This window comes from Streptomyces sp. NPDC014801 (assembly GCF_043082085.1).
Taxonomy (GTDB): domain Bacteria; phylum Actinomycetota; class Actinomycetes; order Streptomycetales; family Streptomycetaceae; genus Streptomyces.
The window spans coordinates 285,832-343,502 of the sequence record NZ_JBIBXG010000013.1; the positions used below are offsets into that span (position 1 = coordinate 285,832).

Below are 57,671 nucleotides of genomic sequence, written 5' to 3' on the forward strand. Positions count from 1 at the left end.
GGCCGAGGCCACGGCGCAGACGACGCCGAGCGGGCGGCCGATCCGGCCCGCCTCCGCCATCAGCACCCGCCCGGCGAGCAGGCGCAGGGCGCCGGGGCGCGCGGCTTGCAGCAGACGGCCCGTGAGGTGGGTGAGGCCGGGGCCGGCCAGGGCGAGTCCGACGGCGGTCAGGAGCCAGCCGAGGAGGACGGCGGCGGGCCCGGCGTGCAGGCCGCTGGGCATGAGCAGCGTCGCGGCGTCCGAGGTGCGGGTCGCGTACGCCTCGGTGGCGAGACCGGCGGCGAGGAGGGTGATGCCCCAGGGGAGCGCGGCCGTCGGGTTGGCCGCCGTGGCGGGCCGGGGCGGTCCGGCCGGGGTGTCCGGCGCGCCGTCCGCCGCGGTCCGTGGGCCCGGGGTGTCGTGGGCGCCGTCCGTCGCGCTGTGGAGGTCGGCCCCGCCGCCCGCCGGCTGGTGGTCGGCGCCCGCAGGGGCGGAGGTGGTGACGAGGCTCCTCGCGGACTGCGGGACGGGGCGGGAGCCCTCCGCGGTCCCGGCGCCGGCGGGAGCGGGCCGCTCGGCGGTGCGCAGGTGGGCGCCGAACCGGCCGTACGCGCCGAACGTCTCCCGGACCACGGTCCTGCTGTACGCCCCGAAGCGGCCGTACCGGCGGGCGTGGTACGGGCGGTACGGCTCGCGGGGGCGCCGGGACAGGGCCACCGCCGCCGCGGCCGTCGCCGGGAGGATGGCCAGCAGGGTCAGCGCCGCCGGGACGGGCAGGGGCCGGTCGGCGGCGAGGAACGAGGACGCCGCGCCGTCGAACGGCATGCCGGTGAGGTCGCCGCGCAGGTGCAGGAAGACCAGCAGGGCCAGCGTCGAGCCCAGCGCGGTGGACAGCGCCGTCGTCAGGGCCGAGATCGCCATCAGGCGGGCCGGGCCCAGGCCCACGGCGGACAGGCCGGGGCGCGGTTTCGTCGCGGGGTCGGTGCGGGCGACGGCGAGGGCCAGCCACACCGCGGCGGCCAGCGGCACCACGCACCAGGCCAGGCGCAGCAGCAGGGCCGACGGGGAGGCGCCGGGGTGGCCGAGGGCGTAGCCGAGGGAGCACAGGAGCAGGAAGCCGGTGCCGCCCGACGCCGCCGCGACCAGCAGGCGGCGCAGGTGGACGGCCGGGTGGGCGCCGCGGGTCAGACGGAGAGCGACCACGCGGTCCGGCCTTCCGTCTCGGTGACCGGCGGGAGGTGCACCGTCTTGACCCGGCGCCCGTCGAGCAGCGACACCGTGCGGTCGGCGAGCGCGGCCGTCTCCGGGTCGGCGGTGGCGAGGACGACGGTGATGCCGTGCGAGCGGGCGGCGGTGGTGAGGGTGCGCAGCACGTGGGCGCGGTCGGCGCGGTGCAGGGGTGCGGTGGGCTCGTCGGCGAAGAGGACGGCGGGCGCCGGGGCGAGAGCGCGGGCGATGCAGGCGCGTTGCCGCTCGGCCTGGGTCAGCTCGTGCGGCCGGCGGCGGGCCTTGTCGCCGATGTCGACGCGTTCCAGCCACTCGGTGGCGGCGACCTTGGCGCGGCGCCGGCTGACGCCGCGCAGCATCAGCGGGAGGGCGGCGTTCTCCCAGATGTTCAGCTCGGGGACCAGCAGCGGCGCCGGGTCGATCCAGCCGAAGCGGTCGCGGCGCAGCCGTTCGCGGCTCAGGGGCCCCATGGTGTGGATCGGCACGCTGTTGAACCACACCTCGCCGCGCTGGGCGGGGGTGAGGCCGGACAGGCAGCGCAGCAGGGTCGTCTTGCCGCTGCCGCGCGGGCCGCCGACGGCGAGGATCTCGCCCTCGCGCACGCCGAGGGAGACCCCTTGCAGCGCCGGGGATCCGTCGCTGTGCGTGAAGTGCAGGGAGCGTGCCCAGAGCACGTCGTTGTCCGGCGGGGCCTCCATGGGCGTACACCTCGTGTCAGATCCGTAGTTCCCGTGCCATTCCCCCGTGCGGGGGAACGAAGGCGGGGCCGATCGGTCACTGGCACGCTAGGCAGCTCCCGGCGGGAGCCCGGACAGCACGCGGCCCCGGGCGCCCGTTTCTCACTCGAACGGGCGGCACCGGGGCCGGGATGATCATCCAGAAGGAAGATCGGCAGGAGGACCGATCAGCGCCCTCGGAGGATCCGCGGCCGGCACGGCGGTGAGGGCCGCCGGCCGGCCGCTGCCGTCGGGACGGCGCGGGCCGTCCGTCCGGTCACAGCTTCGTCCACGCCTCCGTGAGCGTCGCGCGCAGGATCTGCTCGATCTCGTCGAACGTCTCCTGCGTGGAGATCAGCGGCGGGGCGAGCTGGATGACCGGGTCGCCGCGGTCGTCGGCACGGCAGTACAGGCCGTTGTCGAACAGCGCCTTGGAGAGGAAGCCGTACAGGACGCGCTCGGTCTCCTCCTCGTTGAAGGACTCCTTGGTGTTCTTGTCCTTCACGAGCTCGATGCCGTAGAAGAAGCCGTTGCCGCGGACGTCGCCGACGATCGGCAGGTCGTGCAGCTTCTGCAGGGTCTTCAGGAAGGCGCCCTCGTTGTCCAGCACGTGCTGGTTGAGGCCCTCGCGCTCGAACAGGTCGAGGTTGGCCAGGCCCACGGCCGCCGAGACCGGGTGGCCGCCGAAGGTGTAGCCGTGCAGGAAGGTGTTGTCGCCCTTGTAGAACGGCTCGGCCAGGCGGTCGGAGACGATGCACGCGCCGATCGGGGAGTAGCCCGAGGTCATGCCCTTGGCGCAGGTGATCATGTCCGGCACGTAGCCGAACTTGTCGCAGGCGAACGTGGTGCCGAGGCGGCCGAAGGCGCAGATGACCTCGTCGGAGACGAGCAGCACGTCGTACTGGTCGCAGATCTCGCGCACGCGCTGGAAGTAGCCGGGGGGCGGCGGGAAGCAGCCGCCGGCGTTCTGCACGGGCTCCAGGAAGACCGCGGCGACGGTGTCGGGGCCCTCGAAGAGGATCTGCTGCTCGATCTGGTCGGCGGCCCAGCGGCCGAAGGCCTCGGGGTCGTCGCCGAAGAGCGGCGCGCGGTAGATGTTGGTGTTCGGGACCTTGTGCGCACCCGGCACGAGGGGCTCGAACGGGGCCTTCAGGCCGGGCAGACCCGTGATGGACAGGGCGCCCTGCGGGGTGCCGTGGTAGGCGACCGCGCGGGAGATGACCTTGTACTTGGTGGGCTTGCCGACCAGCTTGAAGTACTGCTTGGCGAGCTTCCACGCGGTCTCGACGGCCTCGCCGCCGCCGGTGGTGAAGAAGACCTTGTTCAGGTCGCCCGGGGCCTCGTTGGCCAGCCGCTCGGCCAGCTCGACGGCCTTGGGGTGGGCGTAGGACCACACCGGGAAGAAGGCGAGCTCCTGGGCCTGCTTGGCGGCGGTCTCGGCGAGTTCCGTGCGGCCGTGACCGGCCTGGACCACGAACAGGCCGGCGAGACCGTCGAGGTAGCGCTTGCCCTTGTCGTCGTAGATGTAGGTGCCCTCGCCCCGGACGATCGTCGGGACGGGGGAGTTCTCGTACGAGGACATGCGGGTGAAGTGCATCCACAGGTGGTCGTACGCGGACTTGCTGAGGTCCTTTGTGCTCACGGTTATCGGGTTCCCCACATGTAGGTCTGCTTCTTGAGCTTGAGGTAGACGAAGCTCTCGGTGGAGCGCACGCCGGGCAGGGCCCGGATGCGTTTGTTGATGACGTCCAGCAGGTGGTCGTCGTCCTCGCAGACGATCTCCGCGAGGATGTCGAACGAGCCCGCGGTCATCACCACGTACTCGACTTCCGACATGGCGGTCAGCGCGTCGGCCACCGCCTCCACGTCGCCCTCGACGTGGAGCCCGACCATCGCCTGCCGGCGGAAGCCCACGGTGAGCGGGTCCGTGACGGCGACGATCTGCATCACGCCCTGGTCGAGCAGCTTCTGGACGCGCTGGCGCACGGCCGCCTCGGACAGGCCGACGGCCTTGCCGATGGCGGCGTACGGCCTGCGGCCGTCCTCCTGGAGCTGCTCGATGATGGCGAGGGAGACGGCGTCCAGGTTGGGATTGCTGCCGTTCCTGGACTCGCGAGGGGTGTCGCGGGGGGACTCGCGGGAGTCCCTCGCGTCCCTGGGGTCTGCGCTTCGACTGGCCACGACCTCACTCTGCACGACGTCTCGACAGTTCCGCAAGCCCGGATCGATGAATTTCGTTGTTTACGACTCTGAGACCGACGGATTTCGCAGATGTGAGGGGATCAGGGGTGTTGAAAACGTGGGCGCAGCGATTAGTCTGGGCATCTCAGTGATTGGACACCCGAACTTGGAGGGCCGGCAGTGAGCACCGAGCTGCGTCGTCTGCGCAACTACATCGACGGTGAGTTCCGGGACGCCGCCGACGGACGGACCACCGAGGTGGTCAACCCCGCGACGGGCGAGGCGTACGCGACCGCGCCGCTGTCCGGCCAGGCGGACGTCGACGCCGCCATGGAGGCCGCCGCGCGTGCCTTCCCGGCCTGGCGCGACACCACCCCGGCCGAGCGGCAGAAGGCCCTGCTGAAGATCGCGGACGCGTTCGAGGAGCGCGCCGAGGAGCTGATCGCGGCCGAGGTGGAGAACACGGGCAAGCCGATCGGGCTGACCCGCTCCGAGGAGATCCCCCCGATGGTCGACCAGATCCGCTTCTTCGCGGGTGCGGCGCGACTGCTGGAGGGCCGCTCGGCCGGCGAGTACATGGAGGGGCTGACCTCGATCATCCGCCGTGAGCCGGTCGGTGTCTGCGCGCAGGTCGCGCCGTGGAACTACCCGATGATGATGGCCGTGTGGAAGTTCGCCCCGGCGATCGCCGCGGGCAACACCGTGGTGCTGAAGCCGTCGGACACCACTCCCGCCTCCACCGTGCTGATCGCCGAGATCCTCGGCGAGATCCTGCCCAAGGGCGTCTTCAACGTCGTCTGCGGCGACCGCGAGACCGGCCGCATGATGGTCGAGCACCCGACCCCGGCGATGGCCTCCATCACCGGCTCGGTCCGCGCCGGCATGTCGGTGGCCGAATCCGCCGCCAAGGACGTCAAGCGCGTCCACCTGGAGCTGGGCGGCAAGGCCCCGGTCGTGGTCTTCGAGGACACCGACATCGCCAAGGCCGTCGAGGACATCTCCGTGGCGGGCTTCTTCAACGCCGGCCAGGACTGTACGGCCGCCACGCGCGTGCTCGTGCACGAGTCGATCCACGACGAGTTCGTCTCCGCGCTCGCCAAGGCCGCCTCCGAGACCAAGACGGGGCAGCCGGACGACGAGGACGTGCTCTTCGGCCCGCTGAACAACCCCAACCAGCTCAAGCAGGTCGAGGGCTTCATCGAGCGGCTGCCCGCCCACGCGCGCGTGGAGGCCGGCGGCAAGCGCGTCGGCGACCAGGGCTACTTCTACGCGCCCACCGTCGTCTCCGGCCTCAAGCAGGACGACGAGATCATCCAGAACGAGGTCTTCGGCCCCGTCATCACCGTCCAGTCCTTCGCGGACGAGGACCAGGCCGTCGAGTGGGCCAACGGCGTCGAGTACGCCCTGGCCTCCTCGGTGTGGACCAAGGACCACGGCCGCGCCATGCGGATGTCCAAGAAGCTCGACTTCGGCTGCGTGTGGATCAACACCCACATCCCGCTGGTCGCCGAGATGCCGCACGGCGGCTTCAAGAAGTCCGGCTACGGCAAGGACCTGTCGGCCTACGGCTTCGAGGACTACACCCGCATCAAGCACGTCATGACGTCCCTGGACGCGTGACGCCGGCCCGGCGGGTGCGCTGAGGCCGGCGCGGCCTCACGCCATGACTCGCGGCCCCGGACGGAGGACGGACCGTCCGGGGCCGCGGTGCGTCCGGCGTCGGCCCGTGGTCGACAAGGTGTCGGGCCTGCGGGGCACCACTCGACGCGGCGTCAATTGATCACGTGTGCCGCCGGGGCCCATGCTGCGCCCATGCCCCTCCCACGCCGTCCTCTCTCCCGCCGTTCCCTGCTGCGCGCCCTCGGCGGCACCGCCGTGCTCTGCGCGCTCGCCGGCTGCGGGGTGCCCGCCGCCTACGTCCCGCCCGGCGACCGCGCCGCCGCCGACACCTCGGCCCGCGACAAGCGGCTGACGTGGTCGAACTGGCCGCTGTACATCGACACCGACGACGACCACCCCAGCCGCAGGCCCACCCTGGAGGCGTTCGAGAAGCGGAGCGGCATCGCCGTCGACTACGTCGAGGAGATCAACGACAACGACGAGTTCTTCGGCAAGATCAGCCCCGCTCTGATGAACCACCAGCCCACCGGCCGCGACCTCGTCGTCATCAGCGACTGGATGTGCGCGCGCTTCGTCCGGCTGGGCTGGGTGCAGGAGCTGGACGCCGCCCGAATGCCCCACGTCGAGCGCCACCTGGACCCGCTGCTGCGCTCGCCCGCCTTCGACCCGGGCCGCAGGTTCACCGTGCCGTGGCAGTCCGGCATCACCGGCATCGCCTACAACCGCCGCAAGCTCGGCCGTGAGATACGGCACGTCTCCGATCTGTGGGCCGACGACCTGCGCGGCCGGGTCACCCTGCTGTCCGGCCTCGACGAGGCCTTCGCGCTGCTGATGCTGGGCAACGGCGTCGACATCACCCGCTGGACGGCGGACGACTTCCACCGGGTGTGCGACCAGGTCGAGGCGCAGGTGCGGCGCGGCCAGATCCGCCGCTTCACCGGCAACGACTACACCAAGGACCTGGTCGGCGGCGACGTCCTGGCCTGTCAGGCGTACTCCGGCGACGTCGTCCAGCTGCGCGCCGACAACCCGGACATCGAGTTCGTCGTCCCCGAGGAGGGCGCCGAGCTGTGGGCCGAGTCGTTGATGGTGCCCGACCTGGCCCGGCACAAGGCCAACGCCGAGCGGCTGATCGACCACTACTACCGGCCCGAGGTCGCCGCCGAGCTGGCCGCCTGGGTCACCTACGTCTGCCCGGTCCCGGCCGCCCGGGAGGTGCTGGCGTCCTCCTCCGACGCGGACACCGCGGCCCTCGCCGACGACCCGCTGATCTTCCCGGACGCCGCGATGCGCCGCCGCCTGGCCACCGCCCGGGACGTCACCGCGCAGGAGCGGGTGGAGTTCGCCAAACGCTGGAACAAGATCGCCGGGCTGTAGCAGAATCACCGGTGTGAATAATTCACCGGACGATGAAAAGCTGTCCGCCTGGGTGACCGCCGGCCTGTTCGCCGCCTGGGCGCTGCACGACGCGGAGGAGCTGGCGGCCGGCCCGCGCTGGGTCCGGCGCAGCCTGCCCCGGCTGCGCGAGCGGTTCCCGGCGGTGCCCGAGCGGGCCTGGCGGCAGCTGGAGGCCGTCGACGAGCGGGAGTTCCCGCTCGCCGTCGCGTTCGTCGGCGTCTGCGTCGCCGCCGCGTCGGCCGCGGGCCACGCCACCGGCGGGCGCTCGGCGTTCTACCGGGCCACCCTCGACGGTTTCGGCCTGCACGGCCTGGTGCACCTGGCCCAGGCCGCCGCCGTGCGCGGCTACACCCCCGGCGCCGCCACCTCGCCCCTGCTCGTCGTCCCCTTCACGCTGTGGGCCCGCGGCCGCCTGCGCCGCGCCGGCGTCCTGCGCCCCGCGCGTCCCCGCGACCTCGCCACTGGGCTGGCTGCGGCGGGGGTCGTCACGGCCGCGGCGCACGCGGCGGCGCGCGCCTGGGGAAAAAATCCGCATCGGCGCCGACCCCCGCGAAATCCGGTATCGCAGCAGGCGAAAGCCCGGTTTATCAGCGCTAATTAAAGCTTCATTTATCGCCGCTAATTTACGCTTCATTCAACTCGTTTTTGTCCGGCCTTGCCCCGGAGGACACGATGTGCACAGAATGGCTCGTATATTTACGGCGTAAACGTACGAGCGGGAGACGCGGGCGTCTCCGCCTACGAGCGCGCCGAGGACGAATCGTCCCAGGCCAGGAGGCTGCGATGGACCTCGTCGGCATCCCGCACACCAGTCGGCCGTGTGTGTCCCTCAACGAAACCGCGACATCGACGGCGCCCCGGCTGACCGTGCTCGTCCCCACCAGAAACGAACGAGAAGTCGTCCCCCTCCTGCTGGACGCGCTGAGTCCCGAATTCGCCGCGCTCGACGCGGAAATCCTCTTCGTCGACGACAGCGACGACGACACACCCGCCGTGGCCGCGGCCCGCGCGGCGCGCTGCCCCCTGCCCGTGCGGCTGCTGCACCGCCCGCCGGGACAGCGCGCGGGCGGCCTCTCGGGCGCGGTCATCGCCGGCGCGCGGTACGCGCTCGGCACCTGGGTGCTGGTCATGGACGCCGACCTGCAGCACCCGCCCGAGGCCGCGGCCGCCCTCGCCCGGACCGCCCTCGGGCACGACGCCGACGTCGTCGTCGGCACCCGGCGCGCCGGAACCGGCTCCAGCGGCGGCCTGGACGGCGTCACCCGCTCCCTGGTCTCCTCCGGCAGCGCCCTGCTCGCCAAGGCGTTCTTCCCGCGCCGGCTCGCCACCGTCACGGACCCGATGAGCGGGCTGTTCGCCTTCCGCACGGACCGCATCGACCTCGACCGGCTGAACCCGCTCGGCTTCAAGATCCTGCTGGAGATCCTCGTCCGCCATCCGTCCGCCCGCGTCGCCGAGGTCGCGTACACCTTCGCACCCCGTGCCGCCGGCCGCTCCAAGGCCTCGCTGCGCGAGGGCATCACCTACCTGCGCCACCTCGCCCGGCTGCGCCGCAACCAGCAGCCCGGCAGCCGCGCCGGCGCCCTCGGCCGGCTCCTCGCCTTCGGGCTCATCGGGCTGAGCGGCATCGGCGTCAACACCGCCGCGCTGTGGCTCTTCCACGACGTCCTGAACGCCCCGCCCCTGTGGGGCGCGGCCCTGGCCACCCAGGTCTCCACGGCCTGGAACTTCGCCCTGATCGAACTCCTCGTCTACCGCGCCACCACCCACGGCACCCGCACCGGCCGCGGCATCCGCTTCTTCGCGATGAACAACCTGCTGCTGCTCGGCCGGCTGCCGGTCCTGGCCTGGCTGATCGGCCTCGGCCTCGGCGTGCTCACGGCCAACGCGCTCACCCTGGTGCTGCTGTTCGTGCTGCGGTTCCTCTTCAGCGACCGGCTGATCTACCGCGCCGGGCGCGAGAACCGCGAGGACACCCGGCGCGACCCTGTGCGCACCCTCGTCGACCCCGCCGCCCCGGTCGGCACCCCGTCCGCCGCCCGCGGCGGGCACAAGCGCTCCCAGTACCTGCCCCACCGCTACGACATCGCGGGCCGGGTCACCATCGCCTCCCAGGTCCGGCTGCCGGAACTGGAGTTCTTCCGCGCGCAGTGGGTGGCCCCCGGCGAGTGCGACATCGCCGTACGCGTCGGCGACATCGGGCGCCGCGGCCTGCACCCCCGCGCCGGACTCACCGAACTCACCCGCGCCGAGCAGGGCCGGCCCGCCAGCCTGCGCTACGAGGAGCAACTGGGCCGCCTCGGCGCCAACTTCCGCGTCGACCTCGGCCACCCGCTGTCCGTGGAGGTCAGCCCGCTGCTGGCGCGCTCCCCGCACGTCGTCTACACCAACATCATCGAGGCGCTGCTGCGGTTCGTCGTCGTGCCCCGCGGCTGGATGCTGCTGCACTCCGCCTGCCTGGACTTCGACGGCACCGGGGTGATGCTCTCCGCGCTCACCGACACCGGCAAGACCGCCACCGTCCTGCGGCTGCTGCGCGAGCACGGCGGACGCTTCCTGTCCGACGACATGACGCTCGTCGACGCGGCCGGGCACGCCGTGTGCTTCCCCAAGCCGCTCACGATCAGCGCGCACACCCTGCGGGCGGTGAGCGCCGACGACCTCACCGCCAAGGAGTGGTTCAAGCTCTCCGCGCAGAGCCGGCTGCACTCCCGGGAGGGCCGCTCCTTCGCCCTGGCCCTCGCCCGCCTCAACCTGCCGATCATGTCGATCAACGCGCTCACCCAGTTGCTCGTCCCGCCGCCCAAGTACGCCGTCGACCGGCTCGTGCCCTGCACCATCGGCACCACCACCGAGGTCAGCGACCTGTTCGTCATCGAACGCGGCGCCCCCGGGATCGGCGACATGCCGTACGAGGAGGCCGTGCGCCGGCTGCTGGGCAACACCGAGGACGCCTACGGCTTCCCGCCCTTCCGCTACCTCGCGCCCGCGCTCACCATCGACGGCCTCGACCACACCCGGCTCCGGGTCAGGGAACGCGAGATCCTCGCCGGGTTCCTGTCCGGGATCCGGGTGCGCACCCTGGCCTCCGACTGCTTCGGCTGGGCCGACGAGATCCCCGCCCTGCTGGGCCGGGAGCGGCTCGACGGCATCCCGCTGCCCGACGGCCACCGTCCCGAACAGCCCCACTGGGACTGGCAGTTCGACTCCCCGCTCGCCCTGTCGGGCGGCACCCGCACCCCCCGTGCCGGAGGCCCCCCGTGATCCGCCCCCGCTTCCCGGCCCTCCTCGCCGTCCCGGAGTCCGTCCGGGTCGGCCCGGACGCCCCACCCGGCCAGGACCGCCGTACCCGTTCCGCCACCGTCCGGCGGACGGCGGCGGCGTACCGCCCCACCCCGGAACGCCTGCGCGCGGCCCTGCCCCTCACCGCCGTCCTCGCCCTGGCCGCCGTCCTGCGGTTCTGGGCGCTGGACGCCACCGGCTTCAACAGCGACGAGGCCGTCTACACCGGAACCGCCGCCTCCCTGGCCGGCGACCCGACCCTCCAGCAGTTCTTCCCGGTCTTCCGCGCCCACCCGCTGCTGCTGCCGACCCTCCTGTCGATCGTCCCCGGGCGCGGCATCGACGACTTCTCCGCCCGCGTGGTGACCGCGCTGATCGGCGTCGCCTGCGTGGCCCTCACCTATCTGCTGGCGCGGCGGCTGTACGGCCGGCGTGCCGCCCTGGCCGCCGCGCTGCTGCTGGCCGTCATGCCGTACCACGTCGTCGTCAGCCGCCAGGTGCTGCTCGACGGACTGCTGACCCTGTGCGCCACCGGCGCCCTGTACGCCGTCGTCCGCTACGTCCAGACCGAGCGCCTGCCCTGGCTGCTCGCCGCGGGCGCCGCGCTCGGCGCCACCGTCCTGGCCAAGGAGACCGGGCTGGTGATGGTCCTCGGGCTGATCGCGTTCTTCGTGTTCACCCGGGGCGTCCCCGTGCGGCCACGGCACCTGCTGTACGCCACCGGCGTCATGATCGTCGTCATGGCGGCGTTCCCGCTGGCGGTGATCCTGGCCGGACACCACCAGGGCGGCCAGGACTACGTCCTGTGGCAGCTGTTCCGCCGCGCCAACCACCACCCGTGGTTCTACGCGACCACCGTGCCCGGCGCCCTCGGCTGGGCCGTGCTCGCGGCCGCCCTGATCGGCCTGGTGTGGCTGCGCCGGCAGCACGGCTGGCGGGAGTCGCTGCTGCTGTGGTGGATGGCCGCGCCGGTGTTCTTCTTCGACCTGTGGCCCGTCAAGGGCTACCAGTACCTGCTGCCCATCGCCCCGCCGCTCGCCGTGCTCGCCGGCCGGACCCTCGCCGCCGTCGCCCGGCTGCCGCGCCGCGCCTCCTGGCCCCGCTGGGCCGCCCCCGCGGCCTCCGTCCTGCTCTGCCTCGGCGCCGCCGCCTCCCTCGCCGTGCCCGCCGCCGCGCGCATCGACCCCGCGCCCACCGGAGCCCTCCTCGCCGGCACCGGCGGACTGCCCGGCGGCCGCGAGGCCGGCCACTGGGTGCGCGCCAACGTCCCCGAGGGCGGCCGGCTGCTCGCGGCCGGACCGTCCCTCGCCAACGTCCTGCAGTTCTACGGCCACCGCGGGGTGTCCGCGCTCTCCGTCAGCGGCAGCGCGCTGCACCACAACCCCGCCTACGTGCCGGTGCCCAACCCCGACCGGGCGCTGCGCACCGGACAGTTCCAGTACGTCGTGTGGGACTCCTACACCGCCGCCCGCTCCCCGTTCTACGGCGAGAAGATGCGCAAGCTGGCGGACAAGTTCCACGGCATCGTCGTGTACACCGGCGTCGAACGGATCCGCACCGGGCCCGGCGGCGCCCACGCCGACCGCGAGACCGTCGTGATCTACAAGGTGCGTACGCCATGAGGACCGCCCGACTGCTCGCCGTCGCCGCCGCCCTGCTCGGCCTGCTGGCCCCGGCCGCCGTCGCCCGCGCCGACTCCGAGCCCCAACCGACCACGCCCATCCGGCACTTCGTCTACCTCCTGCAGGGCGGCCGCACCTTCGACAACTACTTCGGCACCTACCCCGGGGCGGACGGCCTGCCGCCCGGCGCCTGCCAGCCCCGCTCGGTGCGCGACCCGGCCCAGGGCTGCGTCCGGCCGTACGCCCTGCACGGCACCGTGCCGCCGCCCCTGTCGCCCACCCGCACGATCATCGACGCGCAACTGGCCCGGGGCCGCATGAACGGCTTCGTGTCCGCGTACGACCTCCAGGGCCGCGACGGCTCCCTCGCCATGGGCCACTACGACGGACGGGACCTGCCCTTCAGCTGGGCGGCCGCCCGCGACGGCGTGCTCTTCGACCGCTTCTTCTCCGCCGTCCCGCACGGCACCGCCGCCGAGCGCGTCTACTGGGTGACCGGCGCGGCCCCCGCCGGCAGCGGCGACGGCGTCCCGGTCGGCGGCTACGGCAACCGGCCCACCCTCTTCGACCGGCTCCAGCAGGCCGGCGTGAGCTGGAAGTTCTACGTAGAGGGCTACCGGCCGGACGAGACGTTCCGCACGCCCGGCGGCACGCAGGCGGTGCGGGTGCCGCTGCTCGGCTTCGCCCGGTTCGTCGACGACCCGGCGCTGCGCGGCCACATCGCCGACCTGCGCCAGTACTACCGCGACCTGGACCAGGGCACCCTGCCGGCGGTCTCCTACATCGCGACCAACGGATCAGCCGAACGGTCCGGCCGCTCGATACCGGCCGGCCAGAAGCTCATCCGGTCCGTCGCCGACCAACTCGCGCTCAGCCGCTACTGGGACGACTCCGCGCTGCTGTGGAGCTACGACAGCTCCGGCGGCTGGTACGACCACGTGGCACCGCCGCGCGCCGCCGACGGGCCCCGGGGCCTGCGGGTGCCCGCGGTGCTCCTGAGCCCCTACGCCCGGCAGGGCCGGGTCGACCACACGGTGCTGGACCCCACCAGCGCGCTGCGGTTCGTCGAGGACAACTGGCGGCTCAAGCCGCTCGCACGGCGGGACGCCACGGCCACCAGCCTCGCCGGGGCCTTCGACTTCGGCCGCGCACCGCGCGCCCCGCGGGTGCTGCCCACGCAGTCGTCGCGGGCCGTGGGCCGGATCGACACGGCGTCCGTGTACGGCCCGTACGTCGCCGCCTCCGCCGTCGCCGTCGCCCTGGCGGTCACGGCCGCCGTACGCTCCACGCGCCACCGCCGCGCCGCGGGGGACGCTCCGGACAAGGACCCACGGCAGTGACCGCGCACCGCCTCCGCCTTTCCCTGTCGGCCGCGGCGACGGCCCTGCTGGCCGGCCTGGCCCTGGCGCCGTCGGCCGCGGCGGAATCCGCCACGGCACGACCCGCCGCGGCGCCGGCCGCGGCGGCCACACCGGCCGGGGTGACCGCGGCGCGGGGCACGCCGGCCGGGTCCGGCCGGACCGCCGCGCAGACCCCCGTACAACGCGCCGCCGCCTCCCTGCCGACGCCGGCCGCGCGGGCCCCCCGGCCGCGGCCGCACGGGCACGTCACCGTGACGTTCCGGACGGTGCCCGCCGTGGCGGGCGCGCGGTTCGCGCTCGGTGGGCAGGTCGTGACCAGCGACGGTCACGGCAGGGCCACCGTGACGGTCGCGCGGGCGGCCGGTCCGCAGACGCTGAGCCTGCTGAACCCCGTCGTCACCGCCGGCGACCACCAGTACCGCTTCGTCCGCTGGACCGGGCAGCGCGACCCCGACCAGGCGCAGCGCACCACCGTGCACGGTCTGAGGCTGCGCACCGACCGCACGATCACCGCCGCCTACCGGGTCGCCTGCGCCGTCAGCCCGCGCTTCACCGACCAGTACGGAAAACCCCTCGACCTCGGCCACATCTCCACGGTGACCGTGAAGAGCTCCACCGGACGGCTGACCGGGATGCCGGTGCGAGGCGCCACCTGGCTCGACGGGACCGTGCCCGTCTACCGCACCAGCCGCCTCCAGCTCACGCCCGTCACCTACTCCCTGCAGAGCCTGGTCTACGACGGCGCGCAGCTCGCCGACGCCGGCCGGCAGCGCTTCACGCCGTGCGCCTCGCCGACCGTCACCTTCGTCGGCCCCTTCCACGCCCTCACCGTCACCGCGCACGACGCCTTCTTCGGCGGCGCCACCGGCCGGCGGGCCGAGATCAGCGGACCGGGCGGCATCGTGCGCACGGTCAGCCTCGGCGCGCAGCACTCCGCGGTGGTCACGGACCTGCCGCGCGGCCACTACCGCGTGACGCTGAAGGGCGCCGGCGGGCTCACCCCGACGCAGGAGATCCAGCTGTCCCGGTCGATGACCACCAACGCCCCCGTGATCAGCACACTCGATCTGCTGGTCATCGGCCTGCCGCTGCTCGGTCTGGTGGTGGCGGGCGTCCTGGTCCGCCGAGCCCGCACGGGCCGCTCACCGTTCGGCCGCCGAGGGTCACGGCCGGGGCGGGGCGGCCCGGCGGGCGACCCCGCAGGGGCGGGCCCGCCGTGAGGAGCGGGCCCGCCGCACGACTCCGGTCCGCCGCACGACTCCGGTCCGCCGCACGACTTCGGTTCGCCGCACGACTTCGGTTCGCCGTGAGACGCCGGTTCGCCCTGCTGACCGCCGTGGGCCTGCTGTGCTGCCTGCCCTGCCTCGCGGCGCCGGCACACGGAACGCCCGCGGCGGCCCCCGGGCCGGGCGTCGCCCCGGCCCCCTCCGCGTCCCCGGCCACGCCCCTCATGGCGTACTACTACCAGTGGTACGAGCCCGGTTCCTGGCGGCGGGCCAAGGCCGATCTGCCCGCGCTCGGCGGCTACTCCAGCGACGACCCGAACGTGATCCGCCGCCACATCCGCGAGGCGAAGGCCGCGGGCATCGACGGCTTCATCACCAGCTGGAAGGACACCCCGAAGAACGACCGCCGGCTCGCGCTGCTCATGAGCGTCGCCCGCGCCGAGCACTTCCGGCTCGCGATGATCTACCAGGGCCTCGACTTCACCCGCCGGCCGCTGCCCGCCGAGCGGGTGCGCGCGGACTTCCGCACCTTCCGCGACCGGTACGCCCACGACCCCGTCTTCCTGCGGCTGGGCGGCAAGCCGCTCACGATCCTCAGCGGCACCTGGAAGTTCTCCCACCAGGAGGTCGCCCGCATCACCTCGGACGTACGCGGCGACCTGCTCGTGCTCGCCTCGGAGAAGAACGTCGCCGGCTACCGGCGGCTGGCCGACGTCACCGACGGCGACGCGTACTACTGGTCGTCCGTCGACCCGTACACGCAGCGGGGGAGCGCGGCGAAGCTCCGCGCGATGGCGGACGCCGTGCACGCAGACGGCCACTACTGGGTCGCGCCGTTCGCGCCCGGCTTCGACGCCCGTCTCGTCGGCGGCACCGGCGCGGTCCCGCGCCGCGACGGGGCCACCCTGCGCGCCGAGTACGGCGCCGCGATCCGCTCGGCCCCCGATGTGCTGGGCCTGATCAGCTGGAACGAGTTCAGCGAGAACACCCACGTCGAACCGAGCCGCGCCTTCGGCACCCGCTATCTGCGGATCCTGCGCGAACTGCGCGGCGGGACGGCGCCGGCGCCGGCGGGACCGGCCGTCGACTCCAGCGACGGCCCGGTCGCGCACGGCGCCGGGCGGATCGTCCTGCTGACGGCGGGCCTCACCGGGCCCGCCGCACTGATCGCCGGTGCCGCCGTACTGCGGCACCGGCGAAGGGTCAGCACATAGCCTGCGTGGTGCTGCCCGCCGTGTTGCCCGCGAGGTCACGGGCGACCACCCGGTAGGTGGTGCCGCGGCGGCACAGGGTCCCGGCGTCGCTGTAGGAGTTCGTCCCGGCCGGCACCGAGGTCAGGTAGGTGCCGTTGCGGTACACGTCGTACGCCGCCACCCGCTTGTTGTCGGAGGACGAGATCCAGTGCACCCAGATGTTCTGTCCCGGCATGCGCGTGGCCGTCACCGCGAGCGGCTGCGACGGCGCGGTGCCGTCCGCGCCGAAGTCGTAGGTCTGCTGGTCGAAGACCTGGCCCTGCGAGTTGGTCGGCGCGACGGTCACGACACTGCCGTTGACGGTGATCTTGAGGAAGTGGAACACCTGGAGGTCCGAGGACGGGGGCGAGGCGGCACCACAGGCGCGTCCCCGGTTCGAGGAGTACGACCAGCTGATCGCGTAGGCGTCGGTGGAGGAGCAGCCCGCGCCGCCGAGACCGCTCGGCTTGGCGCCGCCGCCTCCGGTGACGTAGCTGATGACACCGCCGGGCGGGGCGATGTTGCGCTGGTAGATGTGGGCGTGGCCGTTGAGGACCAGGTTGACGCCGTTGTCGTGCAGCAGCTGCTCCAGGGTGCCCGAGCTGCCCGGCGTGTACTTCAGGTACGGGTCGTCCGGCTCGGTGGAGTCGTCGGAGCGCAGCGGGAAGTGGAACGCGGCGATCTTGATGCCGCCGGGGTGGGCGGCCAGGTCCTGCGCCAGCCACTGGTACTCCGGCGACGACGTCGTCCAGTGCGCGGCGTGGTCGACCTCGTAGAGCGCGCAGCGCGACCCGCAGGCGCCGCCGGTCGCCGACCCGGTGTTGGTGTCGCTCCAGGACGCGTCCAGCATGTACATGCGCACGTTGCCGGTGCTGAAGGCGTACCAGGTCGAGGGGTACGACGCCGGGGTCGAGCCCAGGAAGGAGCTGTAGTCCTCCATCTGGTACTTGCCGCCCGACGCGGCGGCGACGGCGCTCTCCGGCCAGGTGGTCAGGAGGGTCTGGTTGCGGCCGTGGTTGCCGTTGATCGAGAAGTACGGGATGCGCTGGCCCGGCACGGCCCAGTACTGCGGGCCGAAGACGGCGCTGATGTTCACGCCGGTCTGGTTGACGTCGCCGTAGTTGGTGGGCGTACCGCCCGGGTAGGCCACGTCCCCGGTGGTGACGGCGAACCGCACGCCGCTGTTGGCGAGCACCTGGTCCAGGTCGGCCTGACCCTCGTTGACGGAACCGTCGTTGACGCCGTGGTTGGTGGTGTCACCCCAGTCGCCGAACGCGGCGAAGGTGACCGGGGCCGCCCCGCCGGCAGCCTGCAGCGTGGTGAAGGCGGGGGAGGGGTTGGTGCCCAGCAGGTCGGTCTGGGGGGTGCCGCCGGTGTAGACCCGGTAGCAGTACTGGGTGTCGGCCGCGAGCCCGGTGACGGCGACCGAGTTGGTGTACTCGCGCACGCCGTTGATGGTGGTCGGCGAGCCCAGGGTGGCCGACTGCACCGTGTTGGCGGTGCAGTTGCCGATCGGCCCGTACTTGACGATCCCTCGGCTCTGGGTGCTGGTGGCCCAGTTGACCTGCACCCTGGCGGTGCCGAGGTCGGTGAGGTAGGGCGCCCGGGTGAGCTGGGGGTCGGTGCCGGGCAGGGTGGCGCTCGCCGGTTCCTGCAACGCGGCGGTCGCGGCCAGTGCGACGAGGACGGCGGCCGAGGCACGAGCGAGGTGCCTGCGGCGTTGTCGGGCGGGGGAGTGCAGGGTGGCGGCCTTCACTGCGAAACTTCGCATGGGGGCTCCGTACTGGGGAGTCACGGTCGTCGGTCGGACTGCTGAGGATTCGTTACCGTGACGAGCCACCCCGAAGGGACGGAATCGGCAGGGACTCGACCGCACTTCACACGGACAGCCCCGCGCACCGCGGCGAACGCGCCAGGACAGCGCCCCTTCACCACCCCGGCGCACTCCCGGCTGAAAGGGCGTCGGAACACCGCACGCCGGATCACGCCGACCGACGGTGCCGGCGTGATCCGGCGTGATCCGGCGGGCGGGGTCAGGCCGCGCGCAGGGCGGTCAGGACGTCGATGCGGTTGGTGGTGATCGAGTCGACGCCGGCGTCGAGGAGGCGGCGCATCGCCCGGCGGGTGTCGGGCGTCCAGACCGACAGCAGATAGCCGTCGCGGTGCACCCGCTCGGCCAGGGCCCGGTCCACCAGCGAGAAGCGGTAGTTGAGCCAGCGCGGGCGCACCGCGTCCAGCACCGCCGGGCGCGGCGGCGCGAGACTCGTCCAGGTCAGCGCGATCTCCGCGGCCGGGTCGGCGGCCCGCACCGCCAGCATGGCGGCGGCGCCCGCGCAGTAGTACACGCGGTCCTGCGCCCCGGCCTCCCGGACGACGCCCACGATCCGGCGCGCCGCCCGCACGTCCGGCGTGCCGGGCAGGTCGACCATGACCCGGCTGCCGTCCGTCGCCGCCAGCGCCGCCGCCAGCGTCGGCACGCCGCCGCCGGTCAGCCCCTCCACCTCGGCCAGGGACAGCGCGAGCAGCGGGCGGTCCCGCTCCCACAGCCGCTTGAGCGTGTCGTCGTGCAGGAGAACGGGAACGCCGTCCCGGGTGAGCCGTACGTCGATCTCCACGGCGTCCGCGCCCGAGGCGAGCGCGGACCGCAGGGAGGCGATCGTGTTCTCCCGGACGCGGTAGGGGTCGCCGCGGTGGCCCACGGCCGTCAGGGTCTGCATGGGGGCCATTGTGGCGGCAGCGGTCCCGCGCCGGTCAGCCGGCGAGCCACCGCGCGGTGTAGCCGTCGATCTCCTCCCGGATCCGGGCCTTGCCGGCCTCGTCCAGGAAGGAGGCGTCGACGGCGTTCTTCGCCAGCTCCGCCAGGCCCCGCTCGTCGAGGTCCAGCAGCCGGGCGGCGACCGCGTACTCGTTGTTCAGGTCGGTGCCGAACATCGGCGGGTCGTCGGAGTTGATCGTCACCACGACCCCGGCCCGCGTGAACTCCTTGACGGGGTGCTCGTCGAGGGTGGTCACCGCGCGCGTGGCGATGTTCGACGTCGGGCACACCTCCAGCGGGATGCGGTGCTCGGCGAGGTGCGCGAGCAGCTTCGGGTCCTGCGCGGAGCTGGTGCCGTGCCCGATCCGCTCGGCCCCCAGGTACGTCAGCGCGTCCCACACCGTCTCCGGGCCGGTGGTCTCGCCGGCGTGCGGCACCGAGCGCAGGCCGGCCGCCCGCGCCCGGTCGAAGTACGGCTTGAACTGCGGGCGGGGCACACCGATCTCGGGGCCGCCGAGCCCGAAGGAGACCAGGCCCTCGGGGCGCACCGCGTCGTCCGTGGCGAGCCGGGCCGTCACCTCGGCCGCCTCCAGGCCCGCCTCGCCGGGGATGTCGAAGCACCAGCGCAGCACCGTGCCGAACTCGGCTTCGGCCGCCTTGCGGGCGTCCTCGATCGCCGCCATGAACGCCCGCTCGTCGATGCCGCGGCGCACGGAGGAGTACGGAGTGATGGTCAGCTCGGCGTAGCGCACCTGCTGGCGGGCCAGGTCACGGGCCACCTCGTAGGTGAGCAGGCGGACGTCCTCCGGCGTGCGGATCAGGTCGACGACGGACAGGTAGACCTCGATGAAGTGGGCGAAGTCCGTGAACGTGAAGTAGTCGGCCAGCGCCTCGGGGTCGGTCGGGACCTTGGAGTCGGGGTGGCGGGCGGCCAGTTCGGAGACGATCCGGGGGGAGGCGGAGCCGACGTGGTGCACGTGCAGTTCGGCCTTCGGCAGGCCGGCGATGAAGGCGTGCGGGTCGCGCGGCGCGGCGGCGGGTGCGTCGAGACGGTCGGTCGTCAAGGGTTCCTCCCCGAAACGGCGCCCCGGCCGGGCGGTGCCGGGCTGCGGAGCGCGGGTGATCGGCTGATCGGTGACTCGGGGCCATCGTAGGCCGGGCGCCGGGGGGCCTGCGGCGGCCGGTGGGCAGGGCCGTAGCATGGCGGGACGTTCGCAGAGGGGGGTTCGCGTGATGGGCGAGGAGACGGGGGCGCCAGGGGTGCCGGGAAGCGGCGCGGGCGACCGGCCGGGAGCGGAGGAGCGCCCACGGATCTCTCTCGGCAAGGACACGCCTTCCCCGTCCACGGGCACGCCCGCGTGGCCCGCTCCCGCTGACTTCGGCGCGCAGAGCGGCTTCGGTGCTGCGGCGGATGGCTCCGGCGCGGAGAGGGGCTTCGGTACTGCGGCGGGTGGCTTCGGCGCGGAGAGCGGCTTCGGTACCGCGGCGGGTGGCTTCGGTGCCGTGGACGGCCCCGGAGACACGGTCGCCGCCGCGGGTCCGCTGACCCCGGGGTCCGGGCACGACCAGCAGACGCTCGCCTCGGCCCCGGGCGCCACCGACGCAGCCCAGCCCTCTCGGGAACCGCAGCCGCAGCCCTCCGGGACGTGGTCGGAGCCGAACCCCTTCGCGCCGCCGGCCGCGCCCGGCACCGCCGATCCGTTCGCCCCGCCGGCCGGCTCGGCCCCCGGCCCCTTCGCCCCGCCGGCCGGTACGGCGCCCGGGCCCTTCGCGCCGCCCGCCCCGATGCCCGGCGCCGGCCCCTTCGCCCCGCCCGCTCACGCGGCCGTCGGGGACAACCCCTTCGCCCCGCCGCACGGGGAGCCCGTTCCGCCGCCGCCCATCGCGCCGGACGGTCCCGGCCAGGTGCCGTACGGCTACCCCGGCGCGCACGGCCCGCAGGCCCACGGGTTCCCGGCCGCCGGCTACTACGGCTGGCCCGGTACGCAGCCCCTGCCCAGCAACGGCATGGGCACCGCGGGGCTGGTGCTCGGCATCGTCGCCGCGGTGCTGTTCTGCATGTGGCCGCTGGCCATCATCGCGGGCATCCTCGGCGTGATCTTCGGCGCGATGGGCCGTGCGAAGGCCAAGCGGGGCGAGGCGACCAACGGCGGTCAGGCCCTGGCCGGCCTCATCTGCGGGGCCGCGGGCGTCGTCCTGAGCATCGCCATGGTGGTCGTGCTCGTCGCCACCCACTGACACGAGCGCCGGAGGCCGGGAACCCACACGGCTTCCCGGCCCACCGGGGCGGCCAGGAACCTCCGAAGTCCGCCCCCCGACCCCTGCCTGCCCGCTTTCGCCTGAGGCCTCGGCCCCCGACTCCCCCCGGCCTACACGCCTCCGCCGGAGGCCTGCGCCCCCGACGCCCCGGCTACACGCCCCCGCCGGAGGCCTCCGCCCGCAAGCGTCTGCGCGCCTCCATCAGCGCGAAGCCCAGCAGGTTCGGGCCGCGCCAGCTGTCCGGCCGGGTCGCCGCCTCGTCGTCCGCGGCCAGGCCGATGCCCCACACGCGGTCGACGGGGCTCGCCTCGACCAGCACCCGGTCGCCCGTGTTCAGCAGGAACTCCCGCAGGTCCGCGTGCGCGGTGAACTTGTGCACGCTGCCCTCGACGACGATCCCGAACCTCTCGCGCGCCCACACCGCCTCGTCGAAGCCGCGCACCAGCCGGCCCTCCTTCTTGGCCTGCGCGGGCGACCTCGCGGCCAGCACACGCTGCTCCGCCTCCGCGTCGCCGAACAGGCGCGCCTTGGCGGCCATCATCCAGTGCTCGGCCGTCGCGTAGCGCACGCCGTCGACCACGAAGGGCGAGGGCCACCACTGGCTCAGGCAGCTCGCACCCACCCGGCCGTCGGGTCGCGGCCGATGGCCCCAGAAGTGCAGGTACTTGATCCTCGCCCCCGCGTGGACCGCCCTGACCAGGGCCTCCCGAGAATCGATCTCCGTCATGCACGCGAGTCTGGCACGCGCCACTGACACTGCGTCCGGCCTTTTCCGGCATCACTCGACACCTGGTCGACAGATTCCGTCGCGTAACCGAAAGGCAACAACGGAATCCCTTGTCGACGTCCCATGGCTCTGTCAGGATCGGCACTCAAATCGAGCCGGAGCTACGCCACCCACCCCTCGTGGGTCAGCCACCCACCCCCTGCACGGGAGGGGGGACGACGGCGGAGGAGAGCGATATGCACAACCCGGGCACCACCCCGGAGAGGTCCGCGGAATTCCCCGCACAGGAACGTTTCGCGGAGGGCGCGCAGTACATCGCGGGACGGCTCGCCCGGGGCACCTCCGGACACACGCACGCGGTCGTCGACCCGGCCACCGGCGAGGACGTGTTCACCTACGAATTGGCCGGCACCGACGACGTCGACGCGGCCGTGGCCGCCGCCCGCGCGGCCTTCCCCGGCTGGGCCGGCGCCACGCCCGGCGAGCGCTCCGACGCGCTGCACCGCTTCGCCGCCGTCCTCGCCGACCGGGCGGAGGATCTCGCCCGCGCGGAGTCCCTGCAGTGCGGCAAGCCGCTCAAGCTCAGCCGCGAGTTCGACGTGCCGGGCACGATCGACAACACCGCGTTCTTCGCGGGGGCCGCCCGGCACCTCCAGGGGCAGTCGGCCGCCGAGTACTCCGGGGACCACACGTCGTACGTCCGCCGGGAGCCGATCGGTGTCGTCGGGTCCATCGCGCCGTGGAACTACCCGCTGCAGATGGCCGCGTGGAAGATCCTCCCGGCGATCGCCGCGGGCAACACCATCGTGCTGAAGCCCGCCGAGCCGACCCCGCTGACCTCCCTGCTGTTCGCCGAGGCCGCCACCGCGGCCGGCCTCCCGGACGGCGTGGTCAACATCGTCACCGGGACCGGCAGGGTGGCCGGCGAGCACCTCGTCGGCCACCCCGACGTGGCCATGACCTCCTTCACCGGGTCCACCGGCGTCGGCAGGCGGGTCGCCGAGATCGCCACCGCGACCGTCAAGCGCCTGCACCTGGAGCTCGGCGGCAAGGCACCCTTCGTGGTCTTCGACGACGCCGACCTGGACGCGGCCGTCAACGGCGCCGTGGCGGCGGCGCTGATCAACACCGGGCAGGACTGCACCGCCGCCACCCGCGCGTACGTGCAGCGCCCGCTCTACGAGGAGTTCGTCGCGCGCACCGCCGCCCTGATGGAGACCGTGCGGCTGGGCGACCCCTTCGCCCCCGGCACCGACCTCGGCCCGCTGATCTCCCACGCCCACCGCGACCGCGTCGCCGGCTTCGTCGACCGGGCGCGTGCCTACGCGCGCGTGGTCACCGGCGGCGAGGCGCCGGGCGGCGAACTCGCCAAGGGCGCCTACTACCGGCCCACCCTGATCGCCGGCGCCCCGCAGGACAGCGAGATCGTCCAGGCGGAGATCTTCGGCCCCGTGTTGGTCGTCCTGCCGTTCGACGGCGACGATGAAGGCATCCGGCTGGCCAACGACACCCCCTACGGCCTCGCCGCCTCCGCGTGGAGCCGGGACGTGTACCGGGCGAACCGGGCGACACGGGAGATCAAGGCGGGGTGCGTGTGGATCAACGACCACATCCCGATCATCAGCGAGATGCCCCACGGCGGGTACAAGGCGTCCGGCTTCGGCAAGGACATGTCATCGTACTCGTTCGAGGAGTACACGCAGATAAAGCACGTCATGTTCGACAACACCGCGGTGGCCGGGAAGGACTGGCACCGCACCGTCTTCGGGGACCGATAGCCAGTTCGGGCCGGCCACGGCCCATCCTCCCGAAAGGGCAACCACGCGCATGGAGCAGTACGAGCCCGACCGCCTGACCCCGGCCCGAGCGGCCGCCATGCGGCGCAGTTTCCGGGGCGGCCGGGCCGCCCTCACCCGCCGGTCCCTGCTGCGCGCCTCCGCGGGCGGTGCCCTGGCGGCCGGCGGTCTCGGGGCGCTGAGCGCCTGCGGCATCCCCGCGGCGAGCAAGACGCAGGGCGGTCAGTCCGCGGACGACCACTCGGCCCAGGAGAAGGTGGTCAACTTCTCCAACTGGCCCGAGTACATCGACGTGGACGACAAGACCAACCGTCACCCCACCCTGGACGCGTTCGCCCGGCAGACCGGCATCCACGTCAAGTACACCGAGGACGTCAACGACAACGACGAGTTCTTCGGCAAGGTCCAGCCGCAGCTCGCCGCCGGCCAGGACACCGGCCGGGACCTGATCGTGGTCACGGACTGGCTGGCCGCCCGCATGATCCGCCTCGGGTACGTCCAGAAACTCGACCCCTCGCACCTGCCGCACGCCTTCGCCAACCTGTCGGACCAGTTCCGCGCCCCCGACTGGGACCCGGGCCGGGCGTACTCGTATCCCTGGCAGGGTGTGTCGACCGTCGTCGCCTACAACAAGAAGGCGCTGGACGGCATCGAGGTGAAGTCCGTGTCCGACCTGCTGGACAACCCCAGGCTCAAGGGCCGCGTCGGCTTCCTGACCGAGATGCGCGACAGCATCGGCATGACCATGCTCGACATGGGCATGAACCCGGGCAAGTTCACCGACGACGACTTCGACAAGGTGGTCGCGCGCCTGCAGAAGGCCGTCGACAAGGGGCAGATCCGCCGTTTCACCGGCAACGACTACACCTCGGACCTCACCAAGGGCGACTTCGCCGCGTGCGTCGCCTGGGGCGGCGACGTCGTACAGCTGCAGGCGGACAACCCGGACGTCGGCTATGTCATCCCCGACGCCGGCTACATGACGTCGACCGACAACATGCTGATCCCGAACAAGGCGCGCCACAAGACGAACGCCGAGCGGCTCATCGACTTCTTCTACCAGCCGGAGCAGGCCGCGGCCCTCGCCGCGTACGTCAACTACGTGAGTCCGGTCGCGGGGGTGCGGCCCTACCTTGCGAAGATCGACGAGGCGGCGGCGGACAACCCGCTGATCGTGCCCGACAAGGCCATGCAGGCGAAGTCCCACGCCTTCCGCGCGCTGACGCAGAAGGAAGAGACGGCCTACCAGCAGAAGTTCTCCAAGCTCACTGGGGCGTGACGACCATGACGACGACAGACAACAGCGGCGACGTCCGCCTCTCCGGCATCAGCAAGACCTACGACAACGGCTTCACCGCCGTGCAGCCGCTCGACCTGACCGTGCCGCAGGGCTCCTTCTTCGCCCTGCTCGGCGCCTCCGGCTGCGGCAAGACCACCACCCTGCGCATGATCGCCGGCCTGGAGGACCCCACCACGGGCACCGTCCACCTCGGCGAGCAGGACGTCACCCACCTGCCGCCCTACAAACGGCCGGTGAACACCGTCTTCCAGTCCTACGCGCTCTTCCCGCACCTCGACATCTTCGAGAACGTCGCCTTCGGTCTGCGCCGGCGCGGCATCAAGAGCGTGAAGAAGCAGGTCGAGGAGATGCTGGAGCTGGTCCAGCTCGGTGAGCAGGCGCGCAAGAAGCCCCACCAGCTCTCCGGCGGCCAGCAGCAGCGCGTCGCGGTGGCCCGCGCGCTGATCAACCACCCCAAGGTGCTGCTCCTGGACGAGCCCCTCGGCGCCCTCGACCTGAAGCTGCGCCGCCAGATGCAGCTGGAGCTCAAGCGCATCCAGACGGAGGTCGGCATCACCTTCGTGCACGTCACGCACGACCAGGAGGAGGCCATGACCATGGCCGACACGGTCGCCGTGATGAACGCCGGCCGGGTCGAGCAGCTCGGCGCGCCCACCGACCTCTACGAGAACCCGCAGACCACGTTCGTGGCGAACTTCCTCGGCACCTCCAACCTGATCGAGGCCGAGGTCGACACCAAGAGCGGCGACGACATCGTGCTCAAGGCGGGCGGCGGCAAGCTGGTGCTGCCCCAGGCGCGCTGTTCGGCGCCTGCGACCGCCGGCGGCAAGGTGCTGGTCGGCATCCGCCCGGAGAAGATCGCGCTCACCCACGCCGACGACGCGGGCACGATCCCCGAGGGCCGCAACCGGATCACCGGCACCATCGCCGACGCCAGCTTCATCGGCGTCTCCACGCAGTACGTGATCGACAGCCCCGTCTGCGACGAGCTGGCCGTGTACGCGCAGAACGTCGACCGCGACGGCCGCCTGGTGCCCGGCGCCGAGGTCGTCCTGCACTGGTCCCCGGCGCACACCTTCGGCCTCGACGCCGCCCAGAGCATCGACGCGGGCACCGGGGAAGAGGCGGCGGCCTGATGTCGACGCTCACCGAGGCGCCCCCGCCGCTCACCCCGACCGCACCCGAGAAGAAGCCGCCGCGCAAGCGGGGCCGCCTCACGCCGTACTGGCTGCTGCTGCCCGGCATCCTGTGGCTGATCGTCTTCTTCGCGCTGCCGATGATCTACCAGGCGTCCACGTCCGTGCAGACGGGCTCGCTGGAGGCCGGCTACAAGGTCACCTGGCACTTCGCCACCTACTGGGACGCCCTGTCCGAGTACTGGCCGCAGTTCCTGCGCTCGGTCGCCTACGCGGCCGCCGCGACGGTGCTGTGCCTGCTGCTCGGCTACCCGCTGGCGTACCTGATCGCCTTCCGCGCGGGCCGCTGGAAGAACCTGGTCATGATCCTGGTGATCGCGCCGTTCTTCACCAGCTTCCTGATCCGCACCCTCGCCTGGAAGACGATCCTCGCCGACAACAGCCCCATCGTGCACGTGCTCAACACCCTGCACGTCCTGGACGTCACCAGCTGGCTCGGCTGGACGGCCGGCGACCGCGTGCTCGCCACCCCGCTCGCGGTGGTCTGCGGTCTGACGTACAACTTCCTGCCGTTCATGATCCTGCCGCTGTACACCTCGCTGGAGCGCATCGACCACCGGCTGCACGAGGCGGCCGGCGACCTGTACGCGAAGCCCTGGACCACCTTCCGCAAGGTGACCTTCCCGCTGTCGATGCCGGGCGTCGTCTCCGGCACCCTGCTCACCTTCATCCCGGCGGCCGGCGACTACGTCAACGCCGAACTGCTCGGCTCCACCGACACACGCATGATCGGCAACGTGATCCAGACGCAGTTCCTGCGCATCCTGGACTACCCGACGGCGGCCGCGCTGTCCTTCATCCTGATGGCCGCGATCCTTCTCATGGTCACTTTCTACATCCGCAGGTCCGGGACGGAGGATCTGGTCTAAATGCCCTTCGTCACCTGGCTCAAGCGCCGGCTCGTGGTCATCGCGGGCCTGTTCACCCTCGCCTATCTGCTGCTGCCGAACATCGTCGTCACGGTGTTCTCCTTCAACAAACCCAAGGGCCGCTTCAACTACGAGTGGCAGCAGTTCTCCACGGACGCCTGGAAGGACCCGTGCGGCGTCGCCGGCATGTGCGGCTCGCTCGGCATCAGCCTCCAGATCGCGGTGTGGGCGACCCTCGGCGCCACCCTGCTCGGCACGATGATCGCCTTCGCGCTGGTGCGTTACCGCTTCCGCGCCCGCGGCGTGGTCAACTCGCTGATCTTCCTGCCGATGGCGATGCCCGAGGTCGTCATGGCGGCCTCGCTGCTCACCCTGTTCCTCAACATGGGCGCGCCGCTCGGCTTCTGGACGATCCTGATCGCGCACATCATGTTCTGCCTCAGCTTCGTCGTCACCGCGGTCAAGGCGCGCGTGATGTCGATGGACCCGCGCCTGGAGCAGGCCGCGCAGGACCTCTACGCCGGACCGGCGCAGACGTTCCTGCGGGTCACCCTGCCCATCGCGGCCCCCGGAATCGCCGCGGGCGCGCTGCTCGCCTTCGCGCTCTCCTTCGACGATTTCATCATCACCAATTTCAACGCGGGCTCCACCGTCACCTTCCCCATGTTCGTGTGGGGTTCGGCGCAGCGCGGCACGCCCGTCCAGATCAATGTCATCGGTACGGCCATGTTCCTGGTCGCCGTGCTGTTCGTGCTGGCGTCCATGCTGATCGGCAACCGCCGTACCAAGCAGAAGGCGTGAAGCCCCCTTTCACGGAAATGCCTGTAGGGAGTTGAAATCATGGCCCCGAGCGCCATGAGCCGTTGGACAGAGTCTCTTTCCGAAGCGCAGCCGGTCCCGTACTGGCTGGACGACCCCGGCAGGCCGCGCCCCGAGCCCGCGCTGACCGCCGCCGAGACCTGCGACCTGCTGGTCGTCGGCGGCGGGTACAGCGGACTGTGGACGGCGCTGATCGCCAAGGAGCGCGACCCGCAGCGGGACGTGGTCCTGCTGGAAGGCCGTGAGGTGGGCTGGGCCGCCTCCGGCCGCAACGGCGGCTTCTGCGCCGCCTCCCTCACCCACGGCCTGCCCAACGGGCTGGCCCGCTGGCCGCGGGAGATCCGGAAGCTGGAGGAACTCGGCCGGCGCAACCTCGACGAGATCGAGCGGGCGGTCGCCCGCTACTCCCTCGACTGCGACTTCGAGCGCACCGGCGAGATCGACGTGGCGACCGAGCCGTACCAGGCGTGGGAACTGCGCGACTGGTACGACGAGATCGAGGCCAAGGGCCTCGCCGACGGCATCGAGTTCCTGGACGCCGACGCGGTGCGCGCGCAGGTGAACTCGCCGACCTTCGAGGCGGGCCTGTGGGACCGCCGGGGTGTAGCGATGCTGCACCCGGCCAAGCTCGCCTGGGGCCTGAAGCGGGCCTGTCTCGGCCTCGGCGTGCGGATCCACGAGCACACCCCGGCGCTGACGCTGAAGCCGTACGGCGCCGGCATGGCCGTGCGCACGCCCTACGGCCGGGTCCGGGCCCGGCAGGTGGCGCTCGGCACGAACATCTTCCCGAACCTGGTCAAGCGGGTGCGGTCGTACACCGTGCCCGTGTACGACTACGCGCTGATGACCGAGCCGCTGACGGCCGAGCAGCTGAAGTCCGTCGGCTGGGAGAACCGGCAGGGCCTCGGGGACTCGGCGAACCAGTTCCACTACTTCCGGCTGTCCGCCGACAACCGCATCCTGTGGGGCGGCTACGACGCGATCTACCCCTACGGCGGCCGGGTGCGCGCCGAGTACGACGACCGGCCGGAGACCTACGCCAAGCTCGCCGGGCACTTCTTCACCTGCTTCCCGCAGCTGGAGGGGGTGCGGTTCACGCACGCGTGGGGCGGCGCGATCGACACCTGCTCCCGCTTCTCGGCGTTCTTCGGCACCGCCCACCAGGGACGGGTGGCGTACGCGGCCGGCTACACGGGTCTCGGCGTCGGCGCGACGCGCTTCGGCGCGGACGTGATGCTGGACCTGCTGGCGGGGGAGACCACCGAGCGCACGGCGCTGGAGATGGTGCGCCGCAAGCCGCTCCCGTTCCCGCCGGAGCCGTTCGCCTGGACGGGCATCGCCCTCACCAAGTGGTCCCTGGCCCGCGCGGACGCCCACGGCGGCCGCCGCAACCTGTGGCTGCGCACCATGGACAAACTGGGCCTCGGCTTCGACAGCTGAACCGGCCCCCACCGGTCACCACCGGTCACCGGGCTCCGGGCACGCCCCGCCCGGTGTGATCCGGATCACTTCGACGGGTCGGGTGAATCCGCGTAATGCCCGGTGGGGGAAGCCCCTCTCCCTCGTGAGGGTCGCGGCGCGCAACGCGTCGTGGCGTGGTCGCGAGGGACAGGGAGGTCTTTCATGGCAGGGGCGAAGACGGCGGTGGAGTGGCTGGCGTCGGTGGCGCCGGACCCCGAGGCCTGCCGCTGGGAGTGGGAGCGCAACCCGCTGGGTGTCGCGCTGCTGCCCGCCGGCCGGGCGTGGGACGTGCTGATCCTGCCCGGCCGGCTCGGCTACCCGACGCTCGACGTCCTCACCCGGATCCTGGACCGGCCGGGACCGGTGCTGGCCGACTTCGGCGACGACCGCATGGGCTTCTTCGTGCCGCCCGGCACCGCGTCCCGCTGGGTCGGCACCGGCATCCGCACGGCCGGGAACGGCACCTGGATCGTGGTGCCGCACCCGGGCCGCTCGGCCGGGACGATCCGCTGGCTGGTCGAGCCGGACGGCTCCGGCACGCTGACCGACGCGGCGCTGCTGGAGCTGGCGATGCACGAGGCGGCGGCGGGGCCGGCGGGCGGGCGCGGGGGAGGCTGAGCCGCCGGACGTCTTGACAACCGGATTGGTCTGGACCAAGTTGGGCGCGCTCCACCTCCTCCAACTCCCCCATGCCCGGAGGCATCTGTGGAACGCACCAGACCCCTGGCCGCCCTCCTGACGGCCGCCGTCCTGACCCTCCCCGGTATCACCGCGCTGTCGTCGGCCGCCCGTGCGGCCGACGCGAACCTCGTGACGAACGGCGGTTTCGAGTCCGGCCTGACCGGCTGGACCTGCACCGCCGGACGGACCGTCGGCTCACCCGTGCACAGCGGCGCCTCGGCGCTGGAGGCCACCCCGGCCGGCAGCGACAACGCCCAGTGCGCCCAGACGGTGAACGTGCAGCCGGGCGCGCAGTACACGCTGTCCGGCCACCTCCGCGGCTCCTACGTCTACCTCGGCGCGAGCGGCACCGGCACCACCGACGTCTCCGCCTGGACCCAGTCCGCCCCCGACTGGCAGCAGCTCACGACCACCTTCCGCACCGGACCGAACACCACCAGGGTCACCCTCTACACCCACGGCTGGTACGGCACGGGCGCCTACTACGCCGACGACATCACCCTCACCGGCCCCGGCGGCACCCCCGCGCAGCCACCCGCCGCGCCCACCGGCCTGACCGCCGGCACGACCACCTCCACCAGCGTCGCCCTGTCCTGGCAGCCCGTGCCGGGCGCCACCGGCTACGCCGTCTACCGCGACGGCACCAAGGTCCTCACGGTGACCGGCACCACGGCCACGGTCACCGGCCTCGCGCCCTCCACTGCGTACTCCTTCCAGGTGGCCGCCGTGAACGGCGCCGGCGAGTCCGCGAAGTCGGCGGCCGTGACCGCGACGACGAGCGCCGGCACCGGCGGCCCCGCCCCCGGCCTGCCCGCGCACGCCCTGGTCGGCTACCTCCACGCGAGCTTCGCCAACGGCGCCGGCTACACCCGTCTCGCCGACGTCCCCGACAGCTGGGACGTCATCGACCTGGCCTTCGGCGAGCCCACCTCGACGACCTCCGGTGACATCCGCTTCACCCGCTGCCCGGTCACCGAGTGCCCGAACGCCGAGTCGGACGCCGACTTCAAGGCGGCGATCAAGGTCAAGCAGGCGGCCGGCAAGAAGGTCCTGATCTCCATCGGCGGCCAGAACGGCCAGGTCCAGCTCACGACGACGGCGGCCCGCGACACCTTCGTCACCTCCGTCTCGAAGATCATCGACACCTACGGCCTCGACGGCCTCGACATCGACTTCGAGGGCCACTCGCTGTCCCTGAACGCGAACGACACGGACTTCAAGAACCCGACCACCCCGGTGATCGTCAATCTCATCTCCGCGCTGAAGACCCTGAAGGCCAAGTACGGCACGAAGTTCGTCCTCACGATGGCCCCGGAGACCTTCTTCGTGCAGAACGGCTACCAGTACTACGGCACCGGCAAGTGGGGCGGCCAGGACCCGCGCTGCGGGGCGTACCTCCCGGTCATCCACGCCCTGCGCGACGACCTCACGCTGCTGCACGTCCAGGACTACAACTCCGGCCCGATCATGGGCCTGGACAACCAGTACCACTCCATGGGCGGCGCCGACTTCCACATCGCGATGACCGACATGCTGCTGACCGGCTTCCCGGTCGCCGGCGACACGAACAACGTGTTCCCGCCGCTGCGCCCCGACCAGGTCGCCATCGGCATGCCGGCGACCACCAACGCGGGCAACGGCTACGTCAGCCCGGCCGAGGTCACCAGGACCCTGGACTGCCTGACCAAGCGCACCGACTGCGGCTCGTACAGCCCGCACGGCACCTGGCCTGCCCTGCGCGGCCTGATGACCTGGTCCGTCAACTGGGACCGCTTCGGCGGCTGGGAGTTCCAGCGGACGTTCGACGGCTACTTCGGCTGATCACCCGCCACAGCCCCGTCAGCAGGACGGTGGCCAGGCACCAGCTGGCCACCACGTCCAGCGGCCAGTGATAGCCCCGGATCAGCAGCCCGGTGGACACGGCCACGACGAGTGCCGCGCACGCGGCGACGACGAGGCGGCGGGCGGCGGGGGAGCGCAGCCACGGCAGCACCAGCAGGGCCGCGGCGCCGTAGGCCACCGCCGCCGTCGCCGTGTGCCCGGAGGGGAAGTAGCCGACGGCCGGCGGCATCACGGGGGTGCTGGGCCGGGCCGTCCAGTCCTTCAGGGGGACCACCAGCGCCGGGACCAGCGCCATGGTGAGCGCCCCGGCGAGCGGGGGAAGCCACCACCGCTCCAGGCCGGCGCGCCGGCCCCACCAGCCCGCGCAGGCCACCGCCAGCGCCAGGACGGGCACCGCGACCCGCACGTCACCGAGGTCCGAGAGCAGCTCCCAGAACCGGCCCGGGTGCACGAGGTCACCGCTGAGGCGCTCGTCCGCCGTCAGCAGTGGGCCGTCGGTGACGACCTGCCAGGTGATGAGGGCGAACAGCAGGGCCGGGAGGAGCAGCAGGAGCATGGGCCCATGATCCGTCAGCGGACGGCGCGCCGGGGCGAGAAGGAGAAGGAGGCCGGCCGCCCCGGAACAGGGGGGGCGTTCCGAGGCGGCCGAACTGACCGGAACGCCGCGCGCCCCGGGGGGTTTGGGGCGGGCGACCGTCCGATCGGTGAGGAGATCCGGAGCCGCAGGGCTCCGTTTGTGTGCGCGAGGGCACGACCAGGTCGAAGCTGGGGAGGCCTCGGCCTGAGATCGCCCACAGTCCCCTGTGGGCGGGTGTATCTCTCATCTGGGTAGAACCTACGGCAGCCGGTGTGCGGGGAACAGCAGGAACGGCGTCCTGCCATCCACCCCGCACACCTTCTTCACACCCTCTGCCGCAGGGCCGTCAGACGTGCGGGGGCGGTGCTCGGATGTGCCGCCGCTCAGATGCGGGTGAAGGCCTGCTCGATGATGTCGAGACCCTCGTTGAGCAGGTCGTCGCCGATGACCAGCGGCGGCAGGAAGCGCAGCACGTTGCCGTAGGTGCCGCAGGTCAGGACCAGCAGGCCCTCCTGGTGGCAGGCCTTGGCCAGGGCGGCGGCCGCCTCGGCGTTCGGCTCCTTGGTGGCGCGGTCCTTGACCAGCTCGATGGCGATCATCGCGCCGCGGCCGCGCACGTCGCCGATGATGTCGAACTTCTCGGCCATGGCGGTGAGGCGGGACTTCATGATCGCCTCGATGTTCTTCGCCTTGGCGTTGAGGTCCAGCTCCTTCATCGTCTCGATGGCGCCGAGCGCACCGGCGCAGGCCACCGGGTTGCCGCCGTAGGTGCCGCCCAGGCCGCCCGCGTGCGCGGCGTCCATGATCTCGGCGCGGCCGGTCACCGCGGCCAGCGGCAGACCGCCGGCGATGCCCTTGGCGGTGGTGATCAGGTCCGGGACGATGCCCTCGTCCTCGCAGGCGAACCACTGGCCGGTGCGGCAGAAGCCGGACTGGATCTCGTCGGCGACGAAGACGATGCCGTTGTCGGCGGCGAACTGGCGGATCGCCGGCAGGAAGCCCTTGGCCGGCTCGATGAAGCCGCCCTCACCGAGCACCGGCTCGATGATGATCGCGGCCACGTTGTCCGCGCCGACCTGCTTGCTGATCTGGTCGATGGCCTGCTTGGCGGCCTCGGGGCCGCAGTTCTCCGGACCCGTCGGCCAGCGGTAGGCGTAGGCGACCGGGACCCGGTAGACCTCGGGAGCGAACGGACCGAAGCCGTTCTTGTACGGCATGTTCTTCGCCGTCAGCGCCATCGTGAGGTTGGTACGGCCGTGGTAGCCGTGGTCGAAGACGACGACGGCCTGGCGCTTGGTGTACGCGCGGGCGATCTTGACGGCGTTCTCGACGGCCTCGGCGCCCGAGTTGAACAGCGCCGACTTCTTCTCGTGGTCACCCGGCGTGAGCTCGGCCAGCGCCTCGGCGACGGCCACGTAGCCCTCGTAGGGGGTGACCATGAAACAGGTGTGGGTGAAGTCGGCGAGCTGCGCGGAGGCGCGGCGCACCACGGCCTCGGCGGAGGCGCCGACGGAGGTCACGGCGATGCCGGAGCCGAAGTCGATCAGGCTGTTGCCGTCGACGTCCTCGATGACACCGCCGCCCGCGCGCGTGACGAACACCGGCAGCGTGGAGCCCACGCCCTGCGCGACCGCGGCGAGACGGCGGGCCTGCAGCTCCTGCGACTTCGGGCCGGGGATGGCGGTGACGACGCGGCGCTCCTGCGGAAGTGCGGTCATGCGGGGCTCCTGGGGGTTTTACGGATGCTTGCCTTCTTTTCTCGCAGGCTAAGACGGGGAAAGGGCAGCGGGCATGCTCCATGTGGGCGTTGTCGGGGGTGCCCGTTGTCCGCGATGGATATAGAGGTGGGGGCGGCCGGTGACGCTCCGGCGACGCAGGACCGGCCGCGGAATCGGTGAACTCCCTCAGCGGGGGCGTTAGATTGGCTCGCTAGTGGTCGACGGAACGGCTGGTCAGGGGGCAGGGGCGATGGAGAGCGACGGGACGCACGAGGCGCAGGGCGCCCCAGCGGGTGCCCAGCCGAGCGCCCGGCCGGGCACCCACGCGAACCCGGTGCCACGCCCGGCGGGGCCGCCGCAGGTGCCGGGGACGGCTTCCCACGGCGCCGGGGGGCCCGGGGCGTCCGGGATCCCCGGAGTCTCCGGAGTGCCGCCCCGGCCCGCGCACGCGCCCGGCCAGCCCCCCACGCCGGGCCACGCACCCGGCCAGGCCCCCGTGTCGTCCGTCGCCGAGTGGCTGGACGCGCCACGGCCGGAGGCCGAGCCCGGCATCTGGCGGCTGGGCTACCGCCGCCCCGACCCCGCGTCCGGCCGTGAGCGGCTCGCCCCGGTCACCCTCGTCGGCGTGGCGGTCCCGCTGGTCGTGGGCCTGCTGCTGTGGTCGCTGTGGCGGCACGGCAGCCTCCCCTACCAGTGGAGCCTGCTCCGGCTGGTCACCCCCGACGACTGGTGGTGGGGCGGCACCTTCGCCGCGCCCAAGGGCTGGCAGGGCGCCGAGGCCACCGTCGTCTACGACGGCGCCTTCTTCGCCGTGCTCGTCTACGCCATGGGCCGGCTCGGCAGCTGGCCCGGCGTGGTCCGGCACGTCGTCGCCCGCCGTCCGCAGCCAGCCCGCGCCCTGCTCGCCCTGCTCGGCGCCCTGGTCGTGCTGAGCTTCGTCTTCCCCGGCGCCTTCCCCGGCGTCGGCTGGGACGCGCTGCCCGTCGTCGGGCCCGTGTTCTCCCTGGTCGCCCTGGTCACCGGCGGCTACGACGTCTTCACCTCCCCCTGGGTCACCGACCTGCTGTACGCCGTGATCACCCTGCTCGTGGTGTGGCCCTTCGCCCGCCTCGGCGGCTGGCTGCCCTACGCCCGGGAGCGGCTCGCGGCCCGCAAGGACGTCCCGGCCGCCGACACCCCGGCCGCGCCCGCGCCGCCCACCCGGTGGCCCGCCCTGCGCGAGGCCGGTCAGTACCAAGCCGCCGACCTGCTCACCGCCGACGTGCTCGCGGGGCGGATGAACGACGTCGACTGTGCCCGGCTGGAGCACGCCTGGACGAGGGCCCGCGCCCGCGGCCGCCTCGCCGAGTTCACCGATGCCGTCCTGCGCCACGGCTCCGCCGCGCTCACCCACCCCTCCGGGGCGCGCGACCTGCCCGCCCGCGCCGCCCGACACGACCTGCGCGCCGGGCAGGTGCGGATCGGCCGCTGGGCGACGGGGGAGCGCACCCCCCTCGCGTACGGCGGGGCCGGCGCCGCCCTCGACGCGGCGGCCCTCGGCACCTCCCTGCTGGTCGTCGGCCCGTCCGGCGCCGGCAAGACCCGCCAAGTCGTCGCGCCCGTCGTCGAGTCCCTCGCCCTCCAGGCGCTGACCGGGCGGTGCGCGGTCGTCGCGGTGGGCGCGGAGACCGGCCCCGACACCTCCTTCGACGTGGTGGTCCGCATCGGCGACCCCGCCTCCGTGCACGACCTCGACCCGTACGCCGGGGCCACCGACCCCGACGAGGCCGCCGCGCTGCTCGCCGAGGCCCTCGCCGGCGACCTCGACTCCGTGGGCGCCCAGCGCGCCGCGACCGCCCTGGCCCAGCTGCTCGGGCCGTACCGGGCCGCGTACGGCGCCTTCCCCACGCTGCCCGTGCTGCGCGAACTGCTCGCCGGGGAGCCCGCCCCGCTCACCGACCTGCGCGCCGCGCTGGCCGAGGAACGGCACGCCGTGATGCGGCGCGAGCTGGACGCCCGGGTCCGCCAGTCCGGCACGCCCGGCGACCCCGGGCTCGCGCTCGCCGACCGGCTCGCCCTGCTGGACCGGCCGGTGTTCGCGGACTTCTTCGGCGCGGCCTCGCCCGCGGGCGGCACGGACGACGGCACGATCCGGCCGTTCTCGCTGCGCGCCCTCGCCCACCACCCGCTGCGGGTGCGCATCGACCTGCCCGAGCACGGGCACGAGGAGGCCGCGCGGCTGCTCACCCGGCTGGTCCTCGCGCAGTTCACCGCCGTCGCCCGGGAGGCGGGGCGCGAGCACTTCGCCTGCCTCGTCCTCGACGACGCCACCGGCGCCGTCACCGCCGAGTCCGTGCGCCGGATCCAGCGGCTGCGCTCGCAGAACGCCGGGGTCGTCCTCGCGCTGCGCACGGTCGCCGACGTCCCCGAGGCGCTGCACGGGCCGCTGTACGCCGCCGTCGGCTGCCGGATGGCGCTGTCGGGGGTCTCCACCTGGGACGGCAGCCGGTTCGCCGGGGCCTGGGGTACGGAGTGGGTGGAGACCCGGGACGTGGCCCGGCACACCGTCTTCGCCGACCAGCCCATGACCCGGGCGCTGCACGCGCTGCGCAAACTCGTCACCGGCAAGGCGGTCACCACCGAGGCGGTCACCGTCCGCCAGGTCGAGCGGGAGCGGTGGTCGGCGTCCGAACTGGCCCACGAGGTGCCGCCGGGGCACGCGGTGCTGTCGCTGACCACGGTGACGGGCGAGCACGCCCCGCCGCTGCTGCTGGACCTGCGCGGCTGACCGGAACGCCGGACGCCCGGGGCGCGGCGATCGTACGGTGAGGCAGAATCGACAGAGGTCGTTCATACGTGGCGGCCAAAGGATCACAGCGATCACATCGCTCCCACGTTCGCCCCGGCCGCCTCACCGTTCGCACGACGTCCGCAGACCCCGCCCGCCGACCTGAAGGCCCCATGCCCCTCACGCTCGCCTCCCTCGTCCACCACTCGGCGCTCAAGCTGACCGTGCGGGCCGGCGAGGACCGCCTGGACGTGCCCGTGCGCTGGGCGCACGTGAGCGAGCTCGCCGACCCCGTGCCGTACATGGAGGGCGGGGAGCTGCTGCTGATCACCGCGCTGAAGCTGGACGCCGAGGATCCCGAGGCGATGCGGCGGTACGTGCGGCGGCTGGCCGGCGCGGGCGTGGTCGGCATCGGCTTCGCCGTCGGCGTCAACTACGACGAGACCCCGAAGGCCCTCGTCGACGCCTGCGCCGAGGAGGACCTGCCGCTGCTGGAGGTGCCCCGCCGCACCCCCTTCCTCGCCATCAGCAAGGCCGTCTCCGCCGCCATCGCCGCCGAGCAGTACCGGGCCGTCACCGCCGGGTTCGCCGCCCAGCGCGAGCTGACCAAACAGGCCCTGAACTCCGGCCCCGAGGGGCTGCTCGCCGCGCTCGCCGCCCAGGTCGACGGCTGGGCGGCGCTCTACGACGCCTCCGGCGCGGTCGTCGCCACCGCGCCCGAGTGGGCCGTACGGCGGGCGGCCCGGCTCACCGCCGAGGTCGAGCGGCTGCGGGAGCGGCCCGCGCCCGCCTCCTCCGTGGTCGGCGGCCCGGACCACGAGGACCGCGTCGAACTGCACTCCATCGGCACCGGCCGCCGCCCCCGCGCCGCCCTCGCCGTCGGCACCGCCGCCACCCTCGGCACCGCCGAGCGCTACGCCGTGCACTCCGCGATCGCCCTGCTCACCCTCACCACCGAGCGCTCCCGCTCGCTGCACGCCGCCGAGCAGCGCGTCGGTGTCGCCGTGCTGCGCATGCTGCTCGCCGGGGAACCGGACCACGCCCGGGCCGTCGCCGGGGACCTGTACGGGACGCTGCTGGACGCGCCGTTCCGGATGATCGTCGCCGAGTCGGCGTCCGCCTCGGCGGCCCGGGCGCACGCCGACGCGCACGCGCGCGTGACGGCGGCGAAGCCGGCCCCGGCCGCCCCCGCACCGGCCGTCGACGCGGCCGGCGACCCGCTCGGCGCCCTCGCCGAGACCGTCGAGTCGGCCGCGGCCCGCGCCGGGGAGGCCGTGCTCGTCGTCCCCGAGGGGGAACGGCTCGTGGTGCTCGCCACCGACGGCGGCGCCGCGGTCGCCGCGTGCACCGCGTTCGCGGCGGCGCTGGAGGCGGGACGTACCAAGGAACTGCGCGACCAGACCGGCGGCGAGGAGGACGAGCTGATCGTCGGCCTGTCCGCGCCGTCCGGGCCGATCGCGGCCGCCGCCGCGTACAAGCAGGCCGAACAGGCGCTGTCGGTGGCCCGCCGGCGCGGCCGGGTGTGCGTCGAGCACGAGCAGCTGGCGTCCGGGTCGGTGCTGCCGCTGCTCGCCGACGACGCGGTGAAGGCGTTCGCGGACGGGCTGCTGCGGGCGCTGCACGAGCACGACGCGACCGGCCGCGGTGACCTCGTCGCCTCGCTGCGGGCCTGGCTGTCGCGGCACGGCCAGTGGGACGCGGCCGCCGCCGACCTGGGCGTCCACCGGCACACCCTGCGCTACCGGATGCGCCGTGTGGAGGAGATCCTCGGCCGCTCCCTGGACGACCCGGACGTCCGCATGGAGCTCTGGCTGGCGCTGAAGGCGACCTCGCCCGAATAGTCGTACCGAAGAGTCGTACGCCAAAGCGGCGCATGCTCGCCGCCGACTGCTACGGGTCGGACAAACGACCCCCGCTCGTCCCGGCCCTACCGTGGTGGCGAAAGCACGCACACCCCCTACGCGGAAGGGCCGGGAATCGCACATGACTTCCACCCACGCCTTCTGGCTCGCCGGCCGCCAGGCCACCGGCGACGACACCTTCGACGTCACCTCCCCGTGGGACGGCCGGCTCGTCGGCACGGTCGCCGTGCCCACCGAGGCGCAGGTCGAGGAGGCCGTGGCCGCCGCGTACGCCGTGCGGGACGAGTTCGCCGCCACCCCGGCGCATGTGCGCGCCGCCGCCCTGGACCACGTCAGCAAGCGGCTCGCCGAGCGCACCGAGGAGATCGCCCAGCTGATCTCCGCCGAGAACGGCAAGCCGATCAAGTGGGCGCGCGGCGAGGTCGGCCGGGCCGTGTCCGTGTTCCGCTTCGCGGCCGAGGAGGCCCGGCGCTTCAACGGCGGCGACGGCCAGCGTCTGGACACCGACGCCGGCGGTCAGGGCCGTCTGGCGATCACCCGCCGCTTCCCGAAGGGCGTCGTGCTCGGCATCGCGCCGTTCAACTTCCCGCTGAACCTGTGCGCGCACAAGGTCGCCCCCGCGATCGCCGCCGGCGCCCCGATCATCCTCAAGCCGGCCCCCGCCACCCCGCTCTCCGGCCTGATCCTCGGTGAGCTGCTGGCCGAGACCGACCTCCCGGCCGGCTCCTGGTCGATCCTGACCGTGCCGAACGACCGCATGCCCGCCCTCGTCCAGGACGAGCGCCTGCCGGTCATCTCCTTCACCGGCTCCGACAAGGTCGGTTACGCGATCATGGACTCGGTGCCGCGCAAGCACTGCACCCTGGAGCTGGGCGGCAACGGCGCGGCCGTCGTGCTCGGCGACTGGGCGAGCGACGAGGACCTGGACTGGGCCGCGACCCGTATCGCGACCTTCTCCAACTACCAGGGCGGCCAGTCCTGCATCTCGGTGCAGCGCGTGATCGCCGACGCGTCGGTGTACGACCGCCTCCTGCCGCGCATCGTCGCCGCCGTCGAGGCCCAGGTCACGGGCGACCCGTCCGACGACAAGGTCGACGTGGGCCCGCTGGTCAGCGAGGACGCCGCCAAGCGCGTCGAGTCCTGGGTGGACGAGGCCGTGGCGGCCGGCGCGAAGCTGCTCGCCGGCGGCAAGCGCGACGGCGCCTCCTACGCGCCGACCGTCCTCGCCGAGGTCCCGGCCGACGTCACCCTCGCCTGCGAGGAGGTCTTCGGACCGGTCCTCACCGTGCAGAAGGTGGACGGCGAGGCCGAGGCGTTCGCCGCGGTCAACAGCTCCAAGTTCGGCCTCCAGGCCGGCATCTTCACGCACGACCTGCAGACCGCCTTCCGCGCCCACCGCGCCCTCGAGGTCGGCGGCGTCGTCATCGGCGACGTGCCCTCCTACCGCGCCGACCAGATGCCGTACGGCGGCGTCAAGCAGTCCGGCGTCGGCCGCGAGGGCGTCCGCTTCGCCATGGACGACTACACCTACGAGCGCGTCCTGGTCCTGACGGGCATCGCCCTCTGACCGGACCCCCAAGGCCGACGGCCCGAGCTCACTGTGCGGGAGCTCGGGCCGTCGTCGTACCCGCGTCTGCGTCGAACTGGCCTTGTCCGAGCCGTGGGTGGCCCGGCTGGTGCGGGTTCGGCGTGGCTGCGTAGGATCTGCGGTCATGATCCGCAGCAGGCTGGGTGACCTCATCGCCTCCGGTCTTTTCGACCGCCTCGACCAGCGCGACCGCAGGCTCCTCGAGCGGCGTGCCGGGATCAAGTCCGCTGGGGACGAGCCCTTTTCCCTGGATCCCCGCGGCTGGTGGTACGCGGTGCCCGGCGCGGCGTACGCAGGGGTCTTCGAGGCGCTCGGTCTGCACGACCGGTTCCCGGTCACCCTGGACGAGGGCGCCGACGTCGAGGACCTCCCCTTCCGCCAGGACGCGGTGCCCACCTTCGTCACGCCCGAACTGGACGGCTGGCGGCTGGTCTTCGGCAATCTGCCCGACCTGGTCGGCGTCGACTGGGACGCGTGGATGGCCGCGGCGGAACGGCTGAGCGCCCTGTGCGGCGAAGCCCAGATGTTCTACGAGGACGGAGCCGGCGGCACCGATCTCTGGGTCGTCGCCCGTGAGGGCCGTATCCGCCGGCGCCGCGCGGCGTACGACGACGCGGACGATGTCGGTGACCCGTTCCCCTGGGAGGAACCCGGCGGCACCACGACGGTGGCCCAGGCGTGCGCGCGGCTGTCCGTCGACCCCGGTGGCATCGGCGCCTCCACCCGGATGCGGGGCCACGGCTGGCTCGCGCTCAGCCGGCCGGGCATCGGACACGAGAACCTGAACGCCCTCGTGGGCCTCTGAACCGGCCGGCGTCCGCACCACGAGGGGCGGCGTCAGGGCGGTGGACTCACCCGGTGAAGTCCAGGCGCGCGAGGCGCAGGCCGCCGCGCAGGGTGAGGCGCAGGTCGTGGATCCCGGCCGCGGCGCAGCCCGCCGTCAGGCGTGTCCAGGCGTACGGGTCAGCGCCGTCCGCCTCGATCACGGCGAGCGGCGGCCCGCCGTCCACCGAGATCTCCAGCCGGCCGGCGCCGGCCACCTCGGCCGTCACCTCCCGCACCCCGGCCGCCCCGAAGTCGCAGGCCCGGTAGAGGAGTTCCGCCGTCTTGCCGGGGGTTGCCGGGGTCAGCGCGTCGCCCGAGGTCTTCGTCCGGTCCACGATCTCCGCCCCGCTCTGCTCGTCGAAGTCGGCTGCCTCCAGGCCGCGTTCGAGGACCGGGCGGGGGGCCGGCGGTTCGCCGTCCAGGTCCAGGGTCGTGCGCAGGCGGACGTCCTCGCTGGAGGCGCCGATCAGGAGGTCGTGCGGGCCCGGCTCGCGGCGCCACCGGCCGAGCGCCACGTCCCAGAACGCGAAGGCGGACAGGGGGACGTCGAAGGTCACCTCCCGCGTCTCGCCCGGTCCCAGCGTGAGGCGTGCGTGCGCCAGCAGCTCCCGGCGCGGCCTGGGCACCGAGGGTTCCACGGCCCGGGTGTACAGCTGGGCCACCTCGTCCGCCGTACGGTCGGAGGTGTTCGTGACCGAGAACGCCACCCGCAGCGTGCCGGACCCCAGGTGCGTGCGCAGGCCGCCGTAGGCGAAGGCCGCGTACGACAGGCCGTGCCCGAACGGGAACAGGGGCGTGCCCTCGAAGTACAGGTACGTCTGGCGTGAGCCGATCACGTCGTAGTCCAGCAGGCCGGGCAGGTCGGCGTCGTCGGCGTACCAGGTCTGGGGGAGCCGGCCGGCGGGGGAGACGTCCCCGGCCAGGACGCGGGCCAGCGCGGTGCCGGCCGCCTGGCCGCCGTGGGCCGTCCACAGCACCGCCGGTAGCCGCCGCGCGTCCAGCGCGTACGGGTAGGACGACACCAGCGCCAGCACCGTGCGCGGGTTGGCCTCCAGGGCGGCCCGCAGCAGCCGCTCCTGGTGGGCGGGCAGCCGCAGCGTCGTACGGTCCTGCGTCTCGCGGCCGTTGATGTGCGGGTCGTTGCCCGCGACCAGCACCACCGCGTCGGCGCTCGCCGCGGCCCGCGCCACCGCGTCCTCGCCCCGCTCGGTGACGATCACCTCGAACACCTCGGGGTCCTCCTCGGCAACCTTCACGCCGTCGGCGGCGACCGTCACCGGGCGGCCGGTGCCCAGGTGCCGCAGAAGATGACCTCCGCCGTGCGGTTCCAGCCGGAACGTCTCCTGTACGATCCAGCCGCCGGGCTGGTCGGCGGAGGCGCGCAGGTAGCCGTCCTCGGCGACCGACACATAGCGGCCGTCGGGCGCGCGCAGCGTCAGCACGCCCTCGCCCCAGTCGACGAGGGCCAGTTCGCTGCCCTCGGCGTCGGTGGTCAGCGGCGGCAGGTCGGTGCGGCCGGCCAGCAGCGCCGGGTCGAGCGCGCCCTCGGCGCCGAGGGCCCGCTCGGGGACGTCGTCCGCGGCGGGCACCCGCAGGAACGCCCCCGCCGAGGTCCGCAGCCGCACCCGGTCCACGCCCTCCGCGAACTCCACCCGGTCCGCGCCGAACCGCTCGTTCAGCCCCTCCAGCGGGGTGGAGCGGTGCAGCAGCGTGCCGCTGTACCAGTCGAGCTTGCACTCGTCGGCGAGCAGCCCCGCCACCGCGATCCGGGTGCCGGCGGCCAGCGGCAGCAGCCCGTCGTTGCGCAGCAGCACGATCGCCTGCTCGGCCGACTCCCGCGCCAGGTCCCGGTGTTCGGGGGTGTCGAAGGCGCCCGGGTCCTCGTACCCGTCGAACTCGCCGAGCCGGAACCGCACGGACAGCTGGCGGCGGACGGCGGTGTCGATGTCCGTCTCCGTCACCAGGCCCCGCGCATGCGCCGCCCTGACCCGCTCGACGGTCGGCGCGGCGTCCGTGCCGTGGTCCGTGAAGCTGTCCACGCCCGCCTTCAGCGCGGCCGCCGTCGCCTCCTCGTGGGTGGCGAAGTAGTGCTCGGTCTCGACCAGGTTGGACGGCGCGCCCGCGTCGGAGCACACCAGCAGCTCCTGGTCCGTCCAGCGCCGCAGGTGCTCCGCGAGGTAGGGCGAGACATGGTTGGGGCGGCCGTTGACCAGGTTGTACGCCGGCATCACCCCGGCGACCGCGCCCGCCCGCACCGTGTCACGGAAGGCGCGCAGGTCGTACTCGTGGAGCACTCGCGGCCGTACCGAGCTGGACGTGGTGTCCCGCCGTGTCTCGTTGTTGTGCGCGAGCCAGTGCTTGAGGACGGGCGCCGTGCGCCAGTACACGGGGTGGTCGCCGCGCAGGCCGCGGGTGTAGGCGGTGGCGAGGACGGAGGTGAGCCCCGGGTCCTCCGAGTAGCCCTCCTCGCCGCGGCCCCACAGCGGGTGGCGCAGCAGGTTCACGGTCGGCGCCCACACGTTGAGCCCGACCCGCTCGTCGCGGGCGCGCATCGCCCGCGCCTCCTTCGACACCGCCTCGCCCACCCGGCGCACCAGCTCCGCGTTCCAGGTGGCGCCCAGCCCGACGGCCTGCGGGAACACCGTCGCCGGGCCCATCCAGGCCACGCCGTGCAGCGCCTCCTGCCCGGTGCGGAACGCCGCGACGCCGAGCCGCTCGACGGCGGGCGCGAACTGGTGCAGGAAGGAGATCTTCTCGTCCAGGGTCAGGCGTCCCAGGAGGTCGTCGATGCGCTGGTCCACCGGCAGCCGCGGATCGCGGAACGGCAGCACGGGCGCGGCAGATGCGGTCACGTGGAAGTCCCCTTTCGAAGCGCTTCGATGCTCAATGCTCGAAAGGTCGAGTGTCAAGGGACGGTCAGGAGACCGGTACACGACCCTTGTGCGGCCCCCGCCCGTCACCTAATCTCGCTCCACATCGAAGCGCTTCGACAGGACGCGAGGCGTTTCTCCCGCTCAGCCAGTTCCACTGAAGACACCGCAGCCGACGGCCACCGCCGGGTGTCCTGGTGCGCCACGCAGGCATGAAGGGTTGACGCAATGACGCCGAACGTCGCCTCCGCTCCCCCCGGGGCCAGCCGGAGAAGCTTCCTCGCCTCGACCGCCCTCGCCACCGCGGCGGTGGCCGGAGGGATGCCGCTGCTCGCCGCCTGCGGCGGCGCGGACAGCGGATCACGCGACGGCACCACCTCGGGCAAGGACGCCCGCAAGATCCTGCCCGCGTACATCGCCCAGAACGTGGTGGCGCCCGACATCCCGGCGAAGAACGGCTCCGCGGTCGGCTTCACGAGCAGGCTCGACCTCGCCGGCCTGAAGACCTCCGTGCCCCGCAAGCTCGGCAAGGGCGGCAGGGTCACCGTCATGTCGCCGTTCTGGGGCTCCCCGCCGAAGAACGACAACGCCTACTACCGCGCCATGAACGACCTCATCGGCGTCGACGTCCGCTGGCAGAACCAGGACGGCAACACCTACGAGCAGAAACTCGGTGCGGTCCTCGCCTCCAGCGACATCCCCGACGTGGTGGTCGTCCCCGGCTGGAACATGAACGGCAAGATCCCCAGCGCCGTCACCGGCAAGTTCGCCGACCTCGGCCCCTATCTGTCCGGCGACGCCGTCAAGGAGTACCCGAACCTCGCGGCGATCCCCACCGACGCCTGGCAGCGCTCGATCTTCGGCGGCAGGCTGCGCGGCCTGCCCATGCCCGCCCCGTACGTCACCAACATCGTGCCCCTGTACCGCAAGGACGTCTTCGACAAGGAGGGGTACGCCGTCCCGCGCTCCGCCGACGAGTTCATGGCGCTGGCCAAGGAGATCACCAACGCCCGCGCCAAGCGCTGGGCCTGCCTGGACATGAAGTGGACCGCGTTCCAGGCCTTCGGCGTGCTCTCCGGCGCGGAGAAGCCGCTCGGCTGGAACCTGGTCGACGGCCACCTGGTCAACCGCATCGAGACCCCCGAGTACCTCGAGGCCCTGGAGTGGACCCGCAAGCTCTTCGCCGCCGGCGTCGTCCACCCCGACGCGCGGCTCGGCAAGAGCCAGGCCACCGACGCCGGCCCGAAGTTCGCGGCCGGCGAGTTCCTCATCTACCCCAACGACATCTCGCAGTGGTGGAGTCGCACCGCCGAACAGGCCGTCCACAACCCGCAGTTCGAGATCTGGGGCATGGACGTCTTCGGGCACGACGGCGGCAAGCCCGTCCTGTGGGCGACCCAGCCGGCCAACATCTTCGCCTTCGTCAACAAGAAGGCGTCCGAGGCCGTGATCCGCGACGTCCTCGCCGTCGCCGACGTCACCGCGGCGCCGTACGGCACCAAGGAGTACATGCTCACCAACTACGGCGTCGAGGGCACCCACTACACCGTCAAGGACGGCGTCCCGGTCAAGACCGACCAGGGCAACATCGACGTGATGAACGCCTACGTGATGATCGCGAGCCCCGCCGCGACCATCGCCCACCCCGACTTCCCCGAGGTCGCGCGCGGCCAGGTCGAGTGGCAGCAGCGGATGGGCGCCCTCACCCGCAAGTCCTCCTTCTACGGCATGCAGATCACCGAGCCCGCCCGCTGGACCAACCTCTCCAACGACTTCGAGCAGCTGGAGGACGACATCGTCCGCGGCCGCAGGAAGATCGCCGACATGCAGCAGGCCGTCTCCGACTGGAAGCGCAAGGGCGGCGACCGGCTGCGCGACTGGTACAAGAAGATCCTCGACGACAACGGCCCTTCCCACTGACCTGCCAGGCAAGGAGAACGGCCGTGTCCCACACCACGGTGCCCCGCGGCAGGTCCGAGGCGAAGAAGCCGGCGCGCGAGCCGGCCGCGCCCGCCGCCGAGCGGCCGTCGGGCAGGGTGAGCCTCAGGGTCAGGTTCCGCCGCGACCGCCTGCTCATCCTCATGACGCTCCCGGCCCTCGCGCTGGTCCTGCTCTTCAACTACCTGCCGATCCTCGGCAACGTCGTCGCCTTCCAGGACTACGACCCCTACCTCAGCGACAACGGCGTCGTGTCCATCCTGAACAGCCCCTTCGTGGGCCTGGACAACTTCCGGCGCATCTTCGCCGACTCCGCCTTCTGGGACGCGGTGACGAACACGCTGGTGCTGTTCGTCCTCCAGCTGGTCCTGTACTTCCCGATCCCGATCCTGCTCGCGCTGCTCATCAACAGCGTGGTCCGGCCGCGGGTGCGGGCCGTCGCCCAGGCCGTGCTGTACCTGCCGCACTTCTTCTCCTGGGTGCTCGTCATCGCCGTCTTCCAGCAGCTCCTCGGCGGCGCCGGCCTGCTCTCGCAGCTGCTGCGGCAGCACGGCCACGACGGCCTGGACATCATGACCGACCCGGACACCTTCAAGTTCCTCGTCACCGCGCAGACGGTGTGGAAGGACGCCGGCTGGGGGATCATCGTCTTCCTCGCCGCGCTGGCCGCCGTTCCCTCCGACCTGTACGAGGCGGCCGCGATGGACGGCGCCGGCCGGTGGCGCCGCATGTGGCACGTCACGCTGCCCGCGCTGCGCCCGGTGATCGCGCTGCTGCTGGTGCTGCGCGTCGGCGACGCCCTCACCGTCGGCTTCGAGCAGATCCTGCTGCAACGCGACGCCGTCGGACCCGGCGCCTCCGAGGTCCTCGACACCTTCGTGTGGTGGAACGGCGTACGCAACCAGGACTTCGGCTACGCGGCCGCCGCCGGACTGATCAAGGGCGTGGTCGGCATCGGCCTGGTGCTCACCGCGAACAAGGTCGCCCATCTCATGGGCGAGCAGGGGGTGTACAAGAAGTGACCGCCGTCCTCGACAAGCCGGGGCGCCGCGCCCCGTGGGCCGCGCCTCGGCGGCCGGTGTGGGAGGAGCCGCCGACCCGGGCCGGCCTCGCCGGCAAGGGCCTGGTGCTCACGCTGGCCTGCCTGGCGGTCCTCTTCCCGCTGTGGATCGTCGTCGTCACCAGCCTGTCCTCCCGGCGGACCATCGACGAGGCCGGCGGCCTGGTCATGGTCCCCAAGGGCATCACCTTCGTCGCCTACCGGGAACTGCTCGGCGGCGGCCAGGTCACCCGGGCCGCGGTCGTCAGCGTCCTGGTCACCGTCGTCGGCACGCTGTTCTCCATGGCGGTGTCCGTGCTGTGCGCCTACGGCCTCTCCCGCAGCGGATCGCTCGGCCACCGGTGGATCCTGATGACGCTCATGGCGACGATGTTCTTCAGCGCCGGACTCATCCCGACCTACCTGCTGGTGCAGACCCTCGGCCTGACCGACAGCTATCTCGCGCTGATCCTGCCGAGCGCGGTCAGCGTGTTCAACATCCTGGTCCTGCGCGGCTTCTTCATGGGCATCTCGCCGGAACTGATCGACAGCGCCCGCATCGACGGCGCCGGCGACCTGCGCATCCTGTGGCGGATCGTGATGCCGCTGTCCCGGGCCGTCCTCGCCGTGATCACGCTGTTCTACGCCGTCGGCTACTGGAGCGCCTGGTTCAACGCCTCGCTGTACCTCAACGACCAGGACATGATGCCGCTGCAGAACGTCATGATCCAGCTGGTGCAGAAGCAGGAGGCGCCGGTCGGGCTCGGGCAGGCCATCAAGACCGGCGAACTGTCCGGGCTGGCCGTGCAGATGGCGGTCATGGTGATGGCCCTGCTGCCGGTGGCCGTGCTGTCGCCGTTCGTCCAGAAGCACTTCAGGAAGGGCATGCTGACCGGGGCGGTCAAGGGATGAGCACCCCCCGCACGCCCGGCCCTCCTCGCCCCGCGGACGGCCCCCGCCCCACGCTCGCCGACGCCACCCGCGGCCGCCTCCTGTTCGGCGGCGACTACAACCCCGAGCAGTGGCCCGAACAGGTCTGGCAGGACGACGTACGGCTGATGCGCGAGGCCGGCGTCACCTCCGTCACCGTCGGCGTCTTCTCCTGGTCGCGGCTCGAACCGAGGCCGGGGGAGCGGAACTTCGGCTGGCTGGACCGGCTGCTGGACCTGCTGCACGACAACGGCGTCGGCGTCGTCCTCGCCACCCCCACCGCCTCGCCCCCGCCCTGGCTGGGCCGCCTGCATCCCGAGACCCTGCCCAGGGACGCCGACGGCCACGTCGAGTGGTGGGGCGGCCGCCAGCACTTCTCCCCCTCCAGCACCACCTACCGCCGCCACGCAGCCGCCATCACCGAGGACCTGGCCGCCCGCTACGCCCGCCACCCGGCCCTGACCATGTGGCACATCAACAACGAGTACTGCAGCTACGACCACGGCGACGAGGCGGCCGCCGCCTTCCGCCGCTGGCTGCGCGAGCGCTACCGCACCCTCGACGCCCTCAACGACGCCTGGGGCACCGCCTTCTGGGGCCAGGAACACGACAGCTGGGACGGCGTGCTGCCCGCGCGGCGCACCCACTACCTGAAGAACCCCGCCCAGGTGCTGGACTTCCGCCGCTTCACCTCCGACATGCTCCTGGAGTGCTTCACCGCCGAACGCGACATCGTCACCCGGCACACCCCGCACCTCCCGGTCACCACCAACTTCATGCCGCTGTGGGAAGGACAGGACGCCTGGCGCTGGGCCGCGGAGGAGGACGTCGTCTCCGTCGACCTCTACCCCGACCCGCGCGACCCGCTCGCCGGCGCTCGCCACGGCGCGCTGGTGCAGGACCTGACCCGCTCGCAGGCCCGCGGACCGTGGATGCTGATGGAGCAGGCCGCCTCGGCCGTCAACTGGCGCGGTGTGAACCACCCCAAGCCGCGCGGACTGAACCGGCTGTGGTCCCTCCAGGCCGTGGCGCGCGGCGCGGACGCCGTCTGCTGCTTCCAGTGGCGCCAGTCCCGGCAGGGCGCCGAGAAGTTCCACTCCGCGATGCTCGGCCACGCGGGGGAGCGGGGCCGCACCTTCCAGGAGGTCAAGCGGATCGGCGCCGACCTCGCCCGGCTCGCCCCGCACGTCACGGGCACCGCCGTCCCCGCCGGCATCGCCGTCCTGCACGACTGGCACTCCTGGTGGGCGAGCGACCAGGAGGCCCGCCCCTCCACCCGCTTCGGCCTGCCGGACCTGCTGCACGCCTGGCACCGCGCCCTGATGGAAGCGCACCTCACCACCGACTTCGCCCACCCCGAGCACGACCTGTCCGGCTACCGGCTCGTCGTCGTCCCCCAGCTGTACCTGCTGACCGACGCCGCGATCGACAACCTCCTCGCCTACGTCCGCCGGGGCGGCACCCTGGTCAGCGGCTTCCACACCGGCGTCGCCGACCGGGACGACCGGATCCGCCCCGGCGGGATGGACGCCCGGCTGCGAGAGCTGTTCGGCATCCGCGTCCTGCACGAGTGGTGGCCCCTGGAGACGGGCGAGACCGTCGCCTGCGCCGGCTTCACCGGCACCCTGTGGTCGGAGGAGATCGAACCCGCCGACCCCGACGAGACGATCCCCTACGAGGGCGGCGAGCTGGACGGGCTGCCCGCCGTGCTGCGCCGCGGCCGCGCCTGGTACGTCTCCACCCTCCCCGAGCCCGCCGCGCTGCGCTCCCTGCTCAGCCGGATCGCCGCCGACGCCGGCGTGCACCCGGTCCTGGCGGGCCTTCCCCCCACGGTGGAGGCCGTACGCCGCGGTGAGCTGCTGTTCCTGCTCAACCACGGCGGCGCCCCGGTCACCGTCGCCGTGCCCGGCACCCACACCGACCTCCTCACCGGGACGGCCGTCACCGGCGAGGTCGCCCTCGGCCGTCACGGAGCGGCGGTGCTGCGGCCATGAGCCACACCCCCGTCCACGGCACCTGGGAGCCGGAGCCCGCCGCCCGCTGGGAGGACGCCTTCCTCACCGGCAACGGCCACCACGGCGCCCTCGTGTTCGGCGACCCGCACGACGACCGGGTGATCGTCACCCACCACACCCTGGTCCGCCCCAACGGCGGCGAGCACGCCCGCCCGCCCCGCCTCGCCGGCCGGCTCACCGCCCTCCAGGACCGGCTGCTGGCCGGCGACACCACCGCCGCCGAGCACTTCACCGACGGGCGGCCCCTGCAGTGGGTACAGCCCTTCCACCCCGCCTTCGCCGTACGGCTGCGACGGCCGGCGGCCGGCGACCGGTCCGGCTACCGGCGGGACGCGGACTTCGCCACCGGCGAGGCGAGCGCCCGCGACGGCGACTGGACCAGCCGCGTCTTCGCCTCCCGCGCCGACGACGTGATCGTCCACCACGTCACCGCCGCAGGCCTCACCCTGGACGTCCGCCTCGACCACCGCCTCCCGGGTGCCCCCACCGGTCTCCGCGTCGGCCAGGGCGCCCTGCTCACCCCCGAGGGGGCCGCGCTCTCCCTGCGCGCCCGCTACCCCGGCAGCGACCACGCCTTCACCGGCGTCACCCGACTCGTCGTCACCGGCGGCCGCACCACCCTCACCCCGCCCGGCGTCCGCGTCGAGGGCGCCGAGGGGGTGCTGCTGCTCACCCGGGTGCGGCGGCACCCCGGCGAACTGGAGGTCATGGCCGAGACGCGGGCCCTGGGCGCGCTGCCGCCGTCGTACGAGACCCTGCGTGAGCGGCATCTCGCCTGGCACCGCACCGCCTACCTGCGGGTCACCCTCGACCTGCGCGCCGACCCCGCCGAACGCGCGCTGCCCGGCTCCGCGCTGCTCGCGCGCCCGCACAGCCCGGCCCTGCTGGAGCGCCTCTTCGCCGCCGGCCGGTACCACCTGCTGTCCGCCGGCGGATTCAACCCGCCCCGGCTGACCGGCCTGTGGACCGGCGACTGGGACACCGCCTGGTCGGGCGCCTTCACCCTCGACGCCAACCTCAACCTCCAGACCGCCTCCGCCGTCAGCGCCGACCTTCCCGAAGTCACCGAGGCGCTGCATCGGCTGATCACCCGTCAGCTGCCGGACTGGCGGGAGAACGCCCGCGCCGTCTTCGGCGCGCGCGGCGTGGTCGCGCCCGCCCACAGCGACGGCACCTCGGGGCGCTCGTACCACTTCAGCCGGGAGTACCCGCTGCACCTGTGGACGGCCGGCGCCGACTGGCTGCTCAAACCGCTCGTCGACCACGACGAGGCCCGCGGCGCCCGCGACCCGCGCACCGCCGCCGCGCTCGCCGAGACGGCCCGCTTCTACGAGGACTTCCTCACCCGCACCGACGCCGACGGGCACCTGGTCGTCGTCCCGTCCTACTCGCCCGAGAACCGGCCCGCCAACGCGAGCTGGGGCACCCTCAACGCGGCCATGGACCTCTCCGCGGCCCGGCACGCCCTGCGCACCGCCGCCGCCTACCACCCGGGCACCGCCGACGCCGTCCGCTGGCACGCCCTCGCCGACCGGCTGCCCCCGCACCGCGTCAACGCCGACGGAGCGCTCGCCGAGTGGGCCTGGCCGGGCCTGCGGGACCGCTACGACCACCGCCACCTCAGCCACCTGTACGCCGTCTGGCCCCTGGAGGAGATCACCCCCTACGACACCCCGGACCTGGCCGCCGCCGCCCACCGCGCCCTCGCCCTGCGCGGCACGGAGAACGACTCCGCGCACGGCCACCTCCACCGGGCCCTGATCGCCGCCCGCCTGCGCGACGCCCGGCGGGTCGGCGACGCCCTCGCCCGTGTGCTCGGCGGCGACCACTTCCACGCCTCGCTGATGAGCGCGCACTACCCCCGCCGCCACGTCTACAACGCCGACGCCGCCCACACCCTGCCCGCCGTCCTGATCGAGGCACTCGTGCAGTCCACCCCCGAGCGGCTCGTGCTGCTCCCGGCCGTCCCGGCGGCCTGCCCGGCGGGCGAACTGCGGGGCGTGCGCACCCGTTTCGGCGCCCGCCTCGACCTCACCTGGTCGCCCGACGGCGCCCGCGCGGTCGTGCGCCCCACCCGCACCGTCCGCGTCGACCTCAGGACTTCCGCCGGCGCCACGAGGCTCGACCTCGTCGCCGGAGAAGACCGCGTCCTCACCGTGAGCACGCGGTGACCTGGCACCTCCCCCCACCCATGGAAGGAACACCATGGTCCTCCGTACCAGGATCACGACCGCCGTCCTCGCCCCGGCGCTGGCCCTCGGCGCCACCGTCGGCCTCGCCGCCGCCCCCGCCTCGGCCGCCGTGTGGAACAGCTGCGACCAGTGGGGCAGCACCACGCTGAACGGCTACACGCTCTACAACAACATCTGGGGCTCCGGAGCCGGCAGCCAGTGCGTCTGGGCCAACTCCGGCACCAACTGGGGCGTGTGGGCGAACCACCCCGCCACCGGCGGCATCAAGTCCTACCCGAACGCCACGAAGGCGATCAACAAGCCCATCACCTCGCTGACGTCGCTCACCAGCAGCTACCGCGTGACCGTGCCGGCCTCCGGCGCCTACAACACGTCGTACGACATCTGGGACACCGGCCACGACTACGAGATCATGCTCTGGGTCAACAGGACCGGCGCCGTGGGACCGCTCGGCACGGCGCAGGGCACCGTCACGCTCGGCGGCCACACGTGGAACGTCTACAAGGGCGACAACGGCTCCAACGCGGTGTTCTCCTTCGTGCGCACCACCAACTCCAGCTCCGGCACGGTGAACATCCTGCCGGTGCTGAAGTGGATCAAGGACACCAAGGGCTGGTTCGGGAACGAGACCATCGGGGACGTCCAGTTCGGCTACGAGATCACCTCGTCGTCCGGCGGCCTGAACTTCGTCACCGACAACCTGACCGTCAGCGGCGGCTGAGCGCACAGGTGCGGCCGGTCCCTCCCCTACGGGACCGGCCGCACGCCTCTCACGTCGGCCGTACGCCCCTCATGCCGGCCGTACGCCGGTCTTGCCGGCCGTACGCCGGTCAGGGCGCCGCCGGTGCCGGTCCCGAGCTCGCCCGGACCGTCAGTTCGGGCGCGATCAGCACCACGTCGTCGCCGCCGGTTCCGTCGAGCTTGGCGACCAGCCGCTCCACGGCACTGCGCCCCATCTCCTGCGCGGGCACCCCCACCGACGTCAGCCGCACCGAGCCCTGGGTCGCGACCGGGTCGGGGCAGATGGCCACCACCGACACGTCCTCCGGCACCGCACGGCCCTGCTGGCGCAGCAGCGCGAGCAGCGGCTCCACCGCCGACTCGTTCTGCACCACGAACCCCGTGGTGCCGGGCCGCTCGTCGAAGATCCGGGCCAGGGTGGCCGCCACCGCGTCGTAACCCCCCTCGCAGGGGCGGTGCAGCACGCGCAGTCCCAGCTCACGGGCGCGCGAGCGCAGCCCGTCCAGGGTGCGCTCGGCGAACCCGGTGTGCCGTTCGTAGACGGCCGGCGCCTCGCCGATGACCGCGACATCGCGGTGGCCGAGCTCGGCCAGGTGCTCGGCGCACAGCGCACCCGTCGCGACCCAGTCCAGGTCGACGCAGGTCAGTCCGGTGGTGTCGGCGGGCAGTCCGATGAGCACGCTGGGCTGGCCGCCGGCCCGCAGCAGCGGCAGCCGCTCGTCCTCCAGCTCGACGTCCATCAGGATCATCGCGTCGGCGAGCCCGCTGCCGGCGACCCGGCGCACGGCGTCGGGGCCCTCCTCGCCGGTGAGCAGCAGCACGTCGTAGCCGTGGGTGCGGGCGGTGGTGGCGACCGCGATGGCGATCTCCATCATCACCGGCACGTACATGTCGGTGCGCAGCGGGATCATCAGTGCGATGATGTTCGACCTGCTGCTGGCGAGGGCGCGGGCCCCGGCGTTGGGGTGGTAGCCCAGCTCGCGGATGCTCTGCTCGACGCGCTGCCGGGTGGTCGCGGAGATGGACCGCTTGCCGCTGAGCACATAGCTCACCGTGCTCGCCGACACTCCGGCGTGCTGGGCGACCTCGGCGAGGGTGACCATGCGGCTCTCCAAGCGGTGTGAAGCGCTTCGACAGCGCTCCGGGTGTACGAGATGGGGGCGGCGCTTCGACACTAGCTGTCGGGTGCATCGAGTGTCCAGAGGGGCGTCGAAGCGCTTCGACAGTCTCTCACCGGCGCAGGTGACCCGACTCCCGGGCCCGCGCGGCGCGCCGCCCGGTGGCAGCAGGATCCGTCGAACGGCCGTCCGGTGGCGCGAGAGGGCATCGGCCGAACGGCCGCGCGAGGACTGGTGGCACCGTCCGCTTTCGGGTACCAACGATCCAGTAGCACTGGTCGGTAACGAACGGTCCCCGTACATCCCTCTTCGCGGCGAGGTGACCCTCATGTCCGCCCCCACCACTCCCTCCTCCTCTCCCGCCACCCCACCGCCCTCCCGGCCCGCCGTCAGCGAGCGCGAGGCGCGCGAGGTGGCGGAGGCCGCCCGGGAACAGCACTGGCGCAAGCCCAGCTTCGCCAAGGAGCTGTTCCTCGGCCGCTTCCGGCTCGACCTCATCCACCCCCACCCGCTGCCCACCGACGAGGCCGTGCAGCGCGGCGAGGCCTTCCTCGCCAAGCTCCGCGACTTCCTCGAGACCCGGGTCGACGGCGCCCGCATCGAGCGCGAGGCCCGCATCCCCGACGAGGTCGTCGACGGCCTCAAGGAGCTCGGCGCCCTCGGCATGAAGATCGACCCCAAGTACGGCGGGCTCGGCCTCACCCAGGTGTACTACAACAAGGCGCTCGCCCTGGCCGGCTCCGCGAGCCCCGCGATCGGCGTGCTGCTCTCCGCGCACCAGTCGATCGGCGTACCGCAGCCGCTGAAGATGTTCGGCACCCAGGAGCAGAAGGAGACCTTCCTCCCGCGCTGCGCCCGCACCGACATCAGCGCCTTCCTGCTCACCGAGCCCGACGTCGGCTCCGACCCGGCCCGGCTCGCCACCACCGCCGTGCCCGACGGGGACGACTACGTCCTCGACGGGGTGAAGCTGTGGACCACCAACGGCGTGGTCGCCGACCTGCTCGTCGTCATGGCGCGTGTCCCGAAGGGCGACGGCCACAAGGGCGGCATCACCGCGTTCGTCGTGGAGAGCGACTCGCCCGGCATCACCGTCGAGAACCGCAACGCCTTCATGGGCCTGCGCGGCATCGAGAACGGCGTCACCCGCTTCCACCGGGTCCGCGTCCCCGCCGCACACCGCATCGGCGAGGAGGGCCAGGGCCTGAAGATCGCCCTGACCACCCTGAACACCGGCCGGCTGTCCCTGCCCGCGTCCTGCGTCGCCGCCGGCAAGTGGTGCCTGAAGATCGCCCGCGAGTGGTCCGAGGCCCGCGAGCAGTGGGGCAAACCCATCGCCCGGCACGAGGCGGTCGGCTCGAAGATCTCCTTCATCGCCGCCACCACCTTCGCCCTGGAGGCCGTCACCGACCTCGCCTCCCAGATGGCCGACGAGGACCGCAACGACATCCGCATCGAAGGCGCCCTCGCCAAGCTCTACGCCTCCGAGATGGCCTGGCTGATGGCCGACGAACTCGTCCAGATCCGCGGCGGCCGCGGCTTCGAGACCGCCGACTCCCTGCGCGCCCGCGGCGAACGCGGCGTCCCCGCCGAGCAGCTGCTGCGCGACCTGCGCATCAACCGCATCTTCGAGGGCTCGACGGAGATCATGCACCTGCTGATCGCGCGCGAGGCCGTCGACGCCCACCTCTCCGTCGCCGGCGACCTCATCGACCCCGACAAGTCCCTGAGCGACAAGGCGAAGGCGGGTGCGGGCGCCGGCCTCTTCTACGCCAAGTGGCTGCCCAGACTCGTCGCCGGACCGGGCCACCTGCCCACCTCCTACGGCGAGTTCAAGCACGGCGTGGACCTCTCCGGCCACCTGCGCTACGTCGAACGCACCGCCCGCAAGCTGGCCCGCTCCACCTTCTACGGCATGTCCCGCTGGCAGGGCCGCATGGAGTCCAAGCAGGGCTTCCTCGGCCGGATCGTCGACATCGGCGCCGAACTGTTCGCGATGAGCGCCGCCTGCGTACGCGCCGAACTGCTGCGCTCCCAGGGCACCAACGGCCGCGAGGCCTACCAGCTCGCCGACGCGTTCTGCCGCCAGTCCCGGCTGCGCGTCGAGGAGCTCTTCGGCCGCCTGTGGAACAACACCGACGACCTCGACCGCGCGGTCGTCAAGGGCGTCCTCGCCGGCACCTACACCTGGCTGGAGGAGGGCGTCATCGACACCTCCGGCGACGGCCCGTGGATCGCCGACACCACCCCCGGCCCGAGCGAGAAGGAGAACGTGCACCGCCCGATCCGGTGACCGGTGCCCCGGGTGCCCCGCGACCGGGGCACCCGGCAGGCGACGCGACCCACCCGTGAGGGGGACACCTGTCCGCCGCGCGCGCCTGTACGGCCACAATGGAGCAATGAGTGACAGTCCAGCCCCTCTCGCCGACCCGCACCTCGTCTACGACCCGGTGACCGCGGACGGCCCCAAGGACGTGGTGATCCTCGGCTCCACCGGGTCGATCGGCACCCAGGCCATCGACCTCGTGCTGCGCAACCCCGACCGGTTCGAGGTCACCGGCCTGTCCGCCAACGGCGGCCGCGTCGCCCTCCTCGCCGAGCAGGCGCACCGGCTGAAGGTGCGGACCGTCGCCGTGGCCCGCGAGGACGTCGTACCGCAGCTGCGGGAGGCGCTCGCCGCGCAGTACGGGCCCGGGCAGCCGCTGCCCGAGATCCTCGCCGGCGCGCAGGCGGCCACCCAGCTCGCCGCCTCCGACTGTCACACCGTCCTCAACGGCATCACCGGCTCCATCGGCCTCGCGCCCACGCTCGCCGCCCTGGAGGCGGGCCGCACCCTCGCGCTCGCCAACAAGGAGTCGCTCATCGTCGGCGGCCCCCTGGTCAAGGCCCTCGCCAAGCCCGGCCAGATCATCCCCGTCGACTCCGAGCACGCCGCCCTCTTCCAGGCGCTCGCCGCCGGCACACGCGCCGACGTGCGCAAGCTCGTCGTCACCGCCTCCGGCGGCCCCTTCCGCGGCCGCACCAAGGCCGACCTCGCCCACGTCACCGTCGACGACGCCCTCGCCCACCCCACCTGGGCCATGGGTCCCGTCATCACGGTCAACTCCGCGACCCTCGTCAACAAGGGCCTGGAGGTCATCGAGGCCCACCTGCTCTACGACATTCCCTTCGACCGCATTGAGGTCGTCGTGCACCCGCAGTCGTATGTCCACTCGATGGTGGAATTCACGGACGGATCGACGATGGCCCAGGCGACACCCCCCGACATGCGCGGCCCGATCGCCATCGGTCTCGGCTGGCCCGAGCGCGTCCCCGACGCCGCGCCCGCCTTCGACTGGAGCAAGGCCTCCACGTGGGAGTTCTTCCCGCTGGACGACGAGGCCTTCCCGTCGGTGAACCTCGCCCGGCACGTGGGAACGCTCGCGGGCACCGCCCCGGCGGTGTTCAATGCCGCCAACGAGGAGTGCGTGGACGCCTTCCTGCGTGGCGCGCTGCCCTTCACCGGCATCATGGAGACCGTCACCCGGGTGGTCGAGGAGCACGGCACGCCGGTCACGGGAACTTCACTCACCGTGCCGGACGTCCTCGAAGCGGAGACCTGGGCGAGGGCCCGGGCCCGGGAACTGACAGCGAAGACCGCGGAGGCCCGTGCATGACGTCCCTGATGATGATCCTCGGCATAGTCGTCTTCGCGGTCGGCCTGCTCGTCTCGATCGCCTGGCACGAGCTGGGGCATCTGTCCACGGCCAAGCTGTTCGGCATCCGGGTGCCGCAGTACATGGTCGGCTTCGGCCCGACCGTCTGGTCGCGGAAGAAGGGCGAGACGGAGTACGGCGTCAAGGCCATCCCCTTCGGCGGCTACATCCGCATGATCGGCATGTTCCCGCCCGGCGACGACGGGAAGATCAGCGCTCGCTCCACCTCGCCGTGGCGCGGCATGAT

At 72.9% G+C, this 57,671-nt stretch carries 41 protein-coding genes and 1 pseudogene (2 of these 42 only partly in view); 30 read left to right on the plus strand and 12 right to left on the minus strand.

All coding sequences use genetic code 11. The features are described 5' to 3' along the window. The 4 genes from ACF1AL_RS30795 to ACF1AL_RS30810 form a co-directional block, all read right to left on the minus strand. Window positions 1-1,182, minus strand: partial view of a hypothetical protein gene (locus tag ACF1AL_RS30795; RefSeq protein WP_391828274.1) — the 5' portion only. The gene continues 285 nt to the left of window position 1, outside the view; only the first 1,182 of its 1,467 coding nucleotides appear in the window; the start codon lies at window positions 1,180-1,182; the stop codon falls past the left edge of the window. Beyond that, a complete protein-coding gene (locus ACF1AL_RS30800; protein WP_366837281.1) occupies window positions 1,164-1,904 on the minus strand; it encodes an ATP-binding cassette domain-containing protein in 741 nt (246 codons plus the stop codon). The genes ACF1AL_RS30795 and ACF1AL_RS30800 overlap by 19 nt, the downstream gene beginning before the upstream one ends. 295 nt (window positions 1,905-2,199) lie before the next feature. Continuing rightward, on the minus strand, window positions 2,200-3,564 hold the full coding sequence (locus ACF1AL_RS30805) for an aspartate aminotransferase family protein (RefSeq protein WP_391657023.1): 1,365 nt from the start codon (window positions 3,562-3,564) through the stop codon (window positions 2,200-2,202). A 2-nt stretch (window positions 3,565-3,566) separates the two neighbouring features. Further along, on the minus strand, window positions 3,567-4,118 hold the full coding sequence (locus ACF1AL_RS30810; protein ID WP_391657022.1) for an Lrp/AsnC family transcriptional regulator: 552 nt from the start codon (window positions 4,116-4,118) through the stop codon (window positions 3,567-3,569). A 165-nt stretch (window positions 4,119-4,283) separates the two neighbouring features. Here ACF1AL_RS30810 and ACF1AL_RS30815 point away from each other — a divergent pair, with 165 nt between their 5' ends. The 8 genes from ACF1AL_RS30815 (at window position 4,284) to ACF1AL_RS30850 (ending at window position 15,826) form a co-directional block, all read left to right on the plus strand. Next, complete coding sequence (locus ACF1AL_RS30815; protein ID WP_366837284.1) at window positions 4,284-5,723, plus strand: gamma-aminobutyraldehyde dehydrogenase; 1,440 nt, start codon at window positions 4,284-4,286, stop codon at window positions 5,721-5,723. A 192-nt stretch (window positions 5,724-5,915) separates the two neighbouring features. Further along, window positions 5,916-7,100, plus strand: coding sequence for a spermidine/putrescine ABC transporter substrate-binding protein (locus tag ACF1AL_RS30820; protein WP_391828275.1), 1,185 nt, complete (start codon window positions 5,916-5,918; stop codon window positions 7,098-7,100). A gap of 13 nt (window positions 7,101-7,113) precedes the next feature. Further along, window positions 7,114-7,722: an HXXEE domain-containing protein gene (locus ACF1AL_RS30825; protein WP_391828276.1), complete on the plus strand. Its 609-nt coding sequence runs from the start codon at window positions 7,114-7,116 to the stop codon at window positions 7,720-7,722. A 182-nt stretch (window positions 7,723-7,904) separates the two neighbouring features. Then, window positions 7,905-10,385 carry a glycosyltransferase gene (locus ACF1AL_RS30830; RefSeq protein ID WP_391828278.1) on the plus strand — a complete coding sequence of 827 codons (2,481 nt, stop codon included), beginning with the start codon at window positions 7,905-7,907 and terminating at the stop codon, window positions 10,383-10,385. Further along, on the plus strand, window positions 10,382-12,025 hold the full coding sequence (locus tag ACF1AL_RS30835) for an ArnT family glycosyltransferase (RefSeq protein ID WP_391828280.1): 1,644 nt from the start codon (window positions 10,382-10,384) through the stop codon (window positions 12,023-12,025). The genes ACF1AL_RS30830 and ACF1AL_RS30835 overlap by 4 nt, the downstream gene beginning before the upstream one ends. Next, window positions 12,022-13,365, plus strand: a complete 1,344-nt coding sequence (locus ACF1AL_RS30840) for an alkaline phosphatase family protein (RefSeq protein ID WP_366837289.1) — start codon at window positions 12,022-12,024, stop codon at window positions 13,363-13,365. The genes ACF1AL_RS30835 and ACF1AL_RS30840 overlap by 4 nt, the downstream gene beginning before the upstream one ends. After that, window positions 13,362-14,606: a hypothetical protein gene (locus ACF1AL_RS30845; protein ID WP_391828283.1), complete on the plus strand. Its 1,245-nt coding sequence runs from the start codon at window positions 13,362-13,364 to the stop codon at window positions 14,604-14,606. Before ACF1AL_RS30840 ends, ACF1AL_RS30845 begins: the two co-directional genes overlap by 4 nt. Before the next feature lie 86 nt (window positions 14,607-14,692). Beyond that, on the plus strand, window positions 14,693-15,826 hold the full coding sequence (locus ACF1AL_RS30850) for an endo-1,3-alpha-glucanase family glycosylhydrolase (RefSeq protein WP_391828285.1): 1,134 nt from the start codon (window positions 14,693-14,695) through the stop codon (window positions 15,824-15,826). Here ACF1AL_RS30850 and ACF1AL_RS30855 read toward each other — a convergent pair. The 3 genes and pseudogenes from ACF1AL_RS30855 to ACF1AL_RS30865 all read right to left on the minus strand — a co-directional run. After that, on the minus strand, window positions 15,816-17,615 hold the full coding sequence (locus ACF1AL_RS30855) for a metallophosphoesterase family protein (protein WP_366837292.1): 1,800 nt from the start codon (window positions 17,613-17,615) through the stop codon (window positions 15,816-15,818). The two genes, ACF1AL_RS30850 and ACF1AL_RS30855, sit on opposite strands and share 11 nt — an antisense overlap. 262 nt (window positions 17,616-17,877) lie before the next feature. Continuing rightward, window positions 17,878-18,561: a glycerophosphodiester phosphodiesterase gene (locus ACF1AL_RS30860; RefSeq protein WP_391698383.1), complete on the minus strand. Its 684-nt coding sequence runs from the start codon at window positions 18,559-18,561 to the stop codon at window positions 17,878-17,880. 34 nt (window positions 18,562-18,595) lie between these two features. After that, window positions 18,596-19,761 (minus strand): annotated as a pseudogene (locus tag ACF1AL_RS30865) (adenosine deaminase); the annotation flags it as partial. Between the two features lie 341 nt (window positions 19,762-20,102). On the opposite strand from ACF1AL_RS30865, the gene ACF1AL_RS30870 reads away from it, so the two are divergent. Next, the gene (locus tag ACF1AL_RS30870; RefSeq protein WP_391819755.1) at window positions 20,103-20,837 is read left to right on the plus strand and encodes a DUF4190 domain-containing protein; all 735 of its coding nucleotides are present in this window, start codon (window positions 20,103-20,105) and stop codon (window positions 20,835-20,837) included. Between the two features lie 172 nt (window positions 20,838-21,009). Here ACF1AL_RS30870 and ACF1AL_RS30875 read toward each other — a convergent pair whose 3' ends face one another. Next, window positions 21,010-21,585, minus strand: coding sequence for an NADAR family protein (locus tag ACF1AL_RS30875; RefSeq protein WP_391698388.1), 576 nt, complete (start codon window positions 21,583-21,585; stop codon window positions 21,010-21,012). Between the two features lie 236 nt (window positions 21,586-21,821). Between ACF1AL_RS30875 and ACF1AL_RS30880 the strand changes: the two genes are divergently transcribed. From ACF1AL_RS30880 to ACF1AL_RS30915, 8 genes are all read left to right on the plus strand, one after another. Continuing rightward, the gene (locus ACF1AL_RS30880; RefSeq protein WP_391819757.1) at window positions 21,822-23,363 is read left to right on the plus strand and encodes a gamma-aminobutyraldehyde dehydrogenase; all 1,542 of its coding nucleotides are present in this window, start codon (window positions 21,822-21,824) and stop codon (window positions 23,361-23,363) included. A gap of 49 nt (window positions 23,364-23,412) precedes the next feature. Then, window positions 23,413-24,660: a spermidine/putrescine ABC transporter substrate-binding protein gene (locus ACF1AL_RS30885; protein ID WP_366837298.1), complete on the plus strand. Its 1,248-nt coding sequence runs from the start codon at window positions 23,413-23,415 to the stop codon at window positions 24,658-24,660. 5 nt (window positions 24,661-24,665) lie between these two features. After that, the gene (locus ACF1AL_RS30890; protein ID WP_384212346.1) at window positions 24,666-25,817 is read left to right on the plus strand and encodes an ABC transporter ATP-binding protein; all 1,152 of its coding nucleotides are present in this window, start codon (window positions 24,666-24,668) and stop codon (window positions 25,815-25,817) included. Then, window positions 25,817-26,746: an ABC transporter permease gene (locus tag ACF1AL_RS30895; protein WP_391698400.1), complete on the plus strand. Its 930-nt coding sequence runs from the start codon at window positions 25,817-25,819 to the stop codon at window positions 26,744-26,746. The genes ACF1AL_RS30890 and ACF1AL_RS30895 overlap by 1 nt, the downstream gene beginning before the upstream one ends. After that, window positions 26,747-27,547 carry an ABC transporter permease gene (locus ACF1AL_RS30900; RefSeq protein WP_366837302.1) on the plus strand — a complete coding sequence of 267 codons (801 nt, stop codon included), beginning with the start codon at window positions 26,747-26,749 and terminating at the stop codon, window positions 27,545-27,547. It begins immediately after the preceding gene. Between the two features lie 39 nt (window positions 27,548-27,586). After that, window positions 27,587-29,005, plus strand: a complete 1,419-nt coding sequence (locus tag ACF1AL_RS30905) for an NAD(P)/FAD-dependent oxidoreductase (RefSeq protein ID WP_391779513.1) — start codon at window positions 27,587-27,589, stop codon at window positions 29,003-29,005. A 183-nt stretch (window positions 29,006-29,188) separates the two neighbouring features. After that, window positions 29,189-29,644, plus strand: a complete 456-nt coding sequence (locus ACF1AL_RS30910; RefSeq protein ID WP_391828287.1) for a hypothetical protein — start codon at window positions 29,189-29,191, stop codon at window positions 29,642-29,644. Between the two features lie 87 nt (window positions 29,645-29,731). After that, window positions 29,732-31,528 carry a chitinase gene (locus tag ACF1AL_RS30915; RefSeq protein WP_391819761.1) on the plus strand — a complete coding sequence of 599 codons (1,797 nt, stop codon included), beginning with the start codon at window positions 29,732-29,734 and terminating at the stop codon, window positions 31,526-31,528. Here the strand turns inward: ACF1AL_RS30915 and ACF1AL_RS30920 are convergent. Further along, complete coding sequence (locus tag ACF1AL_RS30920; protein ID WP_391698409.1) at window positions 31,467-32,105, minus strand: phosphatase PAP2 family protein; 639 nt, start codon at window positions 32,103-32,105, stop codon at window positions 31,467-31,469. The genes ACF1AL_RS30915 and ACF1AL_RS30920 overlap by 62 nt on opposite strands. A 404-nt stretch (window positions 32,106-32,509) precedes the next feature. Next, window positions 32,510-33,844, minus strand: a complete 1,335-nt coding sequence (gene gabT, locus ACF1AL_RS30925; RefSeq protein WP_391819763.1) for a 4-aminobutyrate--2-oxoglutarate transaminase — start codon at window positions 33,842-33,844, stop codon at window positions 32,510-32,512. 250 nt (window positions 33,845-34,094) lie between these two features. Here gabT and ACF1AL_RS30930 point away from each other — a divergent pair, with 250 nt between their 5' ends. The 4 genes from ACF1AL_RS30930 to ACF1AL_RS30945 all read left to right on the plus strand — a co-directional run bounded on the left by ACF1AL_RS30930 (window position 34,095) and on the right by ACF1AL_RS30945 (window position 40,866). After that, window positions 34,095-36,611, plus strand: a complete 2,517-nt coding sequence (locus ACF1AL_RS30930) for an ATP/GTP-binding protein (RefSeq protein ID WP_391819765.1) — start codon at window positions 34,095-34,097, stop codon at window positions 36,609-36,611. Between the two features lie 173 nt (window positions 36,612-36,784). Further along, window positions 36,785-38,452, plus strand: a complete 1,668-nt coding sequence (locus tag ACF1AL_RS30935; RefSeq protein ID WP_391698415.1) for a PucR family transcriptional regulator — start codon at window positions 36,785-36,787, stop codon at window positions 38,450-38,452. Window positions 38,453-38,594: 142 nt separating this feature from the next. Continuing rightward, window positions 38,595-40,040, plus strand: coding sequence for an aldehyde dehydrogenase family protein (locus ACF1AL_RS30940; RefSeq protein WP_391698418.1), 1,446 nt, complete (start codon window positions 38,595-38,597; stop codon window positions 40,038-40,040). A 145-nt stretch (window positions 40,041-40,185) separates the two neighbouring features. After that, window positions 40,186-40,866, plus strand: coding sequence for a hypothetical protein (locus ACF1AL_RS30945; RefSeq protein ID WP_391819767.1), 681 nt, complete (start codon window positions 40,186-40,188; stop codon window positions 40,864-40,866). Window positions 40,867-40,912: 46 nt separating this feature from the next. Here the strand turns inward: ACF1AL_RS30945 and ACF1AL_RS30950 are convergent, their stop codons facing one another. Beyond that, window positions 40,913-43,738 (minus strand): glycoside hydrolase family 3 C-terminal domain-containing protein, encoded by a 2,826-nt coding sequence (locus tag ACF1AL_RS30950; RefSeq protein WP_391819769.1) that lies wholly within the window; start codon window positions 43,736-43,738, stop codon window positions 40,913-40,915. Window positions 43,739-43,984: 246 nt separating this feature from the next. Between ACF1AL_RS30950 and ACF1AL_RS30955 the strand changes: the two genes are divergently transcribed. Genes ACF1AL_RS30955 through ACF1AL_RS30980 form a run of 6 tightly spaced genes read left to right on the plus strand, consistent with a single transcriptional unit; the run spans window position 43,985 to window position 52,591 of the window. Further along, window positions 43,985-45,676: an extracellular solute-binding protein gene (locus ACF1AL_RS30955; protein WP_391828289.1), complete on the plus strand. Its 1,692-nt coding sequence runs from the start codon at window positions 43,985-43,987 to the stop codon at window positions 45,674-45,676. A gap of 23 nt (window positions 45,677-45,699) precedes the next feature. Continuing rightward, the gene (locus ACF1AL_RS30960) at window positions 45,700-46,716 is read left to right on the plus strand and encodes an ABC transporter permease (RefSeq protein ID WP_391698430.1); all 1,017 of its coding nucleotides are present in this window, start codon (window positions 45,700-45,702) and stop codon (window positions 46,714-46,716) included. Continuing rightward, a complete protein-coding gene (locus tag ACF1AL_RS30965; protein ID WP_386584726.1) occupies window positions 46,713-47,645 on the plus strand; it encodes a carbohydrate ABC transporter permease in 933 nt (310 codons plus the stop codon). The genes ACF1AL_RS30960 and ACF1AL_RS30965 overlap by 4 nt, the downstream gene beginning before the upstream one ends. After that, entirely contained in the window at window positions 47,642-49,657 is a 2,016-nt protein-coding gene (locus ACF1AL_RS30970; RefSeq protein WP_391698433.1) for a beta-galactosidase, read from the plus strand. Before ACF1AL_RS30965 ends, ACF1AL_RS30970 begins: the two co-directional genes overlap by 4 nt. Then, the gene (locus ACF1AL_RS30975) at window positions 49,654-51,849 is read left to right on the plus strand and encodes a glycoside hydrolase N-terminal domain-containing protein (protein WP_391828291.1); all 2,196 of its coding nucleotides are present in this window, start codon (window positions 49,654-49,656) and stop codon (window positions 51,847-51,849) included. The genes ACF1AL_RS30970 and ACF1AL_RS30975 overlap by 4 nt, the downstream gene beginning before the upstream one ends. Window positions 51,850-51,883: 34 nt before the next feature. Next, entirely contained in the window at window positions 51,884-52,591 is a 708-nt protein-coding gene (locus tag ACF1AL_RS30980) for a hypothetical protein (protein WP_391656999.1), read from the plus strand. A gap of 109 nt (window positions 52,592-52,700) precedes the next feature. Here the strand turns inward: ACF1AL_RS30980 and ACF1AL_RS30985 are convergent, their stop codons facing one another. Then, window positions 52,701-53,714, minus strand: coding sequence for a LacI family DNA-binding transcriptional regulator (locus tag ACF1AL_RS30985; protein ID WP_391828293.1), 1,014 nt, complete (start codon window positions 53,712-53,714; stop codon window positions 52,701-52,703). A 343-nt stretch (window positions 53,715-54,057) separates the two neighbouring features. Between ACF1AL_RS30985 and ACF1AL_RS30990 the strand changes: the two genes are divergently transcribed. The 3 genes from ACF1AL_RS30990 to ACF1AL_RS31000 all read left to right on the plus strand — a co-directional run. After that, window positions 54,058-56,022 (plus strand): acyl-CoA dehydrogenase family protein, encoded by a 1,965-nt coding sequence (locus ACF1AL_RS30990; protein WP_391698445.1) that lies wholly within the window; start codon window positions 54,058-54,060, stop codon window positions 56,020-56,022. A gap of 106 nt (window positions 56,023-56,128) precedes the next feature. Continuing rightward, the gene (dxr, locus tag ACF1AL_RS30995; protein WP_391779524.1) at window positions 56,129-57,385 is read left to right on the plus strand and encodes a 1-deoxy-D-xylulose-5-phosphate reductoisomerase; all 1,257 of its coding nucleotides are present in this window, start codon (window positions 56,129-56,131) and stop codon (window positions 57,383-57,385) included. After that, window positions 57,382-57,671, plus strand: the start of a protein-coding gene (locus tag ACF1AL_RS31000) for a M50 family metallopeptidase (protein WP_391828295.1). 1,015 nt of this gene lie beyond the right edge of the window; 290 of the gene's 1,305 nt are visible here — the first part of the coding sequence; the start codon lies at window positions 57,382-57,384; its stop codon lies beyond the right edge, outside the window. The genes dxr and ACF1AL_RS31000 overlap by 4 nt, the downstream gene beginning before the upstream one ends.

Excerpts from the sequence above, each read along its gene's own strand:
- ACF1AL_RS30910 (WP_391828287.1), top strand. The coding sequence starts at position 29,189 with ATGGCAGGGGCGAAGACGGCGGTGGAGTGGCTGGCGTCGGTGGCGCCG.
- ACF1AL_RS30955 (WP_391828289.1), top strand. The coding sequence starts at position 43,985 with ATGACGCCGAACGTCGCCTCCGCTCCCCCCGGGGCCAGCCGGAGAAGC.
- ACF1AL_RS30905 (WP_391779513.1), top strand. The coding sequence starts at position 27,587 with ATGGCCCCGAGCGCCATGAGCCGTTGGACAGAGTCTCTTTCCGAAGCG.
- ACF1AL_RS30830 (WP_391828278.1), top strand. The coding sequence starts at position 7,905 with ATGGACCTCGTCGGCATCCCGCACACCAGTCGGCCGTGTGTGTCCCTC.
- ACF1AL_RS30855 (WP_366837292.1), bottom strand. The coding sequence starts at position 17,615 with ATGCGAAGTTTCGCAGTGAAGGCCGCCACCCTGCACTCCCCCGCCCGA.
- ACF1AL_RS30970 (WP_391698433.1), top strand. The coding sequence starts at position 47,642 with ATGAGCACCCCCCGCACGCCCGGCCCTCCTCGCCCCGCGGACGGCCCC.
- ACF1AL_RS30930 (WP_391819765.1), top strand. The coding sequence starts at position 34,095 with ATGGAGAGCGACGGGACGCACGAGGCGCAGGGCGCCCCAGCGGGTGCC.
- ACF1AL_RS30885 (WP_366837298.1), top strand. The coding sequence starts at position 23,413 with ATGGAGCAGTACGAGCCCGACCGCCTGACCCCGGCCCGAGCGGCCGCC.
- ACF1AL_RS30940 (WP_391698418.1), top strand. The coding sequence starts at position 38,595 with ATGACTTCCACCCACGCCTTCTGGCTCGCCGGCCGCCAGGCCACCGGC.
- ACF1AL_RS30875 (WP_391698388.1), bottom strand. The coding sequence starts at position 21,585 with ATGACGGAGATCGATTCTCGGGAGGCCCTGGTCAGGGCGGTCCACGCG.
- ACF1AL_RS30945 (WP_391819767.1), top strand. The coding sequence starts at position 40,186 with ATGATCCGCAGCAGGCTGGGTGACCTCATCGCCTCCGGTCTTTTCGAC.
- ACF1AL_RS30890 (WP_384212346.1), top strand. The coding sequence starts at position 24,666 with ATGACGACGACAGACAACAGCGGCGACGTCCGCCTCTCCGGCATCAGC.
- gabT (WP_391819763.1), bottom strand. The coding sequence starts at position 33,844 with ATGACCGCACTTCCGCAGGAGCGCCGCGTCGTCACCGCCATCCCCGGC.
- ACF1AL_RS30800 (WP_366837281.1), bottom strand. The coding sequence starts at position 1,904 with ATGGAGGCCCCGCCGGACAACGACGTGCTCTGGGCACGCTCCCTGCAC.
- ACF1AL_RS30920 (WP_391698409.1), bottom strand. The coding sequence starts at position 32,105 with ATGCTCCTGCTGCTCCTCCCGGCCCTGCTGTTCGCCCTCATCACCTGG.
- ACF1AL_RS30975 (WP_391828291.1), top strand. The coding sequence starts at position 49,654 with ATGAGCCACACCCCCGTCCACGGCACCTGGGAGCCGGAGCCCGCCGCC.
- ACF1AL_RS30840 (WP_366837289.1), top strand. The coding sequence starts at position 12,022 with ATGAGGACCGCCCGACTGCTCGCCGTCGCCGCCGCCCTGCTCGGCCTG.
- dxr (WP_391779524.1), top strand. The coding sequence starts at position 56,129 with ATGAGTGACAGTCCAGCCCCTCTCGCCGACCCGCACCTCGTCTACGAC.
- ACF1AL_RS30860 (WP_391698383.1), bottom strand. The coding sequence starts at position 18,561 with ATGCAGACCCTGACGGCCGTGGGCCACCGCGGCGACCCCTACCGCGTC.
- ACF1AL_RS30820 (WP_391828275.1), top strand. The coding sequence starts at position 5,916 with ATGCCCCTCCCACGCCGTCCTCTCTCCCGCCGTTCCCTGCTGCGCGCC.
- ACF1AL_RS30900 (WP_366837302.1), top strand. The coding sequence starts at position 26,747 with ATGCCCTTCGTCACCTGGCTCAAGCGCCGGCTCGTGGTCATCGCGGGC.
- ACF1AL_RS30985 (WP_391828293.1), bottom strand. The coding sequence starts at position 53,714 with ATGGTCACCCTCGCCGAGGTCGCCCAGCACGCCGGAGTGTCGGCGAGC.
- ACF1AL_RS30935 (WP_391698415.1), top strand. The coding sequence starts at position 36,785 with ATGCCCCTCACGCTCGCCTCCCTCGTCCACCACTCGGCGCTCAAGCTG.
- ACF1AL_RS30880 (WP_391819757.1), top strand. The coding sequence starts at position 21,822 with ATGCACAACCCGGGCACCACCCCGGAGAGGTCCGCGGAATTCCCCGCA.
- ACF1AL_RS30990 (WP_391698445.1), top strand. The coding sequence starts at position 54,058 with ATGTCCGCCCCCACCACTCCCTCCTCCTCTCCCGCCACCCCACCGCCC.
- ACF1AL_RS30980 (WP_391656999.1), top strand. The coding sequence starts at position 51,884 with ATGGTCCTCCGTACCAGGATCACGACCGCCGTCCTCGCCCCGGCGCTG.
- ACF1AL_RS30895 (WP_391698400.1), top strand. The coding sequence starts at position 25,817 with ATGTCGACGCTCACCGAGGCGCCCCCGCCGCTCACCCCGACCGCACCC.